This is a genomic window from Pseudomonas donghuensis, from assembly GCF_000696345.2.
In the GTDB taxonomy this organism is placed as follows: Bacteria; Pseudomonadota; Gammaproteobacteria; order Pseudomonadales; family Pseudomonadaceae; genus Aquipseudomonas; species Aquipseudomonas donghuensis.
This window is the reverse complement of sequence record NZ_CP071706.1, coordinates 2038834-2090000: the sequence shown is the minus strand read 5'-3', so window position 1 is coordinate 2090000 and position 51167 is coordinate 2038834. Positions and strand designations below refer to the sequence as shown.

Here is a 51167-nt window from a genome sequence, read left to right as displayed (position 1 = left end):
GCCGACGCCTCTTGCGGCAGCAAAGGCTACAAGGTGATTGCCCGCTCAGGTGACGGCGACGCCGAACCTGGTGACTACCCGTTTGGCCTCAATCCGACCGGCTACACCAGTCGCAGCATGATCGTCATCTGCAAGTAACCTGATCCAATAACAAGGGCAGCCCGCAGGCTGCCCTTTTTGTTGGTGCGTGAGCTCTGAACTTAGATCGGCCCGGTTCGAACCTGCAGCCACTTCAAGGCCGCACCATCCAGCAAGGGTTCGAGGCGCTCACGAACCTGTGCGTGGTAATGATTGAGCCAAGCACGCTCCTCGGCGCTCAGCCGATCCGGCAGCAGGCAGCGGGTATCAATGGGGCACAGGGTCAGGGTTTCAAACTCCAGAAAATCACCGAACGCGCTTTTACCCACCTCACGGTTGAACACCAGGTTCTCGATACGTACGCCCCACTCGCCCGGGCGATAGGTACCCGGTTCGATCGAGGAGATCATCCCTGCTTGCATCGCCGTCTGTGGCGCCGCGGCCGCCTGATAGGCGATGACCTGCGGCCCTTCATGCACATTCATGAAATAGCCGACGCCATGCCCCGTGCCATGACCGTAATCGACCTGGTCAGCCCAGATCGGCGCCCGGGCAATGGCATCGAGCAGCGGTGATGGGATGCCCCGCGGAAAACGCGCCCGCGACAATGCAATGACGCCCTTGAGCACTCGGGTGCAATCCTGCTTCTGTTCAGTACTGGGCTCACCGATGGGGACCATGCGGGTAATGTCAGTAGTGCCACCAAGATACTGTCCGCCGGAATCGATCAGTAGCAGGCCATTGCCTTCGATACGCGCATGAGACGCTTCGGTTGCCCGGTAATGCGGCATGGCGCCATTGGCATTGAAGGCGGCGATGGTCGAGAAGCTCAGCGAGACGAACCCGGGACGACGCGCGCGCGCGGCGCTGAGCTGTTCATCCACCGTCAACTCTGTGAGCGGCTCTGCACGCGCCTGGGCCGCTTCAAACCAGGCGAAGAATTCGCACAGCGCCGCGCCGTCCTGCGCCATGACCTGGCGAATGTGCTCAAGGTCGACCTCGCTTTTCTGCGACTTCGACAACGTGGTCGGATTCAACCCTTCGATCAGGCGAACCCCAGGGGTGGTATTGGCCAACAAACCACTGGTAACCCGGGCCGGGTCGACCAACAGGCTTTCACCGGCGGGAATCGCGGCCAGCGCCTGAGTCACCTGCGCATAGTCGCGCAAGGTGATGCCATCGACTTCCAGCACATGACGCAAGTGCTCGTCGACCTTACTCAAGGCAACGAACAGGGTTGCCTGGTTCTGGCTGATCAAGGCGAAGGAGACGAACACCGGGTTATAGGAAACGTCACTGCCGCGCAGGTTGAACAACCAGGCAATGTCGTCCAGGGTGGCGATGAAGTGCCAATCGGCAGCGCGTTCGCGCAGGGTCAGGCGCAGGTTGGCCAACTTCTCGGCACGGCTGATGCTGGCCTCGGGTGGCAAATGCTGATACACCGGGTTGCCGGGCAATGCCGGCCGGTCATCCCAGACCTCTGCCAGCAAGTCCTTCTCGGTCAGCAAGCGCACATTGCGAGCCTTGAGCCGCTCACCCAGCTGACGCGCCGATGCCAGCGCCATTACTGCGCCATCCACCGCTACCGCACCACCTTCCGGAGCCTGATCGGCCAACCATTCCAGTGGACCAGGTTTACCCGGCTGCAGTTTCACCAGCTCGATAGTGCTGCCCGCCAGCTCCTTCTCGGCTTGCTCCCAGTAACGGCTATCCGCCCACACACCGGCGAAATCAGCGGTAACGATCAGGGTACCGACCGAACCGTGGAAACCGGACAACCATTGCCTGGCCTGCCAGTACCCGGGCAGGTACTCGGAAAGATGCGGGTCAGCCGACGGCACCAGCAAGGCATCGACCCCCTCGCGCTGCATCACTTCACGAATACGTGCCAGACGCGTATTCACCGCTCCCTGCGTTGAAGACTGTGTGCTCATGCTGACTCCTGCTACCACGATATCCATTGTTGTTGGCGCAGATAATGGATCAGCCTTCAGCCATGGGCAACCGCCCAGAAGGGTTGTGAGTGTAACGAGGCCTTTATTGCCCGAACCGCCTCATCAATATCCTGCGCCTGGGTATAGCGCCCCAGGCTCAAGCGAATGGTCTGGCGCGCTGCTTGCGGGGCAAGCCCCAGCGCAAGCAGCACATGGGAAGCAGCATTGGCCGCCGAGTTGCAGGCGGAAGTCGAGGAGAATGCCAGGGTTCGGGCCAATTGCGCGAAGTCGGGACACTCAGCGCTGAAGGTCAGGCTCAGGGTGTGGGCGATTCGCTGCCTGACACTGCCATTGAGCTGAACCCCCGGCACCGTCAATAGCTGTTCCAGCAAGCGTTGCTGCAGTTGGCGGATGCGTGCGGTTTCCTCAACGAAAAGCGCCCCGGCCACGGCAAAGGCCTCGCCCATGCCAACGATCTGATGGGTCGCCAGGGTGCCTGAGCGCAAGCCGCCCTCATGCCCGCCGCCATGGATCTGCGCCTGTAACAAGGGCCTGGCACGCTCGCCGACGTAAAGGGCGCCAATGCCTTTGGGGCCATAGACCTTGTGTGCAGAAAAAGACATCAGGTCCACCTGCCAGCACGCCAGGTCGATCGGTAGCTTGCCCGCCCCCTGGGCAGCGTCAACATGCAGCAGTGCACCATGCTGGCGAACCACCTCGGCTAACGCGGGGATGTCGTTGACGGTCCCCAGTTCGTTGTTCACCAACATCAACGACACCAGGAAGGTGTCTTCGCGCAACGCGTTGCGCAGTGCTTGCGGGCTGATCAGGCCCTGGTCATCGGGCGTCAGCAAGGTCAGGGCGAACCCGTCCTGTTCCAGCTGACGCACCGTGTCGAGCACCGCCTTGTGTTCGATCTGACTGGTAATGATATGGCCACCCCGGCGCCCCTGGGCAAGGCCCTTGAGCGCCAGGTTGTTCGATTCGGTGGCCCCCGACGTCCAGATGATCTGCTCGGCTTGCGCGCCGACAAGCCCGGCAACCTGTGCCCGGGCACGCTCCACGGCCGCACGGGCGCTCTGCCCATAGCAGTGGGAGCTGGACGCCGGGTTGCCGAAAGTGCCGGAAACGCCCAGGCACTCGACCATTGCCTGGATGACTCGCTCGTCGACCGGTGTCGTGGCGGCGTAGTCGAAATACAGCGGAAGATTATTCATGACGGCATGGCTCTCGGGTTGTTGTCGCCGTGCAAAGCAGGCGCTTCCTAAATCCGTGTAGGTAAAGTGCGATCCCATACTGCACCAGCCCTGGTTAGAACAATAAATTATTAATAATTATACTTATATAACAAATATCGGATCCGCTAATCACCGCTGCTGAACTTCTGCCGCTAAAGGACTTCACAATCAGTAGAGCCCCGCACAGGAGAAATCGCCATGCCACTGGGAAGTAAAGCCAACTACCCCGACAAGCAGTCTGGCGGCGGTAAGCGCGCCGGTGGCTCGCGCGCCAAAACCAGCGATGCCCTGCAGCACGCCTCCTGAACCCCGCAGAGGACCTGCCCATGCTCCGCTCAACCGACCGCAAGCAAGGCGTAGTGCTGCTGGATACGCGTCAAACCACACCCGCGCACGAGCACAGCGTGCACCTGAAGCTCGCCGAACGGCTCGCGCAGCTATTTCACACCGAGGTGGTAACACCCGCACAGCCGCCCACGGCCAAGGAGAACTTCTACTACCTGCCCACCGAAACCTTGATTGGCCTTGCGCGCTATCGGGCGATGGGCATCAGTGCACCTACGGATCTGTATGGGGGCCTGGTCAGCCAGCCCTACATGGCCACCAAGGCGATCTCCCATCCGCTGCCCGCCGATGCACGCTTTCCGCTGGGCTGGACCGATGATTTTGCACGTCTGGCCAGCGACGCGCTGTTACGGGGCTATAGCGTATTCAGCCTGGACGATGCGATTCGGGCCGCCGAGCTGCTCTTGCGTGAAGGGCCCCTGCGCCTGAAACCGGTGCGCGCGACCGCGGGGCGCGGGCAAACGGTGGTCAACAACATGAAGGAGCTGGAACGCGCGCTGACCAGCATGGATGCGCAGGAGATCGCCCTCTGGGGGCTGACCCTGGAAGAAAACCTGAGCGAGGTGCAAACCTTCAGTGTCGGTCAGGCGCTGGTCGCCGGCATCCTTTGCAGTTACTACGGTACCCAGCAGTTGACCCGCGACCACCAGGGTGCAGACATCTACGGTGGTTCCGACCTGGTACTGGTGCGCGGAGACTATGACGCCCTGCTGCAACTGGCGCTGGAGGATCACCTGCGCCTGGCCATCACCCAGGCCAGGACCTACGAACAGGCTGCATTGCAGGCCTTCCCCGGTTTTATCGCTTCACGGCGCAACTATGACGTCGCGCGCGGCCTGAACAGCCAGGGCAAGCTGCGCAGCGGCGTACTCGAACAGTCCTGGCGCATCGGCGGTGCCAGCAGTGCCGAGGTTCTGGCGCTGCAGGCGTTTGCCGCCGACCCGGCATTGACACGGGTACGCGCCTCGACCCACGAAGCCTTTGACGCGCCTGAACTGCCCGCCGATGCCACCGTTTTTTATCAGGGGGACGACAGTGAAATCGGAAGCGTCTGCAAATACGCCCGGATCCGCGACTATGACCATCCATAGCGAACCGATTGAAATCCCGGTTGATGGTGAAAGTATTGCCGGGACCATCGTCAGCCCCGGCGCCAAGGTTCCCGGGATCCTTTTTGTGCACGGCTGGGGCGGCAGCCAGCAACGCGACCTGGCCAGGGCCAAGCAGATCACCGGGCTGGGTTGCGTGTGCATGACCTTTGACTTGCGTGGCCACGAGAAAACCGAAAGCCAGCGCCTGAGCGTTACCCGCGAGCAGAACCTGGCTGATCTGGTCGCCGCCTACGATCGGCTGGTCAGTCACCCGGCGGTCGATACCAGCGCCATCGCCCTGATCGGCAGCAGCTACGGGGGTTACCTGGCGACCCTGCTGACGGCATTGCGGCCGGTCAAATGGCTGGCGTTAAGGGTACCGGCGTTGTACTGGGACACTGAATGGGACGTGCCCAAGCAAGCGCTCAACCGTCAACGTCTTAGCGACTACCGTCAACGTGCTCTGGGCCCGGCTGACAACCGTGCACTGGGAGTCTGCGCCGAATTTGCCGGTGACGTGCTGCTGGTAGAGTCGGAACAAGACGATTTTGTGCCACACAGCACCTTGATGAGCTACCGCTCAGCGTTCGTCAGCGCCCATTCGCTGACCCACAGGATTGTCGATGGCGCCGATCACGCGCTCTCCAGCGACCGCAGCCAAAAGGCCTACAGCTCGATACTCAGCGCCTGGATCAGTGAGATGGTCATTGGCGCCCGCCTCGATCGCTACCCACACCATTCACCCTGGTATTCCTGACGCCATCGGCAGTTGGCAGTGCAGCCCATGTTCGGGGCCGCGGGCCAGGCTGCTGAGGGTATGGAAGGTATTGAAGTTGACACTCCTGGCCTGGTGCTGACGTATCAACTGCAAAAAAGGCTCCTGTTCGAAACTGCTGACAGCAGCTTCCCAAGCGGTTCGCGACTGCCATTGCAAGTATTGCAAGACCCTGCTGCCATCATCGCTGGCCTGGATACTGGCCGTTATCAGGCCGCTGTGTTGCTCGGCCAGGCGCTCGCTGCGCACCACCAGCGCCTGAGCCAGGGCGCGTTGGCGAGACGGCGCGACTTCGAACTCGATCATCTGGGTAAAACACAGGCTGTTGTCTGAAACCAGCATGGACATGCTCCCTCTGCCGTTGCACTTGCGGTGTGATGGCAGGCAGGGTAAAACCTCGAGTTAACTAGAGGTCAAGAGAAATTCCGCGATGCCCGATTCAGCCCCGAGCGCCCTCAGTGTCGGCCAATTGTCCGCGCGCAGTGGCGTTGCCGTGACGGCCCTGCACTTCTATGAAAGCAAGGGCTTGATTCACAGCACCCGTAGCGCCGGCAACCAACGGCGCTATCCACGCGAGACCCTGCGCCGCGTAGCGGTCATCAAGATGGCCCAGCGCCTGGGCATTCCCCTGGCAACCATTCATGCGGCACTACAAACGTTACCGGTGGGACGCGCACCCAGTGTGAAGGATTGGCAGCGGCTGTCGGAGCAATGGCGCCAGGACCTGACCCGGCGCATCGACACGCTGCTGGTGCTGCGGGACCAGCTCGACGGCTGTATTGGTTGCGGCTGCATGTCACTGCAAAGCTGCCCGTTGCGCAACTGTGACGATCAACTTGGCGAACAGGGCCCGGGCCCACAATTGCTCGAGCCTGGCCCCGAACGTAGCGACTAGTCGCCAGCCCCTGCCAAACGCAGCGCCAGCGCCTTGGCTTGCAAGGCGACATCGGTGACCGCCGTGCTCTCCCACCATAGGCCGCGCAAGGGTGGCCCCATGGCAAACAGGCGACGGCTTACCTGCCCTTCGGCATCGAGCACCGCCCCTCCCTCGTCGGCAGCGATCCCAAGGGCCAGAGGCCCTGGCTGGACCAGGCGGCGCTGCAGCAGGTTCTGCGGCAACGAGCGGGCAACCCGGCGCCAGTCGTATTCGATACCGGTGGAGTTGATCAACGCGGCAGCCGTTAGCCGTTCGACCAGCGCTTGCCCGCGAAAACGCAGCGTTACCACAGGCTGCCCGTCGACACCGATTTCGACTCCCTGCAGTGATGCCGCATGGATACGCAAACGCCCTTCTTCGACCAGGCGCGCCAGCAATGCCGCGCCCTGAGGCGGCGAACGATGATGATGGCTTTCCCACCAGGGTCGGACGTGGCGTACGAACTGGCGCTTGTGACGCTCGCTGGCCTGGCTCCAGAGCCTGGCGATATGCACACGCACGGTATCGAGCGGTGCCTGCCAGTCGATCCCCTGTTGTTGGGCGGTTCGGCATTGCCCGCGCAAGGCTCGTAACAATTGCAAGGGACTGCGCAGCGTCGGGTCAGTTGCCAGAAAATCTTCCCAGGCCGGCGGTTGCCGGCGTTCATGGGGCAAAAGGCCGTGGCGGGAGAACACCTCGATCAGCCCACGATGCCCGGCCGCCTGCAGCGACACTACGGCATCGACCATGGTCAAACCGGAACCGATGATGACCACCCGGCCATCGGCGTCAATCGACTGCATGGCCTGAATGTCCCAGGGATCGACCGCTGCGGTGTTCAATGCATTGTCGCTGAGCCGCGTGGTACGCGCCGCCGCAAACATGCCGGTGGCCAGCACAGCCCTGGTTGCGCGCAAGGTGCGCCCGTCGGCCAGACTGACGCTGACGCCCTGCTCGCCCACTGTCAGGTCAAGCGCTTCGGCCTGCACATGCTCAAGTTTCGAGCCCTGTTGTGAACCGATCGCCTCGGCTTCGGCCAGGCGCTGGCGCGCATAGACGCCAAACAGCCCGCGCGGCGCAAACAGCTCAGCCACGGGTACCTGCTGCTCGGCTGACTCCGGCCAACCGCCCGCTGCAATAAAGTGGCCGAGCCAGGCGGTCAGGTCATCGGCGTTGTCCGGATCGACACTCATGCGCGCGGCATTGCCATTGAGCGTGTGGCCCAGGTGTGTGGCGCTGTAGGCTTCACCACGGCCCAGCTCGCGGCGCGGCTCGACGATCAATACGCGGCGTTGCCCCGGTTGACGCAATAACTGGGCAGCCAGCATGGCGCCACTCAAGCCACCGCCGATGATCAGGACATCGCTCGCCAGGTTTTCTCGTTGCGCGCTCATCGGCTTCTCCGTCTTGTTTGCGCGCAATAATAAGCAGCAAAACACCCATTGCGCAGCCGGCCCCGTACCAAAGTAGGATCAGCCTCCAGGCGCGCAGAGGCGTCGCCGGTAATCACTGGGGGCAAACCCGGTGACTTTGAAGAACACTTTGCGAAAGGCGCCCGGATCCTGATAACCGACGCCCCAGGCGATCTGGTCGATGGATCGGTTGGTGAACTCGAGCATTCGGCAAGCCCGCCCCACCCGCACCTGCTGGCAGTACTCGGTTGGCTTGAGGCCGGTAGCACTGCGAAAGCGACGCAGGAAGGTGCGCGGCTCAAGGCCGGCACAATCAGCCATGGTCGCCAGCGACACGTCGCGCGCGCCGCTGCCCTGCAACCAGTGCTGGACCTTGAGCACCGCCTCGTCGCCGTGATCCAGCCGTGGGCTGAAAACACTGCCGGGGCGCTGCTCGCCGCTGACCCGCTGCACCGCAAGAAAACGCGCGGTTTGCGCAGCCAGGGTCTCACCCAGGTAACGCTCTACCAGCTTGAGGCCCAGGTCGGTCCAGGCCATCAAGCCGGCCGAGGTAATAATGTCGCCATCATCAAGCAGCGGCAGGTTGGCTTCTACCTGAACCCGGGGAAAACGCTCGGCCAGTGATTGGGCAAAATTCCAGTGAGTGGTCGCCGGGCGCCCATCGAGCAAGCCGCTGGCGGCGATGAAGAACACCCCGACGCAGACCGACACCAGCAACGCACCATCGCCATGCCATTGACGCAGACTGCCACGGTAGCGCGCGAGCAATTCCGGCGACGGGGCCTGGGTCAGGCTCGGCGGAATGACCATCGCGCGAAGTTGATGAGCAATGCCCGGATGGGTGTCGAATGAAACCTGCAACTGTTGATCAGCGCCCTCGCTCCAATGGCTTACGCGCAACACCGGCCGGTCCAGCGCTCCCAGTTCATGGCACAGGCGATTGGCCACGGCAAACAGGTCGGTCAGGCCATGGACCGCAGCCAACTGCGCACCGGGATACATCAGCACGCCAATTTCCAGAGTGTCCCGCGCTGTCGCCATTGTCAGTTTTTCCCGCCAATTTGTCGTTCGCGCCAATCCGCAAGCGCATCGCTCAAGCCTATAACTATCGCCACACCACAACCACTCTCGACACGAGGCTTTTACGATGAGCAAACAGGCACTGATCGTCATCGACATCCAGAACGATTACTTCCCCGGCGGCAAATGGACCCTGGATGGCGCCGATGCTGCGGCCGACAATGCCGCCAGCATCCTTGCAACCGCCCGTGCCCGCGGCGATCTGGTCGTGCACGTGCGCCACGAGTTCGAGTCCAGCGATGCACCGTTCTTCACCCCGGGCTCCGAAGGCGCGCAGATTCACCCCAAGGCGGCCAACCGCGCCGGTGAGCCGGTGGTACTCAAGCACAAGGTCAATGCATTTTTGGGTACCGAGCTCAAGCACCTGCTCGATGACGGGCAAATCAGCAACGTCACGGTGATCGGCAGCATGAGCCACATGTGCATCGATGCCGTCAGCCGCGCGGCTGCCGATTACGGCTATGGCGTCACGGTGGTTCACGATGCCTGCGCTACCCGCGCTCTGGAGTTCAACGGTGTCACGGTTCCGGCAGCCCATGTACATGCCGCTTACATGGCATCACTGGCCTTCGCTTACGCCCAGGTGATCTCCACCGAGGACTATCTGACCGGCGCCAACCACTAACTGCGCCGACCCGCTGCGTGCTCAGATCACCACATTGCGCACAAAGCGGGTCGCCACTTCACCGTCATTTCTATAGGCATAGCGGCGGTTGCTGGCAAAAGTGAAGAACTCGCCGGCATTGAGCAGGTGTTGTTGCCCCTCGACCTGCAAGGTCAGGCAACCTTCGAACACGAACAACTGCTCGCTCCAGCCATCGGCATCGGGCTCGCAGGGGTAGACCTCGCCAGGCTCCAGGCGCCACTCCCAGAGTTCAACTTCACGGCTGGCAGCGGAGCTTGCCAGCAACACGGCCTTGCTGCCGGGATGCACGCCGGTCCAGGCCAGTTCGTTGATCCGGCTCGGGTCGCGGTTGTCTGGCGCTTTGATCAAGTCACTGAAGGCGACTTGCAGGGCTTGGGCGATCAGATCCAGCGTGGTCAGGCTGACATTTTTCTCGCCGGCCTCGATAGCCACCAGCATGCGGCGGCTGACGCCAGACTTTTGCGCCAGGGTGCTCTGGCTCATTTCGCCAGCATGACGCAGGCGACGAATGTTCTGGCTGACGTGCTGAAGCACCGAAGCGCGTTGACTGGAATCTTTGTGCACTATATTGCTCATCAATAGGGGTTGCGCAGTATACTGCCCACTTTCGCCGCAATTGTGCGTCGACCCTTTCCCGTGTGCAAGGCCATGACTCCAACGAACGCTGCTGAACGCCCTTCCGTTTCCTTCCGGCTGAGCAAGGCCGAGCTGGTGCTGGTGTTTATCACCATGCTCTGGGGCGGCACCTTCTTGCTGGTACACAACGTGATGACGGTCAGCGGACCGATGTTTTTCGTCGGCCTGCGCTTTGCCGCCGCCGCCTTGTTCGTCGGCCTGGTCTCAGCCCGTACGTTGCCCGGCCTGACCGCCACCGAACTCAAGGCCGGGGTGTTGATCGGCGTGTCGATCATGCTCGGCTACGGCCTGCAGACCGTGGGCCTGCAAACCATCAGCAGCAGCCAGTCGGCGTTCATCACCGCCCTGTACGTGCCCTTCGTGCCCTTGCTGCAATGGCTGGTGCTGGGCCGCCGCCCCGGCCTGATGCCGAGCCTGGGCATTGGCCTGGCATTTGCCGGCCTGATGCTGCTGGCGGGCCCCGGCGGCGGTTCGCTGCAGTTCAGCCCCGGCGAAATCGCCACCTTGGTCAGTGCCGTGGCCATCGCCGCGGAAATCATTCTGATCAGCCGTTATGCCGGCCAGGTCGATGTCCGCCGGGTGACCGTGGTGCAGCTGGCCACCGCGTCGGCGCTGTCGTTCATGCTGGTGGTACCGACCCAGGAACGCCTGCCGGACTTCTCCTGGCTGTTGCTGCTCAGCGCCGTGGGCCTGGGCGCGATGAGCGCGGTGATCCAGGTGGCGATGAACTGGGCACAGCAATCGGTTTCGCCGACCCGCGCCACCCTGATCTACGCCGGTGAGCCGGTATGGGCCGGCATCGTCGGACGCATCGCCGGCGAACGCCTGCCGGGCGTGGCCTTGCTCGGTGGTTTGCTGATTGTCGTCGCCGTGGTGGTCAGCGAACTGAAGTTTCGTCGCCGTGGCGAAGAGCAGTCCCTGGCGGTTGACGCCGAAGAACCTGAAGCGGGTCTCTGATCGGCAAATGCAGGCTATCCTTTGAAAAAAACTGTTATAAAAAAAAGGATTGATACAGCGCTCTTGTAGGATTCTGCGACAGCTTGCGGGTTGGTGATCGACCGGTCGCCACGTATGATCCCTTACAAACTCCTGCAGATTAGAAATCTATGTCCTTGATAGTGCTACTGCTTCTGCCGTTTATCGGCAGCTGCCTGGCGGCTGTCTTGCCGCACAACGCACGCAACAGCGAATCGCTGCTGGCCGGACTGGTCGCCCTGGTGGGCACTGTCCAGGTCGCTTTGATGTACCCGCAGATCGCCCATGGCGGTGTGATCCGAGAAGAATTCCTGTGGCTGCCGAGCCTGGGCCTGAACCTGGTCCTGCGCATGGACGGCTTCGCCTGGCTGTTCTCTTTACTGGTGCTGGGCATCGGTACCCTGGTGTCGCTGTACGCACGCTACTACATGTCCCCGCAAGACCCGGTGCCACGCTTCTTTGCCTTCTTCCTGGCGTTCATGGGTGCCATGCTCGGCCTGGTGATCTCCGGCAACCTGATCCAGGTCGTGTTCTTCTGGGAACTGACCAGCCTGTTCTCGTTCCTGCTGATCGGCTACTGGCACCATCGCGCCGACGCCCGGCGCGGTGCCTACATGGCCCTGATGGTTACCGGTGCGGGCGGGCTATGCCTGCTGGCGGGGGTATTGCTGCTCGGCCATGTGGTCGGCAGCTACGACCTGGACAAGGTCCTCGCTGCCGGCGAGCAGATTCGCCACCATACCCTGTATCCCGTCCTGTTGCCCCTGATCCTGCTTGGCGCGTTGAGCAAAAGCGCGCAGTTTCCGTTCCACTTCTGGCTGCCCCATGCCATGGCGGCGCCCACGCCGGTCTCGGCCTACCTGCACTCGGCGACCATGGTCAAGGCCGGGGTGTTTCTGCTGGCGCGGCTGTGGCCGGCGCTCTCCGGCACCGAAGAGTGGTTCTGGATCGTCAGCGGTGCCGGTGCCGCCACCCTGGTGCTCGGCGCCTTCACGGCAATGTTCCAGAACGACCTCAAGGGCCTGCTGGCCTATTCAACCATCAGCCACCTGGGCCTGATCACCCTGCTGCTGGGCCTGAACAGCCCGTTGGCGGCGGTCGCAGCGGTCTTTCATATCCTCAACCACGCCACCTTCAAGGCGTCGCTGTTCATGGCCGCGGGGATCATCGACCACGAAAGCGGTACCCGTGACATTCGCCGCCTCAGCGGCCTGTTCCGGCTGATCCCCTTCACCGCGACCCTGGCCATGGTGGCCAGCGCCTCGATGGCCGGGGTGCCGCTGTTGAACGGCTTCCTGTCCAAGGAGATGTTCTTCGCCGAAACCGTGTTCATCAGCGCCACGGCCTGGGTCGAAGCGGCCCTGCCGGTAATCGCCACCCTCGCCGGTACCTTCAGCGTCGCCTATGCCTTGCGCTTTACCGTCGATGTCTTCTTCGGCCCGCCGGCCACCGACCTGCCGCACACACCCCACGAGCCGCCGCGCTGGATGCGCGCGCCGGTCGAGTTGCTGGTGATGACCTGCTTGCTGGTGGGGATCTTCCCGGCCCAGTCGGTCGGCCCGCTGCTGGCCGCCGCAGCGCTGCCGGTGGTTGGCGGTACCCTGCCCGAATACAGCCTGGCCATCTGGCACGGCTGGAATGCCCCGCTGATCATGAGCCTGATCGCCATGAGCGGCGGCATCGTGCTCTACCTGCTGCTGCGCAATCAGCTCAAGCTCGGGCGCTTCCCGTCACCACCGCTGATCGAGCGATTCAATGGCAAGCGCCTGTTCGAACACGGCCAGGTGCTGATCATGCGAGCCGCTCGCCGCTTCGAACGGGTGTTCACCACCCGGCGCCTGCAGAAGCAGCTGTTCATGCTGGTGCTGATCGCCCTGTTGGCCGGCCTGCTGCCGATGTTGCACAGCGGCCTGAGCTGGGGCGACCGGCCGAAGATTCCCGGCTCCGGGGTGTTCGTCATGCTCTGGCTGATCGCCATCGCCTGCGCCCTGGGCGCCGCCTGGCAGGCCAAGTATCATCGTCTGGCGGCCCTGACCATGGTCAGTGTCTGCGGTTTGATGACCTGCATTACCTTCGTCTGGTTCTCGGCACCGGACCTGGCCCTGACCCAACTGGTGGTCGAAGTGGTTACCACGGTGCTGATCTTGCTCGGCCTGCGCTGGCTGCCTCGGCGAATCGAAGGCGTCTCGCCGCTGCCGGGGACCCAGGAACGTGCACGGCTGCGCCGTCTGCGCGACCTGCTGCTGGCAATCGGCGTGGGAGGCGGCATGGCATTGCTGTCTTACGCCATGCTGACCCGCCCGACCCCCAACGACATCTCCTCGTTCTACCTGAGCCGGGCCATGCCCGAGGGCGGCGGCAGCAACGTGGTCAACGTCATGCTGGTGGACTTCCGCGGTTTCGATACCCTGGGCGAGATCACCGTACTGGTGGCCGTGGCCCTGGCGGTGTTCGCCCTGCTGCGACGCTTCCGCCCGCCCAAGGAAAGCATGCAGTTGCCGGCCCAGCAGCGCCTGCTGGCACCGGACGTGGTCACCGACCTGGTCAACCCGCGCCACGCGGCCGATACCGCGCTGGGCTTCATGATGGTGCCGGCGGCGCTGGTGCGCCTGCTGCTGCCGATCGCCCTGGTGGTATCGATGTACCTGTTCATGCGCGGCCACAACCAGCCAGGTGGCGGCTTCGTTGCCGGCCTGGTGATGTCGGTGGCGTTCATTCTTCAGTACATGGTGGCCGGGACCCAGTGGGTCGAGGCGCAGATGAGCTTGCGGCCGCTGCGCTGGATGGGCACTGGCCTGCTGTGCGCCACCCTGACCGGCGTCGGGGCGATGTTGCTGGGCTACCCGTTCCTGACCACTCACACCGCGCACCTGCACTTGCCACTGCTGGGTGACACCCACCTGGCCAGTGCGCTGTTCTTCGATATCGGCGTGTTCACCGTGGTGGTCGGTTCGACCCTGCTGATCCTCACCGCGCTGGCTCACCAGTCGGTGCGCGGTCATCGCCCGGGCAGCCAACAGAAACCCACTCAAGCAGGAGCCGCCTGATGGAAGAAGTCATTGCAATCGCCATCGGTGTGCTCGCCGCCTCCGGGGTCTGGCTGATCCTGCGGCCACGGACCTTCCAGGTGGTGATGGGCCTGTGCCTGCTGTCGTACGGGGTTAACCTGTTCATCTTCAGCATGGGCAGCCTGTTCATCGGCAAGGAGCCGATCATCAAGGACGGCGTGCCCCAGGACCTGCTCAACTACACCGACCCGCTGCCCCAGGCCCTGGTGCTCACCGCGATCGTCATCAGCTTCGCCATGACCGCGCTGTTCCTGGTGGTGCTGCTAGCCTCCCGCGGCCTGACCGGGACCGACCACGTCGATGGCCGGGAGCCTAACGAATGAGTGCGATGAACCAACTGATCGTCGCGCCCATCCTGCTGCCGCTGCTGACTGCGGCGCTGATGTTGCTGCTCGGGGAAAAACGCCGGCCGCTCAAGGCCCGTATCAACCTGATCTCCAGCCTGCTCGGTTTGGGCATCGCCATCACCCTGCTGCTGTGGGTGCAGGGCCAGGGGCAAGCCAGCTCGATTGGCGTGTACCTGCCCGGCAACTGGCCGGCGCCATTCGGCATCGTGCTGGTGGTCGACCGCCTTTCGGCCCTGATGCTGGTGCTGACCGGCATCGTCGGGGTCAGCGCCCTGGTGTTCGCCATGGCCCGCTGGGATCGCGCCGGCGCCAGCTTCCACGCCTTGTTCCAGATTCAACTGATGGGCCTGTACGGGGCGTTCCTCACTGCCGACCTGTTCAACCTGTTCGTGTTTTTCGAGGTCCTGCTGGCGGCGTCCTACGGTCTGATCCTGCACGGTTCGGGTCGTGCCCGGGTCAAGGCCGGGCTGCATTACATCGCCATCAACCTCCTGGCTTCATCGCTGTTCCTGATTGGCGCGGCGATGCTCTACGGTGTCACCGGTACCCTGAACATGGCCGACCTGGCACTGAAGATCCCGCTGGTGCCGGAGGCTGATCGCGGCCTGCTGCACGCCGGCGCGGCGATCCTGGCCACGGCGTTCCTGGCCAAGGCCGGGATCTGGCCGCTGAACTTCTGGCTGGTGCCGGCTTATTCGTCAGCCAGTGCGCCAGTGGCTGCGTTGTTCGCGATCATGACCAAGGTCGGTTTCTACACCGTACTGCGTCTATGGACGCTGCTGTTCTCCGGCCAGGCTGGTGCTTCGGCGTTCTTTGGCGGCGACTGGCTGATCTATGGCGGCCTGGCCACCCTGGGTTGCGCGGCGGTGTCGATACTCGCGGCACAGCGCCTGGAGCGCATGGCCAGCCTGAGCATCCTGGTCTCGGCCGGCACCCTGCTGGCGGCTATCGGCTTCGGCCAGGCGACCCTGACGGCAGCAGCGTTGTTCTACCTGGTCAGCTCGACCCTGGCGCTGTGTGCGCTATTGCTGCTGGCCGAACTGATCGAGCGTTCGCGCTCGGCCAACGAAATCCCCCTGGACGATGAAGGTGACGGCCTGCCCTCCTGCGTAGAATCGCTGCACCCGCCCAAAGGCATCAACCTCGATGACGAACAGAAGGCAGTGATCGGCCAGGTGATCCCCTGGACCATGGCGTTCCTGGGCCTGAGCTTCATCGCCTGCGCCCTGCTGATCATCGGCATGCCGCCGCTGTCGGGCTTTATCGGCAAACTCAGCCTGATCAGTGCGCTATTCAATCCCCAAGGCTTGGGTGTCTCGCCAGAGCAACCACTGAGCGTCGCCGGCTGGATGCTGGTGGCATTGCTGGTGCTCTCTGGCATGGCCTCGCTGATCGCCCTGACCCGCGTCGGCATCCAGCGTTTCTGGACCCCCCAGGAGCGCCCGTCGCCGTTGCTGCGCCGTTATGAGTGCATCCCCATCGTGGTGCTCCTGGGCCTGTGCGTGCTGCTCAGCCTGCGCGCCGAACCATTGCTGCGCTACACCCAGGACACTGCGGCCGGCCTGCAGGACCCTGAGCAATACGTCAGCGCCGTACTCGGTACCCGACCAGTGCCCGGGCCCACCACCCTGGCGGCCAGTAGCGAGGTGCAGCCATGAAGCGTGTGTTCCCTGCCCCGTTGCTGTCCCTGTCGCTGTGGCTGCTGTGGCTGGTCCTGAACCTGTCGATCAGCCCCGGCAATCTGCTGCTGGGTGCCTTGCTGGGCGTCGTCGCGCCGCTGCTGATGGCGCCACTGCGGCCACTGCCGGTACGCATACGTCATCCAGGCACCATCGCGCGCTTGATCCTGCAGGTTGGCGTCGATGTGCTGGTGTCCAACCTGCAGGTCGCCCGCGGCGTCTGGTCAGCCAAGCGCCGGCCACCACGCTCGCGGTTCGTGCATATTCCCCTGGACCTGCGCGACGCCCACGGCCTGGCGGCGTTATCGATGATCACCACGGTGATCCCCGGGACCATCTGGTCGGAGCTGGCCCTGGACCGCAGCATCCTCTTGCTGCACGTGTTCGACCTGGACGACGAGACCCGCTTCATTGAGCACTTCAAACACACCTATGAACGCCCGCTGATGGAGATTTTCGAATGACTGGCCTGCTTGCCAATGCCATTCTCGCCAGCCTGTTCATCTTCGCCCTGGCCATGGCCCTGACCCTGGTGCGGCTGTTTCGCGGCCCCTCGGCCCAGGACCGGGTACTGGCGCTGGATTACCTGTACATCCTGGCCATGCTGATGATGCTGGTGCTGGGCATCCGCTACGCCAGCGACACCTACTTCGAGGGTGCGCTGCTGATCGCGCTGTTCGGCTTTGTCGGCTCCTTCGCCCTGGCCAAGTTCCTCCTGCGTGGCGAGGTGATCGAATGATCAATGCCAATGAACTGCCGTTTTGGGTAGAGATGCTGGTCGCCGCGTTGTTGTTGCTGAGCAGCCTGTTCGCCCTGAGCGGTGCCGTCGGCCTGATTCGCCTGAAAGACTTCTTTCAGCGCATGCACCCACCGGCGCTGGCATCGACCCTGGGCGCCTGGTGCGTGGCCCTGGCCTCGATCCTGTACTTCTCGATGCTCAAGGAGTCGCCGGTGCTGCATGCCTGGCTGATCCCGATCCTGCTGTCGATCACCGTGCCGGTCACCACGCTGCTGCTGGCCCGCGCCGCATTGTTTCGCAAACGCATGTCCGGCGATGACGTACCTGAAGAAGTCAGCAGTGGCCGCGATCGGGGCAACTAGGGTCTACCCCAGGATCAACCGCTGAGTTGCTGCAGCTCGCGGCGGACCATAGCGGCATACTCGGGCGGGCTCAGTTTGTAGAGCTCAGTGGCCACCCAATCGAACCAGGCAGCCTGCATCTGTGGGCGCTGCAATAGCCATTGTTCGGCCAGAGCCCTTGCTTGCGCCTGGTGCCGGACATGGAAGTCGGCACGACTGGGGCGTTCGACAGGCTCGCTCACTCGCTGGCCTTGAAGGTGGTCAATTCACCTTTCTGCCATTTGGCAACCTTGCGGGTCACAGCTTTGAGGGTCTTGCTCAGGCCCTCCTGCAACTGCTCATGGGCGGCGAATACCAAGGCTACGCCCTGCCCTTCTTTGAAGACGATGCCTTCGCCTTCCGGTACCGAGACAAAGGCATAATCACCCAGGCCGTACACCGTCAGCTTGATCTCGCGAAATCGAATCTCCAGCTTGCCACCTTCACGGCTGGGCAATACGGCGGCGCGAAAATGATCACCGACCTTGAGCTCCAAGCGCTGTTTGTCATCCACCACCAAGGCGGTTTCAGTATCGATCTCGGCCATGTACAGGCCCTCCGCATTCTGTTCGGTGACATAAACAAAACGCGATTGAAACTGTTTGACCAGTTTCGCCCTGAGGTCGCCCAGAACAAACAGGGCGTGTGTATCCAGATTGCTGACTGCCAAAGAAGAATTCCTCAAAACCGATTACACGCCACTCCCCCACCGGGCCACGAGACGCCCGCAAGGCAGCGGTACTTCAATTCGAAGTCTGAAAGACTAGTAGATTAGTGCGTGAAAAGTCTGTGCAGAGAGGCAAAGCAAGGTGCAGGAATACTTACCCATTGCTGCAAGCCTTGGCCCGTTTGCAGATTTTCAGCGGATTTCCTTAATCGGAAACGCTTTTTCTGACAGCACTATCGCAACAAAAGTGCGATAGATGAGAGCAAGCCCTTCGACAGGGCAGACCCCAGGAAATCATCCACCGCACACAGGGAAGCGAATATGCACGAAAACACTGAATTCCGTCGAGAGGCTAGAGGTGTTTCCTACACGGAATATGCAGCTGGGTACAACCTGAACAGGCCGCCGCGCTTTGTCGTGGTCCCCGCCGGCATCGGCTTCTTTCATATCACCGAGCAGGCAACCGGTCGGGTCAAAGGCTTTCGCCGTGAGCATACTGAAGCCTGCGCGCTGGCCCGCCACCTTGAAAACTGAACCCTGCCGGCCTCACCCGGCCTGACGCGCGACGTCAGGCCGGCCCGCAGTGCTCATCTGCTCCAGCCAGGCAGCACGGCACTCCTGGGCCTCACTGCGGCAGGCAAATGCGGTGCCGCGCCGCTCACCGTTGACCAGCACGACCCAACACACGCGCTTGCCCTGTGCCTGTAGCGCCGTCGGCACGCCGCTGCCAATCATTACCGCCACATCGACTTGGCTATTCATCATTCCCTCCGGAATTTATTAGCAACCTAACGATGTGCGCATGATAAGACCTGCCCGTCTGTGAAAAAAGCTAGCCTGTGCACAGCTGTTTTACATCGCAGGTAACAAAGCCCTGTCAGTTCTGCTGAGGCCGGTAGCCCAGGCGCAAACCACCCCAATGCCTGCCTTGTACCTGGATCGGTACCGACAGGTCGTGCATCAGCTCGCCCGTATCGCGGGTATAGGTTTGCAACAACACCGCCTGTTGATGGCTACCGCAACGAATACCGGTGCGGTCGTCGAACTTGCGCTTGCTGCGGTTGTGCGCGGTGTCCAGGGTCTGATCCCCGGTCAACGGCTGATTGAAGGCGTTGTTATGAGTAGGCACATAGCCCTGCTGGGTGCAGGCTATGGCGAACACCAGGCCTTCATGCTGCTTGAGCAACGGCTCCTGGATCGTCGGCAGGACCTGGTCGGTGTACTGATCGAAGCGGGTCCGGTAGCGTGCCGGTGAGGTCCCCGGCAGTTGCTGGTAATGACGATCAAACAGGTCTTCGAGGCTGATCCGGCCCTGAGCGATATCGTTTTCGAACTGTGCGCCAATCTGCTGTGCGCCTTGGCGGGCCAGGTCGTAAACGCGCTGGTGATAGTCATCCAGGCCGACCTCGGCCAGCCGCTCGCTGATGCTTTCAGCCTGCCCTTCCAGTTGCACGGCAGCCTGGGCCAGGCACTGGGTTTGCTGGTCGCTGACCTGCAGGTCGCTGCGCATCCGCGCGACCGCCTCGAACAGGCTGTCCAGTTGTAGCCGATTGGTCTCGGTGCCCTCGGCAATCTCGCCGATCTGCTGCTCGACCCCGGCGGCCAGCCCGGCGATGCTGTCCAGTTGCTCCCCGGTGTGCTCGACCTGGTCCACGCCGCTGTGCAGGTCATCCGACAGCTCGCGGATCTGCTCGACCACCTGAGCCGTACGTTGCTGAATGTCGGCAACCATCTGCCCGACTTCTTCGGTGGCGCTGGCAGTACGGCCAGCCAGCCCACGCACCTCGTCGGCGACCACGGCAAAGCCGCGCCCATGGTCACCGGCCCTGGCCGCTTCGATCGCAGCGTTCAAGGCCAGCAGGTTGGTCTGGCTGGCGATGGTCTGGATCACCAGGGTGACCCGGGCAATGTCCTCGCTGCGCTGGTGCAGGGCTTCGATCAACTCGCGACTGGCGGTGGCCCGTGAACTCAGGTGATGCATGCGCTGGATCGACTCGGCCAGCACCGTACGCCCGGCAGCGCTGCTTTCGTGGGCGCTGCGGGCAGCGACCAGGGCCTGCTGGCTCAACTGTGAAGTAGCCTTCTCGGTACCGATCATCACTTCGGCACTACTGACAATCTGCGCTGCCGCGCTCAGTTGCGATTGCAGCTTGTCCGCCAGTTGTTGCACCGAGAACGCCACGCCAGCTGCCGACAAAGCGTTGTGGCTGGTGGTGCGGGACAGGTCGCGGGTCAGCTCGGCCAACGGCTCGTTGGTTATCTGCGGCACGGCCGAGGCTTTGCGCAGGCGCGGCAACCACAGCGCCAGCAAGGCCAGGGGCAGGCAGATATAAAACGAAAGCTCGGCAAACGCCATGGCTGCCAGCAACCCTGCCAGCACCAGGCTCTGCAAAACCGAGTCTGACCAGCGCACATCATTGTCCGGGGCAGCTTGCCCTTCAACCACGGCGCCGGGCAGAGATCCTTCTCGCATCATGTTTTGGCTCCATCGCAACACATCTTGTTGTGCGGCCATTAAACGCCACTATTAGGCCATTAGCCATGCTTCCTTGGATGTAAGACTGCCGCTGTTGATACAGGGCAAGAAAAACAAAACCCCCGAAGATCGCTCTGCGGGGGTTTTGTCGGACACCTGCGCGGGTCAGGCCTGACGCTGGTGCTTATCGATTTGCTCGTGCCGCTCTTGAGCTTCGATGCAGTACTTGGTGGTCGGGCTGATCAGCAGGCGTTTCAAGCCAATGGGCTCACCACTGTCGTCGCACCAGCCGAAACTTTCGTCGGCAATCCGGCCCAGGGCCATTTCCAGCTGTGGCAGCAGACGCTGATCGCGCTCGATCGCGTTGACCAGCCAATGGCGCTCTTCTTCGACCGAGGCGGCGTCGGCAGGATCGGCAGGCGTGTCCAGGCTTTCGATGGTTACACGGCTTTGCTCGATGCGCTCATGGGTCTCGACCTTCATCGACTGCAGCAGATCGGTGAAGAAAGCCAATTGCTCAGCGTTCATGTAGTCATCGGCCGGCATGGCCAGCAACTTTTCCTTTGTCATTGATTTCTCTATAAAAAATACGTGCATTAAGGCGAATCGGGTGCTCCTGGCGAACAGCTCGCCAGCAGCGGAATTCTTCAAGCACCATCCGGCACTCAATTTACAGGGGGCGGCAGTCTAAGGCCGAGATTCACACTGGGCAACAGAAATGACGGTGGATTTGACCGAAAAGGCGCTAATGGCCCTCCCCCGGCGCTGGTTTATAACAAAAAAACTGCGCCGTAGGCGCTTTCCCGGGGACAAACGGTAACTCTCCGACAAAAACCTTGTAACAAAGATCCCTTTCAACTCAGCAACTGGCTCAATACCGCACGCAACTTGCCCGGCTTCACCGGCTTGTTCAACAACGGCGCACCCAGGCGTTGCATGGCACGACGGCTCTGGTCACTGCGATCGGCGGTGATCATCACGGCAAAGATACTCTGGGCGAAATGCCGGCGTAAATCTCGCACCACTTCGCAGCCGGTCACGCCGTGATCCAGATGAAAATCAGCCAGGATCAGCTCCGGCGCCCGGCCTTCGAGCACCTCCAGAGCACCGGTAAAATCGCTGGCGGTGAGCACTTCACAGCCCCACTGGCGCAGCAGTGCGGCCATGCTGTGCTGAATAGTCAATTCATTGTCCACCACCAACAGGCGGCGCCCGGGCAACGGATCGCCCACGCTGGGCTGTGCCAGCGCCGACAGGGGTGCCTCGCTCGGCGCCTCGTTCGAGAGCGGCACGTCGATACTGAACACCGAGCCGCGCCCCGGCCAGGAGCGGACCCTGACCGGATAATCGAGTATCCGCGCGATCCGTTCGACAATTGCCAGGCCCAACCCCACCCCTTTGCGGTCGGCAGCGCGGCCGACGTCCAATTGGTTGAACTCAAGGAAGATCGATTCAAGACGGTCGGCGGCAATGCCCCGGCCAGTGTCCCAGACTTCCAGACGCAGGGATTCGCCGCGCCGCCGCGCACCGAGCAGGATGCGTCCATGCTCGGTATAGCGGCAGGCATTGCTGAGGAAGTTACGCAGGATTCGCGTGAGCAGGCGCAGGTCGGTGCGTATTGCCAGGCGCGCGCTGCGCATGCGCAGGCTGAGCCCGGCGGCCTCGGCGACCGGCTGGAACTCCGAGGCCAAGGGCGCCAGCACTTCATCCAGGCGGTACAGGTCCAGGTCCGGCTTGATCGTCGCCTGATCCAGACGGGAGATGTCCAGCAGGTCGGTCAGCAGATCTTCGGCGCCCTCCAAGGCCTGATGCGCTCGCTCCACCAGTTGCTGCTCGCTCGTGGGCAGAGGCCGTTCGCGCAAGGTCGAGATCAATAGCCGTGCAGCATTAAGTGGTTGCAACAGATCGTGACTGGCCGCTGCCAGGTATTTGTCCTTGCTGCGGTTGGCCGCCTGGGCGGCATCACGGGCTTCGATCAGTTCATTGGTGCGCTCGGCGACCCGCTGTTCGAGCTGGTCGTTGAGTTGCTGCAGGCGCTCCTGGGCCAGCTTGCGCTCGGTGATGTCGGCGACAAAGCCCTCGACCACCCCCTCTTCGTCCGGACGCAACAACAGGTTCATCAGTACATCGATGCGGCTACCATCACGCCTGCGCAACTGGGTTTCATAGCCAATCAGCGCCTGCTCGCGCTGCAGCACCTGAGCGATGGCCAGTAGCTCATCCTGGCCACCAGCGAACAGATGGCTGGCCAGATCGTTGCGCGACAACACCAGTGCCTGGGCGTCCGGGTACCCCAGCATGCGCGCCAACGCCGGATTGGCCGCCCGCATGCCATCCTCGAGACTGGCCTGAAAGATGCCATGTACCGCATGCTCGAACAGCCACTTGTAGCGATTGCGTTCGGCTTCCAGCTCTTCAAGGCGCACCGCCAGTTCCGGGTAGTGGCTCTTGCGCACGGTGTGATTGCTCAGCCCCAGCAGCCCGGCCAGGGCATCGCCCGCCGGTTCAGAGGGCCTCGCCATACACCACCTCGACATCGCGCTGGCTGGAGCTGCGTGGGTTGGTCAGGATGCACGGGTCGTCCATGGCGTGCTGGGACAAAAAGGGAATGTCGGTCATGCCGACGCCATGCAGGCCAAGGGTTTCGTGAAAGCCCACGGCGTGCTTGAGCGCAATCAGGTGCTCGACCAGGCGCTGGCTGACCTGCTTGTGACTCAGGCCTCGGCAATCGATACCGAGGGTTTGCGCGATGACCTTGAAGCGCTCGGGGGCGGCGCTGTAATTGAACGCCACCACATGCTCGACCAGTACCGCGTTGCACAGTCCATGGGGCAGGTCGAGAAAGCCACCCAGGCTGTGGGACATGGCATGCACGGCACCGAGAATGGCGTTGGAGAACGCCAGCCCCGCCTGCATGCTGCCGAGCATGATCTTCTCGCGCAGGGCGATGTCGGCCGGGTTGGCGATCATCTGCACCAGGTTGCCGTTGATCAGGCGCATGGCCTCCAGCGCGTGGGGGTCGGTCAGCGGCCCGTGTCCGGTAGAGACGAACGCCTCAATGGCATGCACCAGCGCGTCGATGCCGGTACAGGCCGAGAGGAACGGGTCCATGCTCAGGGTGGTTTCCGGGTCAATCAGCGACACATCCGGCACCACCGCCTTGCTGACGATGGAAAACTTCATGCGTTCCTGTTGGTTGGAGATGATCACGAACTGGGAAACGTCGGCGGAGGTACCGGCAGTGGTCGGGATCAGGATCAACGGCGGGCTCGGCACGCGGATGGTGTCGACCCCTTCGAACTCGAGAATGTGCCGACCATGGGCAACCACGATGCCGATACCCTTGGCGCAATCCATGGGGCTGCCGCCACCGACCGCGACGATCACATCGCACTGTTCGCTACGGTAGCGCTCGGCGCCGGCCATGACCTCTTCAACCCGAGGGTTGGGCGAAACCTCGGTGTACAGGCAGTAATCAATGGCCTGCTGTTGCAGGCTGGCTTCGATATCAGCCACCCAGCCGGCGGCGATCACCCCTGGGTCGCTGACCAGCAGCACCTTGCGCGCGCCAAAGGTCTTGGCGTAATTGGCGACATGATGACGGCAACCGGCGCCGAAGATGATTTCCGGAGAGACGAACTTGCGCAACTGGCTCAGCTTCGGGCTCATGGGACGCCTCTATTCTTGTTGTACTAGCGCCAGCCTAAAGCATCCCGCCTCGATTGCAATCAGACCATCGCAGGCAGAAACAGAAGCGCCGACCGCTGCAAGCAGCGACCGGCGCAAGAGGGATCAGCGATTGGCGAAGTACATGGTCACTTCAAAACCGATACGCAGATCAGTGAACGCAGGCTTTTTCCACATAGGTCCATCCTCTTCTGGCACCACAGGATTGCGGTGCGCCTATTAATACACCGTTGCCGGTGCGGGTCGAATGCTACTTTGGAACCGTTTCTTTCAGGTTATCCGGGCCTTCAGAAGAACCCCAGCGGATTGACGTCGTAACTCACCAGCAGGTTCTTGGTCTGCTGGTAGTGATCGAGCATCATTTTGTGGGTCTCGCGGCCGACCCCGGATTTCTTGTAGCCACCGAACGCGGCGTGGGCCGGGTACAGGTGGTAGCAGTTGGTCCACACCCGCCCGGCCTGAATGCCGCGGCCCATGCGGTAGGCGCGGTTGATGTCACGGGTCCAGACCCCGGCGCCAAGCCCGAACTCGGTATCGTTGGCAATCGCCAGGGCTTCGGCTTCGTCCTTGAAGGTGGTCACGCCGACCACCGGGCCGAAGATTTCTTCCTGGAACACGCGCATCTGGTTGTGGCCCTTGAGCAGGGTCGGCTGGATGTAATAGCCGCTGGCAAGGTCGCCCCCCAGGCGTTCACAGTCACCACCGGCCAGCACCTGGGCGCCCTCTTCGCGGGCGATCTGCAGGTAGGAGAGGATCTTGTCGTATTGCTGCTCGGATGCCTGGGCGCCGACCATGGTCTCGGTGTCCAGCGGGTTGCCGCGCTTGATCTGGCTGATCTTTTTCAGAACCTGGGCCATGAACGGCTCGTAGATCGACTCCTGGATCAACGCCCGCGACGGGCAGGTACACACTTCGCCCTGATTGAAGAACGCCAGCACCAGGCCTTCGGCGGCTTTTTCGATGAACGCGGGCTCGGCCTGCATGATGTCTTCGAAGAAGATGTTCGGCGACTTGCCGCCCAGTTCCACCGTCGAGGGGATGATGTTCTCGGCAGCGCATTTCATGATGTGCGAGCCCACCGGGGTAGAGCCGGTGAAAGCAATCTTGGCGATACGCTTGCTGGTGGCCAGGGCTTCACCGGCTTCGCGGCCAAAGCCGTGGACGATGTTGAGCACGCCAGCGGGCAACAGATCACCGATCAGTTCAGCGAACACGGTAATCGACAGCGGCGTCTGCTCGGCCGGCTTGAGCACCACGCAGTTGCCTGCGGCCAGGGCCGGGGCGAGTTTCCAGGCGGCCATCAGCAACGGGAAGTTCCAGGGGATGATCTGCCCGACCACGCCGAGCGGCTCATGGAAGTGATAAGCGACAGTGTGCTCGTTGATCTCGGCGGCGCTGCCTTCCTGGGCGCGGATGCAGCCGGCGAAGTAACGAAAGTGATCGGCAGCCAGTGGCACGTCGGCATTCAGGGTTTCGCGGATGGCCTTGCCGTTGTCCCAGGTTTCGCTCAGGGCCAGCACTTCAAGGTGCTGTTCGATGCGATCGGCGATCTTCAACAGGATCCGCGAGCGCTCCTGCACCGATGTGCGTCCCCAGGCTGGCGCCGCGCCGTGGGCGGCATCCAGGGCCAGGTCGATGTCAGCGGCCGCGGAGCGCGGGAACTCGGCAATGGCCTGGCCATTGACCGGCGAGCTGTTGCTGAAGTACTGGCCCGTCAACGGGGCCACGAATTCGCCGCCGATGTAGTTGCCGTAGACAGCCTTGAAACTGATCAGGGCATCAGGTGAGCCAGGGGGCGCGTAGATCATGGGGGGCCTCATGTGCGGTGCGGGCCTGTCGGCATGACAGGCAGTTGAGCCGATGGTAAGCAGCCGCATGGCAGGCGCGAATCGGTCCTTGGCAGGTGCCGTCTCGTCAATTGGTAGTAACGCCTGGGTGGTAACCGGCTACCGCCTGCTCATGCGGGCGCAATCGTCTTATGTGGCCTCCCTTCTTTTTTGGAAGCCTCGCCAGATGACCGTCCCTTCCCTCCATCAGTCCATAGCCGAACAGGCGACCTTGAGCTGCGCGGTCGCCAAGCGCTTCGTCAAGCGTCCCGCCCTGCTCGAAATCGCCGGCCAGATCCTGCTTGAGCACTGGGCCCAACGGCAACTGCCACTGCAGCACAATCCGCTGACGCTCTATCTGATCAGCCACACCGAACCTCATGTTCTTATCCGCCAGTTGCCTCAAGTGCTGATCGAGCGATATTGCCTGGGCAGCACCTTGAACCTGAATGACGGGGAAGACTATCTCAGCCGCTACCCTCAACAAGGTGCCGATGCACACCTTGAGGTGGACCTGCATACCGTTGAACTGCTGGTCAATGACTGTGGTCCTTTGATCGTCGAGGCGTTCCTGCAGGCACTGGTCGAATTCTGGAGCCAGAGTGACGCACATGGCGAAACGCCCTGGGGCTGGTACGCCGCTTACCTGCAAAAGCTGATGAAGGATGCGATCGTTGTCGGCCTCAACGCTGGCCGGCTGACCCCGGCGCAAGCGGCTATCGCCAGCATCGTGCCGGCCTTTCCAACACCGCAGCAACGCAGCCGCTTTGACAACCTGCAGGGCTTGAGCGTCCAGCAGATAACGGTCGACCTGACCTCGGCCCAGCTCATTGATGCCGATCTGTCCAGTGCCTTGCTGGTCGAAGACTTTCCCGACCCACCCAAGGCCCAGGTGGCGATGCTGTTTACCCTGGTAGGCGCCCTGGCGCCCTTCGATTCCACCCAGGGTTTTCTCGACATGCTCACCCGGCACTGGCCAAGGTCGTTGTTATCCATACCTCCCCAGGCTCGATTCCGCGAGCCGACAACCTCGGCATTCGAAGCCCAGGCCGTCGGTTTTCTCAAGCAACAATTGCGTTTGATCGAGGTCATCGCCCAGGCATCGAGAACGCCTGAGCAAGCGGCAGCGCTCAACGCCATCATCGACCGCTCGACCTCGATGCTGGACCTGTGCACGGCTCAAGAGCTGGAACGTCAGAACAAGATCGCTTCACTATTGCCGGCATGGCTACTCGACAACGAGCTGGCCATCCGCTACAGCACCTTGCTGATCAATCAGGCCCAATCACACAAAGCGGCCGCCGGCAAAACCTGGCGTGACGGCATCGACACCGCCGAGGCCTTCGCCTGCAAGGCCCTGGACGCGAGGATCGAGCACGATCACCCTGCTGCCGGGTTCAAGGCCAGCGACGTGATAGTCACTAATCATCAGGTCATCGCCAGCGCCAGCGCCGGGCACGACAGTGTGATCACCGACGGCGTAATCAAGGTCGTCAATTTTTCCCTCGCACAACTGGCCATCGACAATCTGGGCCTGCTGGCCGCAGGCACTGTGAGCCTGCATTTGCTCAGCGGTGCCGACCTGCCCGACTGGATGAATGAAGCCTATGTGCGCACTCTGGTAGGTGAACTGGACATTGGTGGGCAATATCCGCAGACCTTGCAACGGCAATTGCTCGACGACCCCGATCAGTCGAAGACGCGGCGGACGCTGTTCAGTGCGCAGCTCAAGACCCAGTTGCCGCTATTGGCACTGGAGCTGTATCTGCGCGATAAACGCATCAGCCTGGCGGCCTGCCAGGCGGTAGACGCCCTGTTTGGCCAGTCAGCGCCAGGGGGCTTCGTACTCAGGCCCCTGACCCTGCTGCGTGCAAGTGGCGCTACTGCCGATACGCCACTCAATGCATGGCTGATCGAACCTGGCGATGTCAGGCAAGGCCCTTGTTTGCTGTATCGTCCGTTGCATACCGAAGCGCTGCTGGAGTTTCGCGACCGGACTGCCCTGTTCGACGCGCTTGCCAGCAGCGGCCCGTTGCAGGATGACCTGCTCGATCGCCTGCCTGAACAAACCCGTCCGATCTATGCCAATGGCGGCCTGCATGAGCCACACATTCACCGCTTCGTCCCTGGTGCCGAGTTCGAACAGTTGCAGACGCCTGCACCGGCCAGCCTGGGTACGGCTCCGGCACAAGGGTCGCTACGCGAGCTGATCTACCAGGCCAGTGCCGAAGAACTGGTCGAACGGGCCAAGCGCCACTCAACCAGCACCGCGCAATCGCGCTGGAACGCCTGGAAGCAACTGGGTTGGCTGATGTTCAACACTTTGCTGCCGTTGTTCGAAGGCACCGTGGCCAAGGTCACCTGGATGATCCAGGTGCTCGACAGTGCCAAGCGCCTGCTCGAGAGTGATGAAAAGGACAGCCCGGCAGCGCATCGCCAGGCGTTCGCCGACCTGCTGATCAATATCGCCATGGTCCTGTTCGTGCACGCCACCCGCAGGCTGGGCATCCGCCCAGAAGCGCCCACGCCGCCCACCCACGCCTCTGTGCCAGCAAGAACACCCACCGCTCAGACGCTACCCGCACCGCAGGCCGAGCTGAACTTCAGCTGGGCGCGTCCTGACCACCGGCTTACAGCCCAGCAGAAAACCCACCTTGAAAGCCTGGCCAGCCCGCTATCACCCAGTACGCTCGGCTCCCCCATCGCGGACGGGACGCTGCAGGGCCTGTACCTGCACAACGAACAACTCTATTTCGCCCAGGGCGCTCGCGCCTATCCAGTGCAATTCGATGCCGCCATCGACCAACCGCGCATTATCGCCGGGCCCTGGCTGAGAAGAGATGAGGCCCTGCGCTGGACACTCGATCTGCGCTTGCGCCTGCGCGGCGGGCAGCCCCTGCGCAATCGCCTCAAGTCCGCTGACCTGGAGCAGTCGATCGACAACCTGGATCAGACATTACGCACGCAGCAAGCCGAGGCACTGGCCAGCCAGCAACGTCTGCAGGCATTTGCCCGGCAGCTCACTGACGACACCGACCCGCGCATCCTGCAAGGCTATCTGGGCAAGATGGAAACGTTGCCCCAGGACTTCGAGCGACACCGAGAGACGCTGCGTGAACGCAATGAAAAACGCCCCCTCAATCAGTACAAGACACTGCAGGCAAAAGCCCTGTTTGAACGAGCACGTTGCCAGCTGTCCATGCTTTCGACCCTGGGCAAACTGTACAAACCGTTGCGCCAGCGCTTTGTCCAGTCGGTCAGGGAAACCGACGGAGTCTTGCCTGAGCCAGGCTCAAGCAAACATTCAATGCAGGTCGATCTGCTCGACCAGATCGAGCTCCTGCTCGGCAAACTGATCAGCCATACCGAGACCCTGAGCGCTACCCGCGAGCAACTGCACAAGCTGTCCAGCATCCGTCAACCCACTATCCAGATGATGGAACTGAGCCTCAACGAACCTGCCGTCGGTCCTGCGTCGCGGCTGTACTGGTACACCCTGCGCAGCGAGGTGCTGAGCAACCGCTTGAGGCTGGTGGAGGCAGGCGAGGATGCCAGCGAAAGCGATTACTGGCTCGAGCACAGCTGGCGCAATATCGAGCAGGGCATGCTGCAGCGCATGAACCTGCAGGCCTTGAGCCGTGAGCAGGCAGAGGTTCATGCCCGCGTACTGGACAATATCCAGCGCCACTTCAGCACGGCGCTGCGCCAACTGGGCAATCTGAAAAACCTGGTGCCCGGTCAGCAGGCCGCCGACAGCCTGGTGTCCAGGCTCGAAACCGACTTGACCTTGATGCTCAAGGAGACCCGCGCCGACCTCGACGAATACCCGCAGCCGCTGCTTGAGCGCAGCAGCCTGCGTCAGTTGCACCGACAAGTGCCAGGGCTGATCGAAACCCGTGACGAGGGCGTGCTGCTAGGGCAACAGCGACGCGACAGTGAAGGTATCGTCGACATCCACAACCCACAGGACGACAGTATCCGTGCGTCCTACCGTGAAGATCCGCTTACTGGGACCTGGGAGCCCATATCCCCCGAGCAAGCGCTACCTCCACAGGTCACAGACGCCGATCTGAGTGCCCTGCTGCGTGAAGGCATGCGCCTTGCCGCACTCGCTAGGCAAGATATCCAGCGCCTTAAGAACCAGGGCAGAAGCACCTACCTGCCAATCGAAATCGAGGAAATAGCCGATCGCCGCCGGCTGGCGCTGACTGCGCAGCGCCAGGCCATCGAGCGAACCCTGACCCGCGACAACCAGACCGATCAGGCGGCTGGCAACACGGATGCAGCCCTGCAGATCAAACAGCTGGATGAAGTCGCTGGCGAACTGTTGCACACCGGCGAGCAACTGAGGATAGAGGCGGCCCTGACGCAAGCACCGAGCATGCGCGAGCTGGAGTACCTGCTGGGCAAGGGCCAGGTGAAACTCAAGCGGCTGGTCAAGCGCAAGCCGCTGGCCAGTACCCGGGGCTGGGCACAGGAGTACCTGGATGAGTACGTGGTGCTGCACGCCAACAAACCCTTGTGGTATGCGCACTTTCACTACGCGGCCGAGAACACCCCGGTCGACGACTTCAAGGCCGCGCACCTGAAGCTTGCCAGTCAGCGCTATGACCGCGGGCAGTTCGTCGAAGGCAACAAGGTGGTGCACCGCGGGCCGATAAGCCTGGCGGCGGCTCGACAATGGTTTTTCAAGGAGTGACGGTAGAAAACCGGGCGCTGGCAGCAGCGCCCGATCCATTTCAACGATCCTTGAACTGCGCCTCACGCTTGGCGATAAACGCGGCCATGCCTTCCTTCTGGTCTTCGGTGGCGAAGGCCGCATGGAACACCCGGCGCTCGAAACGCACGCCCTCGGCCAGGTTGACCTCAAAGGCACGGTTGACGCTTTCCTTGACCATCATGGTCATCGGGATCGACTTGCTAGCGATGGTCGCGGCCACTTTCAGCGCTTCCTCCAGCAACTCGGCCTGCGGTACTACCCGTGCGACCAGGCCAGCGCGCTCGGCTTCCTCGGCGCCCATCAGGCGGCCGCTCAGACACAGCTCCATGGCCTTGGCCTTGCCCACCGCACGGGTCAGGCGCTGGGTGCCGCCCATGCCTGGCAGCACACCGAGATTGATTTCCGGCTGGCCGAACTTGGCGTTATCGGCGGCAAGGATGAAGTCGCACATCATCGCCAGTTCACAACCGCCGCCCAGGGCAAAACCCGACACAGCGGCGATGATCGGCTTGCGCCGGTTGGCGATGCGATCAGCGTCGCTGAACAGGTCATCGACGTAGATCTGCGGGTAGCGCAGGTCGGCCATTTCCTTGATGTCGGCGCCAGCTGCGAACGCCTTGGCGGAGCCGGTCAGCACCACGCAACCGATGTTCGGGTCGGCCTCGAGCTGGTCCAGGGCCTGGTTGATCTCGCCGACGATCTGCGCGTTCAGGGCATTGAGCGCCTGAGGGCGGTTGAGGGTGATCAGGCCGACCTTGCCGTGGATGTCCAACAGAATGGTTTCAAATGACATGCAAGCTGCTCCCTTCAAAGATTGCGCGCAATGACCATGCGCTGAATGTCGCTGGTGCCTTCATAGATCTGGCAGACCCGCACATCGCGGTAGATGCGCTCCAGCGGAAAGTCGCTCAGATAGCCATAACCGCCGAGGGTCTGCAAGGCATCCGAACAGACCTTTTCGGCCATTTCCGAGGCGAACAGCTTGGCCATCGACGCTTCGACCAGGGCCGGACGCCCGGCATCGCGCAGCGCCGCGGCATGCAGGACCATCTGCCGGGCCACGGCAACGCGGGTGGCCATGTCGGCCAGGCGGAAGGCCACGGCCTGGTGCTCGATCAACGGTTTGCCGAAGCTCTCGCGCTCGCGGGCATAGTCACGGGCCACCTCGAAGGCGGCACGGGCCATGCCCACCGATTGCGAAGCGATGCCGATACGGCCACCTTCAAGGTTGGCCAGGGCGATCTTGTAGCCTTCGCCCTCCTCGCCCAAGCGGTTGGCCACCGGCACGCGCACGTTGTCAAAGACGATCTGGCAGGTGTCGGAGGCGTGCTGGCCGAGTTTGTCCTCGACTCGCGCCACTTGGTAACCCGCTGAGTCGGTGGGCACGATAAAGGCACTGATGCCGCGTTTACCGGCCTCGGGGTCAGTCACGGCAAACACGATCACCACCCCGGCGTTCTGCCCGGAGGTGATGAACTGCTTGCAGCCGTTGAGCACGTAGTGATCGCCATCTCGGCGGGCGCGGGTCTTCAGGCTGCTGGCATCGGAGCCGGCCTGCGGCTCGGTCAGGGCGAAGGCACCGAGCATCGCGCCACTGGCAAGCGGCGTGAGGAACTGCTGCTTCTGTTGCTCATTGCCGAACTTGAGGATCGGTACGCAGCCCACCGAGTTATGCACGCTCATGATGGTCGAGCAAGCGCCGTCGCCGGCGGCGATTTCTTCCAGGGCCATGGCATAGGCGACATAACCGGTGTCGCTGCCGCCCCACTGCTCCGGCACCAGCATGCCAAACAGGCCCAGCTCGGCCATCTCCTGGATGGCCTCCTTGGGAAAGCGGTGTTCGCGGTCCCACTGCTCGGCGAATGGCCGCAGGCGCTCCTGGGCAAACTGGCGCACCGCATCGCTGATTTGCTGTTGTTCGTCATTGATTAGCATGGTGCACCTCAGTACAGACACTCGACGGCCATGGCCGTGGCTTCACCGCCGCCGATGCAGATGGCGGCAATCCCGCGATGCAGGCCTTTCTGGCGCAGGGCCGCGAGCAAGGTGACAAGGATGCGTGCGCCCGAAGCACCGATCGGGTGGCCCAGGGCGCACGCGCCGCCATGGACGTTGACCTTGTCGTGCGGCAGGTCCAGGTGCTTCATCGCCGCCAGGGTGACCACGGCGAAGGCTTCGTTGATTTCGAACAGGTCGACCTCGGCCAGGCTCCAGCCGGTGCGTTTGACCAGCTTGTCGATAGCACCGATCGGTGCGCTGGGGAACAACGCCGGGGTGTCGGCAAATGCCGCGTGACCATGGATCACCGCCAGCGGCTTCAAGCCTTGCTTCTGTGCCTGGGAACGACGCATCAGCACCAGCGCCGCAGCACCGTCGGAGATCGAGCTGGAGTTTGCCGCGGTCACCGAGCCGCCGTCGCGAAAGGCCGGCTTGAGCTGCGGGATCTTGTCCAGGCGCGCCTTGGGCGGCTGCTCGTCGTCGCTGATCAGGCGCTGGGTCTTGCCCTCGGTCACTTCGACCGGAACGATCTCGCTGGCAAAGCTGCCGTCCTTGATAGCCTGCTGGGCGCGGGTCAGCGAGGCGATGGCGAAATCGTCCTGCTGCTCACGGGTAAATCCATTGCTCTGGGCGCAGTCCTCGGCAAAGGTGCCCATCAACCGGCCCTTGTCGTAGGCATCTTCCAGGCCGTCGAAGAACATGTGGTCGATGATCTTGCCGTGGCCCATGCGGTAACCGCTGCGGGCCTTGTCCAGCAGGTAAGGGGCATTGGACATGCTCTCCATGCCGCCGGCCACAACCACATCGGCGCTGCCGGCCAGCAGCAGGTCGTGGGCCATGATCGCCGCCTGCATGCCCGAGCCGCACATCTTGTTCAGGGTGGTGCAGGTGGTGGCCTTGTTCAGCCCAGCGCCCAGCGCCGCCTGGCGCGCCGGGGCCTGGCCCAGGCCTGCCGGCAGCACGCAGCCGAACAGCACCTGCTCGACGCTGTCGGGGGCTACCCCGGCACGCTCGACAGCGGCACGAATGGCCGCAGCACCCAGCTGCGGTGCGGTCAGGCTTTTCAGGTCGCCCTGCAGGCCGCCCATGGGCGTGCGCACGGCGCTGACGATTACAATCGGATCATTGGCAAGGGTCATGATTGAATACTCCGAAAATTATTTGGCAGCCATGCGCAAGGCGCCGTCGAGACGGATCACCTCACCGTTGAGCATGCTGTTTTCAATGATGTGGCGGGCCAGCGCGGCGTATTCCTGCGGGCGGCCCAAGCGTGGCGGGAACGGTACTCCGGCGGCCAGCGAGTCGCGTACTTCCTGGGTCATGCCGGCCATCATCGGGGTTTCGAAAATGCCCGGGGCGATGGTCATCACACGGATGCCGAAGCGTGCCAGTTCACGGGCGGCGGGCAAGGTCAGGCTGGCGATCGCACCCTTGGAGGCGGCGTAGGCGGCCTGGCCGATCTGGCCGTCATAAGCGGCGATCGACGCGGTATTGATGATCACCCCGCGCTCACCGTCGGCGCCCGCCTCGCCTTCGGCCATGGCCGCAGCGGCCAGGCGCAAGAGGTTGAAGCTGCCGATCAGGTTGACGTTGATCACCCGGCTGAAGCTGTCCAGGCCATGGGGGCCGTTCTTGCCCAGAACCTTTTCGGCGCCAACGATACCGGCGCAATTGATCAGGCCATGGAGACTGCCGAAGGCGGCAACGGCGGCATCGACCGCGGCCTTGGCGGCGGCCTCCTGACTGATATCGGCAACTGCAAAGCGTGCCTTGGTGCCCAGCGCCTGGGCCTTGGCAGCGACCGCCTCGGCATTGAGGTCGACCAGCATCACCTGGGCTCCGGCCTCGATGAGCATCTGTGCGGTGGCGGCGCCCAGGCCGGAGGCTGCGCCGCTGACGATGAAGTTCTTGTTGGCAATCTGCATGATGGTCGTTCCTCAGGCGCTGACGGTCGAAGCCTGCGCGGCTTGTTGTTTGGCAATTTCCTGGTTACGCAGGATGAAACGCTGCAGCTTGCCGCTCGGGGTCTTGGGCAGTTCGCTGACGAATTCGATTTCCCGTGGATAGGCGTGGGCGTACAGGCGCTGGCGGACATGCTGTTTCAGCGCCTCGGCCAGTTCCTCGCAGGGCTGTGTGCCGCTGGCCAGCACCACGAAGGCCTTGATCAGCTCGGTACGTTCCGGGTCGGGCTTGCCGACCACCGCGGCCTCGATCACCGCCGGGTGTTCGATCAGCGCGCTCTCGACATCGAACGGGCCGACCCGGTAGCCGGAGGTGGTGATCACGTCGTCACTGCGACCGACAAAGCTGATGCTGCCATCGCTATTGAGCTCGACGGTGTCGCCGCTCAAGTAGTACTTGCCGACGAAGGCCTTGGTCGGCAAACCGTGGTAGCCGTTAAACCAGCACAGCGGCGACTGCTCGCGATCCACGGCGAGAATCCCCGGTTGCCCTGCCGGCAGTTCACGGTGCTGCTCATCGAGCACGACGATGCGGTGGCCGGGAATGGCGAAGCCGGCCGAGCCCAGGTGCACCGGGTGCTCCAGGCCATGGTGGTTGCACAGCACCATGCCCAGCTCGGTCTGCCCGTAATGGTCGTGGATGGTCACCCGCAACTCATCGGCAAACCAGCGGATCACTTCCGGGTTGAGCGGCTCGCCGGCGCTGCTGACCACCCGCAAGCGGCCCTTGATCGGCGTGCTGAACGCGCGGCCGGCAGCGATCAGCAGGCGATAGGCGGTGGGCGAGCCTGCCAGGTTGCTGATGGCGTACTTGTTGATGACCCGGCAGGTGCTTTCGACACTGAACGGCCCATCGAAAAAGGTCGTGGCGTGCCCCAGCGCCAGGGGCCCGGTCACCGCGTAGTAAAGCCCGTAGGCCCAGCCCGGATCGGCGAGGTTCCAGAAATTGTCCTCAGGGCGCAGGTCGATGGCGTCACGCATGTAGCCCTGGAAGGCAACGATCGCCCGCAGCGGCACTTCCAGCGGCTTGGCCGGGCCGGTAGTGCCGGAGGTGAACATCAGCAGGAACGGCGCATCTGCACCGAGCAGCACCGGCGGGCAATGATCATCGGCTGCTGCCAGCGCCGTGTGAAAGTCGATATCGCTGGCGTCGTCGGCGGCACCAACACAGATGATCGTCGGGCAGTCATGGACCTCGTCGAGCTTGCTGCGATTGAGTGGCTCGGTGACCACCACCTTGGCCCCGGACTGTTCCAGCCGGTGCTCGATAGCCTTGGGGCCAAAAGCAGTGAACAGCGGTTGGTAGACTGCGCCCAGGCGCCAGGTGGCCAACACGGTGATCAGCAACTCGACCGTACGCGGCATCAAGCCGGCAACCCGGTCGCCGGCGCCTACACCCTGGGCCCTGAGCACATTGGCCAGGCGCGCAGCAGATTGCTGCAGTTGCTCGAAGCTGTACTGGGCGCTGCTACCCTCGCGGCCTTCGCAGTTCAGTGCAATACGATTGCCGCCAACATGCCGGTCGCAGCATTCGACGCAGGCATTGAGCGCTTCAAGGCTGCCTTGCAGGGCGGCCGCAGCGGTTTGCGGGTAGTTGAATCCTTGCGCCGCGGCACGGTAATCACGCATCGCCAGACTCCTCGTTTTTTATTGTTGGAATAAAACGATTGATCTGAAGATAGTCGCGCCAGAGCCGTTACGGGACAATGGCCAAAGCTGTCAATCTGGATGACTGGTTTGGCCTCAAGGATTGCGTGGACCGTTTGCCGACGTTGCCGCAGCCGCGATCATCGCGCCGGTGGATGGGTTTCACCCTGCCCGATCAGCGTCCGATAGTGGCCGGGGTTGCAGCCATACCATTTGCGAAACGCCTTGTAGAATGAGCTGCTGTCAGCGAACCCCAGACGCTCGGCAATCTCGGCGAAGCTCACCTGCGCCTCTGCCAGCCAGGCAATCGACAGCTCTTTGCGCACACTGTCCTTGAGGCCCTGATAGGTCGTGCCTTCTTCGGCCAGACGGCGACGCAGGGTCGAGGCCGATATGCACAGCTGCTGGGCCTGGGTTTCGGTTTCCGGCCACTCGCCGGCGGGTAGCTGGCGCAGCGTTTCCTTGATCCGTCGCGCGAGGCTGGCCGGGTCACGGTACTTGACCAGAATGTTGGCCGGCGCCTCGGCCAGAAAGCGCTGCAACTCTTCCGGCGTACGTTTGAGCGGCAGGTCCAGGCAATCGGCCGCGAAGATCATCCGCGTACGCGGGCGGCCGAACTGCAGGTTCTCCGAAAACATTACCCGGTAGTCATCGCAAAATGGCGGTTCAGCGCAACGCAGCTCGATGGCCAGGATCGGAATGCGCCGCCCGGCCAGCCAGCAGGCAACCCCATGGACAATCATCCAGAAAGTGAAATAAGTGAAGGCCCGGCGCGGCTCATCCAGCGGCTCGCCGACGACGATTTCCGCCAGGCTCTGCTGGCGTACCAGGACCGGCTGCAGGTGCTCGAGCATCAGCCCGAGAAACGCCAGGGCGCTCTCCAGCGCGGCGCCCAGGGTTGGCTGGGCCATGGAAGAACGGCACAGGAAGGCCAGGCTGCCGGTGCGCAGGCCGCGCGGGTCCATGCAAAAGAATTCATCGTGGCAACGGCGAGCGAGCAAGCGCCAGAGCTGCGCGTAGGCACTGGCCGGCACCCGTGCGTCAGCTTCGTGCAGTTGCCCGGGATCGATCCCCACGCGGCCGAGCAAGGCCTGGCTGGTTGCACCCGGGGCATAACTCTGCAGCAGCGCTTCACGCACCAGTTGCATGGAGATGGTGTCTTTCTCCGTCATCAGCAGTATTTCGCCTTGCCTGTGTTATTTGATCGCCATCTTAGGAGCCTGCCGGGAAAAAACCAGCCCTGGCTCAGCGTACCGGAGCCAGGTTGAGAAAAGCCTGGATCAGGCGCAGTTCGCGGCGCCGCTGCAAGCAGCCGATCATGTGCTGGTTGACCAGCCCCGATCCGGCGATGGGCCGTGCCACCACCCGCGGGTCATGGCTGATTTCCGCCGAAGACACGATGCCGATGCCAAGCTGCGCAGCCACGGCTTCAGTCACTGCTTCACGGCTATCGAGCTCCAGCAGGACCCGCGGCTGAACACCGGCCTCACTGCAGGCCTGATCGAACGTGCGGCGGGTGATCGAGCTGGGTTCGCGCAGCACCATGATCTGTGCGTCCAGTTCCCTCAACTGCAGCTCACCTGTACTGCCCGCCCAAACGTGCCCGGCCGGTAGCAAAGCGCAGATCCGTGAATCACCGAGGCTTTGCAGGTACAGGCCCTTGCGCGGTTCGACTTCGGTCAGGACCGCCACATCGGCATGCTCGCAGAGCAGCGCTGCCAGGGTTTCCTGGGCGTTGCCCAGGCGCAGGTTGACGGTGATGCCCGGGTAAGCCTCACGCAACTGCGCCAGCATCGGCATGACCCGGTGCGGGCCATCGGCCGCCACTTCCAGGCGCCCGGTGAGCAACTGCCGGTTGGCCTCAAGCATCACCTGCGCTTCTTCGGCCAAACCGAACATGGCGCGGGTAATCGCCGCCAGGCGAATGCCTTCCTCGGTCAGCTCGACCCGCCGGGCGGTGCGACGCAGCAAGGTGATCTGGTAATGCTCCTCCAGGGCTTTGATATGCCCGGTCACCGCTGGCTGGCTGATGAACAGGCGGTTGGCGGCGCGGGTAAAACTGCCCTCACGGGCCACGGCGTCGAAAGCGCGGAGCTGGAACAGGTTCATATTTATCGGCCTGACTTATGGCTGGCATAACAACAAACAATTTGATTGATAGCTCACGGAATTGCAACTTAGGCCCCATAGATTCAGCCCACCGCTTGTGAGGATTACCGGAATGAGTAACGCCCCTATCCTGCTGACCCCCGGCCCCCTGACCACCTCAGCCCGCACCCGCCAAGCGATGATGGTCGACTGGGGCTCATGGGACCGCGACTTCAACCAGCTGACCGCCAGCCTCTGCGAGCAACTGCTGGCCATCGTCAACGGCGCCGACAGCCACCACTGCGTGCCCCTGCAAGGCAGCGGCACCTTTGCCGTGGAGGCCGCCATAGGCACCCTGGTGCCTCGCGATGGCAAGGTCCTGGTGCTGATCAACGGCGCCTACGGCCAACGCCTGGCGAAGATCTGCAAGGTCCTGGGGCGTGCCTGCAGCACTTTCGAAACCGCCGAAGACCAGCCGACCACCGCCGCCGACGTCGATCGCCTGCTGGCCGCCGACAGCAGCATTACCCACGTGGCGCTGATTCACTGCGAAACCAGCACTGGCATTCTCAACCCACTGGCGCAGATCGCCGAGGTCATCGCCCGCCACGGCAAGCGTCTGATCATCGACGCCATGAGCTCGTTCGGCGCCTTGCCGATCGATGCCCGCCACGTGCCGTTCGACGCCTTGATCGCCGCGTCGGGCAAATGCCTGGAAGGTGTGCCCGGGATGGGCTTCGTGTTTGCCAACAAACAGTCGCTGGCCGCCGCCGAAGGCAACTCGCCGTCGCTGGCCATGGACCTGCAGGACCAGCATGCCTACATGGCCAAGACCGGCCAATGGCGCTTCACCCCGCCCACCCACGTGGTAGCGGCGCTGCACGAGGCCTTGCTGCAATACACCGAAGAAGGCGGCCTGCCCGCCCGCCATCAACGCTATGCCAGCAACTGCAAGACGCTGCTCGACGGCATGGCCGCGATCGGCTTGCGCAGCTTCCTGCCGGCTGAGATCCAGGCGCCGATCATTGTCACCTTCCATGCCCCGCAGGATCCGCGCTACCAGTTCAAGGACTTCTACGAGCGGGTCAAGGCCAAGGGCTTCATCCTTTACCCAGGCAAGCTGACCCAGGTCGAGACCTTCCGCGTCGGTTGCATCGGCTGCGTCGGTCCGCAGGGCATGCAGGCTGCGGTCAATGCCATCGCCCACGTCCTGCAGGAAATGGAAGTGCTGGACATCTGACACCACGAATTCCTTTTACCTGACCAGCGCCACCACCCGCTCAAGGAACCCTGAACATGAACTACAGCAATCCGACCCACCTGCAAGCCGCGATTCTCGACTGGGCCGGTACCGTGGTCGACTTTGGCTCCTTCGCCCCGACGCAGATCTTCGTCGAGGCCTTCGCCGAGTTCGACGTCGAAGTGTCCATTGAGGAAGCCCGTGGCCCGATGGGCATGGGCAAGTGGGACCACATCCGCACCTTGTGCGACCAGCCGCAAATCGCCGAGCGCTATCGCAAGGTGTTTGGCCGCACCCCGAGCGATGCCGACGTCACCGCCATTTATGAACGCTTCATGCCGCTGCAGATCGAGAAGATCGCCGTGCACTCGGCACTGATTCCCGGTGCCCTCGACACCCTGGCCGGGCTGCGCCAGGACGGCCTGAAGATCGGCTCGTGCTCGGGCTACCCGAAAGTGGTGATGGACAAGGTGGTGGCGTTGGCGGCGCAGAACGGTTATGTGGCCGATTACGTGGTGGCCACCGACGAAACCCCGAACGGCCGCCCGTGGCCGGCCCAGGCCTTGGCCAACGTGATTGCCCTGGGGATCGATGACGTCGCCGCCTGTGTCAAGGTCGACGACACCGTGCCAGGCATCCTCGAAGGTCGTCGTGCCGGCATGTGGACGGTAGCGCTGGTGTGCTCGGGCAACGCTCTGGGCCTGACTTACGAAGGCTACCGCGCTCTGGCCTCGGACACGCTCGAACGCGAACGCAAGCGCATTCATGCCCTGTTCGAAAGCTCGCGCCCGCACTACCTGATCGACACCATCAACGAGTTGCCGCAAGTGATTGCTGATATCAACAAGCGCCTGGCACGAGGCGAGATGCCGCAGGCGGTGTAAAACCACCCTCGCGGTGCAAGCCCGCTCCTACAGGCAGGAGCGGGCTTGCATCGCGATTAGCTGCCTCACTTCTGATGCCGCTCGACCCACACGGCAAATTTGTCGATAAAGGCCTGCAAGAACGGCCGGGTCTTCTCCGACAGTTTGCCGTGCTCATCGAACAGCGTTGCCGCCCCTGCGATATACGCCTCCGGCTGCTGCATGCACGGCACATCGAGGAACACCAGCGACTGGCGCAGATGATGGTTGGCGCCGAAGCCGCCCACCGCACCGGGCGACACACTGATCACCGCCCCCGGCTTGCCGTTCCAGGCGCTCTGGCCATAGGGCCGCGAGCCCACATCGATGGCGTTCTTCAACACCCCCGGCACCGATCGGTTGTATTCCGGGGTGACGAACAGTACCGCATCACTGCTGCGAATCTGCTCGCGAAAGGTCTTGTAGGCCTGGGGCGGATTGGCATCGATATCCTCGTTGTACAAGGCCAGCTCGCCGATTTCGACACTGTGCAGTTTGAGGTTGGACGGCGCGAGCTCCGCCAGCGCACGGGCGACCTTGCGGTTGAGGGACTCCTTGCGCAAGCTGCCGACGACGACGGCGACTGAATACACCTGGCTCATGGCAATTTCCTGACGTGAAGAAGAAAGGGAGTTGTAGGTATAGATGATCCCGCCCGGGTCTGAAGTTTTTTTCCGTTCGGGCAAAACTTACCAGGCAAAACAGTGGTCTATGCCTGACAGATCCCTATTTCTTCAGAGGTTGCACGGTAAATGACAGCAGTACTGGTCGGACAGTTTCATGCACGGGACGCAGAGGGCCGCATCTATCCCGTTCATGAGTTCCAGGAAGCCACCCTGCAGGCCGACGGTAGTGGCGCAGCCCTGCCGGTTACCACCTATAAGCTGGCAATCGGCGACCGGGTCAATCATCTGGGTGAGGATCGCTTCGAGCTGGTGCAAAGCGGCGTGGAAATCATCCGCATTCCCTGACCGTGCTCACACCTTGATGCAATCGACGGTATAGATCCGCCCCTGCGCAGTCGTTTCGTGCTGCAACCCATGCACATCGGCGACAAAGCCGGGAAAGCCGCTGTCGAAGGCGGCGGCAAACGCCAGGTAATCGATGATCGAGCGGGTCGCCTCGGTAAACCGCTCCCCCGGCATGATCAACGGAATTCCCGGCGGATAGGGCACCAGCATGACTGCGGCGATGCGCCCGAGCAACTGCCCGATCGGCACCGCCTCGACCTCCCCGCGCACCATCCGGTCATAGGCATCGGCGGGTTTGATCACCACTTCCGGCAAGCGGGTAAACAGGCGCTTGAGCTGCTTGGCGATGGCATTGCTGCGGTAGCAGGCGTGCAGTTGGTCGCACAGGTCCCGCAGGCCCAGGCCCTGATAGCGCAGCGGATCGAGCTGAGCGATGCACGGCAGGCTTTCGACCAGGCTGGTATTGGCGTCGTAGTTGCGCTTGAACTCGAGCAACTCGGTCAGCAGCGTGCTCCATTTGCCCTTGGTGATGCCCATCGAGAACAGCACCAGAAAGGTATACAACCCGGTCTTCTCCACCACCAGGCCGCGCTCCCAGAGAAACTTGCTGACCACTGCCGCTGGAATGCCGTGCTCGCTCAAGGCTCCGCCGGCGCTGAGCCCCGGCATCACCAGGGTGACCTTGATCGGGTCGAGCAGCACGTAATCATCACTGACATCGCCAAAGCCATGCCAGTCGGCCTGCGGCTGCAACAGCCAGTCCTCGGTCGCTACCCGGCGTACGCTCTCCTCCAGCGGCGGCTGCCAGATGCTGAACCACCAGTCGTCCTTGTCCATATGCTCGCGCAGTTTGGCCATGGCCCGGCGAAAGCTCAGCGCCTCGTCAAACATTTCCTGTAGCAGGGAGCGCCCGGCCGGGCCTTCCATCATCGCCGAAGACACATCCAGCGAGGCAAGGATGCTGTACTGCGGCGAGGTGGAGATATGCATCATGAAGGCTTCGTTGAAGCGGTCGCGGTCCAGCTGCCGGGCGCCACCGTCCTGCACATGAATCATCGACGCCTGGCTGAAGGCTGCCAACAGCTTATGGGTGGAATGGGTGCTGAACACCAGCGGGCTGCCGGCACTGCGCGAAGTACCCATGGCGTAACGCCCGCGGAAGAATTCGTGGAACGCCGCGTAGGCGTACCAGGCCTCGTCAAAATGCAGCACCTCGACACTGTTGCCCAGTTCCTGCTTGATCAGTTCGGCGTTGTAGCACAGCCCGTCGTAGGTGGAGTTGGTCACCACCGCCAGCTTGACCTTGGCCGGCCGGCCCCGGGCCAGGGGGTTGGCCTGAATCTTGGCGTGGATCGACGCCGGGCTGAATTCACTCAGCGGGATTGGCCCGATGATGCCCAGCTCGTTGCGCTCCGGGCACAGGTACAAGGGGATGGCCCCGGTCATGATGATCGCGTGCACCACCGATTTGTGACAGTTGCGGTCGACCAGCACCAGGTCATCACGGCCGACCATCGAATGCCAGACGATCTTGTTGGCCGTCGAGGTACCGTTGATCACGAAGAAGGTATGGTCAGCGCCAAAGTTTTTTGCCGCGCGGGCCTCGGCGGCGGCCAGGGGGCCGGTGTGGTCGAGCAGCGAACCGAGCTCGGGCACCGACACCGACAAATCCGAACGCAGGGTATTTTCCCCGAAGAACTGATGGAAGGCCTGGCCGACCGGACTTTTGCGGTAGGCCACGCCACCGCCATGACCGGGCGTATGCCATGAATAATTCGATTGCGCGGTGTGTTGCACCAGGGCCTTGAAGAACGGTGGCAGCAGTCCATCCAGGTAGCTGTGCGCCGCCCGTGCCACTTGCCGGGCGAGAAACGGCACGGTGTCTTCGAACAGGTAAAGAATGCCGCGCAGCTGGTTCAGCTCGCTCATCACATCGGCGGGGGCGTTTTCCAGCGTCACCTGCTCGCCAAGGGCGAAGATCGGCAAGTGCGGGGCACGCACCCGGGCCAGGCGAATCAGATCGACCATGTTCTGCAGCAAATGGGTGTTTTCGCCTGCGCCTTCGGCGGCAACCAGCATGCAGGCAAGGCCATGGTGGGTCGAGGCGACCAGACGAGCTTCGGCGTAGTCGATCGCCGGCAGGATGGTGAGACCGTCCTGGGCCAGCTCCTGGGCAATACCGCGGACACGCTCGCCGGCGACCGTATCGGCCTTGATGTCGCGATGCACGATCAGGACGGGAAACTTGAGGTCCTTGTACATGGGCGGGCGCTTCCTCCGAGTGACAGCTGCGTCAACTCAGGGTAGAAGGTCGCCAGCGCCTCTGCGCGGCAAATTGCCTCAGTTTGCGTCGGCCAGCTGCTGCCACAGTGCCGGGCCACCGGCGGACTTGGCAATCGCCTCCAGGCGAGCCATGTGCAGCTCGAGCTCTTGCTCGCTGGCGCGGATGATCCGCCCTGGCTGTCGGCTGGCGGGCAGGCGGCGGATCTCGCTGGCGCGGTTGTCTTGCCCCTCCTCCTCGCCGTCGGCACCGTGCCCGGCCAGCGACAGGCTGGTCTGGCCACCGGTCATGTTCAGGTAGACGTCGGCCAGCAGCTCCGAGTCGAGCAGCGCGCCGTGCAGCTCACGGCCGGAGTTGTCGACGCCGTAGCGCTTGCACAGGGCATCAAGGCTGTTGCGCTGGCCCGGATGCCGGGATCGGGCCAGCATCAGGGTGTCGAGAATGGTGCAGTGCTGGGTGATATCGGCGCGGTCGCGCTGACCGAGCAAGGCGAACTCGTTGTTGATGAAGCCAACGTCGAACGCTGCGTTGTGGATGATCAGCTGGGCGCCCTGGATGAACTCGAAGAATTCATCGGCGACCTCGGCGAAACGCGGCTTGTCGAGCAGGAAGGAATCGGTGATGCCGTGGACGCCGATGGCGCCTTCATCGCTCTCGCGGTCCGGTTGCAGGTAGACGTGGAAGTGTCGCCCGGTCAAGCGTCGGCCCATCAGCTCGACACCGCCGATCTCGATGATTCGGTGGCCGTCGGTGACCGGCATGCCGGTGGTTTCGGTGTCGAGGACGACCGACCTGTTGTTCTGAATCTCCACGCCGGGGGTCTCCTGCCGCGTACAGTCTGGTGAAAAGCCGGCCATTCTACCTCAGCTCAAGGGTGAGTGGCGGCCGCTGTGCTCAACGCAGACTACGGACCTCGTCAACGCCGCGGTTGGCCAACTGGTCGGCGCGTTCGTTGCCATGATGGCCGACGTGCCCGCGCACCCACTTCCAGGTGACCTTGTGCCGGCCCACCTGCTCATCGAGCAATTGCCAGAGGTCGGCGTTCTTCACCGGCTCTTTGGAGGCGGTCTTCCAGCCACGCTTCTTCCAGTTGACCATCCACTCGGTGATGCCTTTCATCACGTACTGGGAGTCGGTCACCAGCAGCACTTCGCATTCACGCTTGAGCGCTTCCAGGCCCTTGATCGCGGCCATCAATTCCATGCGGTTATTGGTGGTGTCGCGCTCGCCGCCCCACAGTTCCTTCTCGACGCCCTTGCAGACCATCAGCACACCCCAGCCACCCGGGCCAGGGTTACCCTTGCAGGCGCCATCGGTAAATATCTCGACGCTATCGCTCATTTACAGCCTTTTCATCAATGATTTGACCCCGTGCCCTTGGGGCCCGGAACTCAGGGTTCGGAATGGCGCCGGTTGACCTTGGCCATCGGCAGCGGCAGCAGCTTGCCCATCGGTTCGCGGCGCTCCAGACGCAGGGGTCGCAACCCCACCACCATCTTGCGCGCCACCAGCAGGTAGACGCCGCCACCGCCACTCTGCCAGCCACCGGCAACCCGCTCCCAGCCGGCCAGGCGCTGTTGCCAGGCGGGGGATGCGAGCGGCGGACGATAGCACCCGAAGCGGCGTTTCTCCAGCGCGAAGCCCAGCAGGTTGAGCCAGTCGCCGACCCTTGAGGGGGAAATGCAGCGCGCCTTGCGCAGGGCATCATGGGCAAACACCCGACGCATGCCCCAACTGCTCCAGGGGTTGATACCGACGATCAGCAGATGGCCGCCCGGACGCACACTGCTGGCGGCCTCGCGCAACAGGCCATGGGGCGACAGGCTGAAGTCCAGGCCGTGCTGCAGCACCACAACGTCGGCGGCGTGCTCGCTCAGTGGCCAGGCCTGTTCTTCGCAGACGATCTCGACCCCCGGCAGCGGCGCGCCCAAGCGCACGTTGCGCTGCACCTGCGGGGCTTTGGGCGGCGCTTCGGCGCAGGGGCCGTAGTGCACCAGGTAACCACCGAAGTAACGCCCCAGCTCCTCTTCGAGCAGGCGTTGTTCCTCCTTGAGCATGAGTTGCCCGAGGGGGCCGGCGAACCAGTCGCGGGCCTGGCTGATCAGCTCCAGCCACTGCGGATCGGCCTGGGCGAAGGCTTGATCGGTCATTGCAGTCTCCCTTGAAGGTTCTCGACAGCGCACATAGCTACTAAGATGCACCCATGTCCACCGTTTGGCGAATCGCACCATGATACAGATCGATGCCCTGCCCGCTTTCAACGATAACTACATCTGGTTGTTACAAGATTCTGCCAGCCAGCGGTGCGCGGTGGTCGATCCGGGCGATGCGGCACCGGTACTGGCCTGGCTTGAACGCCATCCCGGCTGGCACCTGAGCGATATCCTCATCACCCACCACCATCACGACCATGTCGGTGGCGTCGAGCAGCTCAAGGCGCGGACCGGCGCGACCGTCTACGGCCCCGCCCAGGAACGCATTCCCGGTCGTGACCAGGCCCTGGACGACAACGCCAGCGTGCGCGTTCTGGGCCTAGATTTCCAGGTCATCGCCGTCCCCGGACACACCCTGGGACACATTGCCTATTATTGCCAGCAAACAGCCACGCCCGTGCTGTTCTGTGGCGATACCTTGTTCGCCGCTGGATGCGGGCGCCTGTTCGAAGGCACACCGGAGCAAATGCACCATTCCCTGCAGCGCCTGGCCGCCCTGCCCGCCGAAACCCTGGTGTACTGCACCCACGAATATACCTTGAGCAACCTGCGCTTCGCCCAGGCCGTCGAGCCTGAAAACCCGCACATTGCCCAACGCTTCGCCGACGTTACCGAGCTAAGATCACAAGATCGCATCACGTTGCCTTCAACCCTGGCCCTGGAAAAGCTCACCAACCCCTTTCTGCGGACCTCCGTAACATCCGTTAAAGAAAAACTAGACGAACGGAATGGCCCGATAAACCCCACGCCAAGTGCTGTTTTTGCTGGGTTGCGCGCTTGGAAAGATCGGTTCTAAACAGCCGCTGTTGGTGACGGAAAGTTCTGAAAGGTTGACCGTTGAGGGGCCGCTTTCTAGAATCCCCCGACATTTTTGCCCGGAACTTTGTCCCAGCCAATGTCGTCCACTAGCCGCAGAACCTTCAATTCCGTCGCCCTGACGCGCCTGGCCCAAGCCAGTGCGCTGGCCCTGGCCGCCACCCTTGTGGGCTGCCAGAGCACCCGTCAAGTCGACGAATCCGACAGCGTTCGCGCGCACAACTACCAGGCTCGGGCCAAGCAGAAACCGCTGATCGTACCGGTCAAACCGGTGGAGCAAGCGCCTCAGGACGTCTGGGAACGCATGCGCCAGGGCTTCGTGCTGCAGGACGGCGTTGCAGTCAACCCACGCATCGAACAGCAACGCCTGTGGTTTGCCAGCAACCCCTCGTTCCTGGAAAACGCCGGCGACCGCGGCAGCCTGTACATCCATTACATCGTCGAACGCCTCGAAGAGCGCAACATGCCGCTGGAGCTGGCCCTGCTGCCAGCGATCGAAAGCGCCTACAACCCGATGGCCTATTCACGGGCCCATGCGGTAGGCCTGTGGCAGTTCATCCCCTCCACCGGGCGTTACTTCAACCTGCGCCAGACCCGTTTCTACGATGGCCGCCGCGACATCACCGCCTCGACCAACGCCGCGCTGGACTACCTGACCCGTCTGCACGACATGTTCAACGGCGACTGGCTGCTGGCCCTGGCGGCCTACAACGCCGGCGAAGGCACCGTCAGCCGCGCCATCGAGCGCAACGAGAAGCTCGGCCTGCCGACTGACTACTGGAACCTGCCGCTGCCGCAGGAAACCCGCGACTACGTGCCCAAGCTGCTGGCCCTGTCGCAGGTGGTGATGACACCGCAGGCCTATGGCGTCAACCTTAACCCGATTGCCAACGAACCGTACTTCGAAGCGGTCGCGATCAAGGACCGCCTCGATCTGTCACGTGTCGCCGCCCTGGCCGAAATCGACGAAGACGAGCTGTTCCAGCTCAACCCGGCCTTCAAGAAGCGCATGACTGTCGACGGCCCGCAGCAGTTGCTGGTGCCGACCGCCAAGGCACAGCTGCTGACCGCCTCGCTGTCGAACATGAAGCCTGAAGAGCTGCTGACCCTGCAGCCGAAAAAAGCCGTGTTCGAAGCTGCCATGGCCGAAGCCGCACCGCGCACCAGCACGACCCGCAACAGCCGCTACCGGGTCAAGCGTGGCGACAACCTGGCCAGCATCGCCAAGGCCAACAAGGTCAGCGTCAAAGACCTGCAGCGCTGGAACAAGCTCTCCGGCCAACGCCTGAAGACCGGCCAGACCCTGGCGATGCAGAGCACCCAGCCGGCTGGCGCAAAGAACCAGAAAAAATCCACCCAGTACAAGGTGCGCAAAGGCGACTCGCTGTACCTGGTGGCCAAGCGCTTCAACGTCGAGATGCAGCACCTCAAGCGCTGGAATCCACGCAGCGGCCACGCCCTCAAGCCGGGCCAGACCCTGACCGTCTACCTCAATCATTGAGGCCCGCGCTCCGGTCACTGACCGGAGCGCCCTGCAGCGCCCCATGCGGCACTCTTTTTCCAGTCGATACAAGCTGTTACTGTAGCCGGAATAAAGCCCAAGCCGCCTGGATCGGATCTCGACTTGATACGTCCCCTCCTGTTGCTGTCACTCAGCCTGGCCTTGAGCTTTCCCGCGGGCGCAACAATCAGCGAAAGCCACGGTTACGCCCAGTTCGGCACGCTCAAGTATCCAGCCAAATTCACCCACTTCGACTGGGTCAATCCGCAAGCGCCCAAGGGCGGTACCTTGCGGGCCATGGCATTTGGCACCTTCGACACCCTCAACCCCTATACCTTCAAGGGCTCAAGCCCGGTCACCACGCCGAACTTCTTGCAGTACGGGGTGAGCGAGCTGAACGAAACCCTGATGGTCGGCACCGGCCAGTACGACCCTTCCGGTGATGAGCCCACGTCCAGCTATGGCCTGATCGCAGGCTCGGTCGAGTACAGCGAAGACCGCAGCTGGGTGGTGTTCAACCTGCGTCCCGAGGCGCGCTTTCACGACGGCAAGCCGATAACCGCCAGCGACGTGGCGTTCTCCTACCGCACCCTGCTCAAGGAAGGTCACCCGATCTACCGGACCAACCTGCAGGAAGTAAAGCGCGTCGACATTCTCAACCCGCGACGTATCCGCTTCGTCTTCAAGCGCGCAGGCAACCCGCTGCTGATCCTGCGCCTGGGCGAGATGCCGGTGCTGCCGGCGCACTACTGGAAGGGCCGCGACTTCAAGGCCACCACCTTCGAGCCGCCGCTAGGCAGCGGCCCGTACCGCATCACCCAGGTCCAGCCTGGGCGGCGCCTGGTGTTCGAGCGGGTGAAGGATTACTGGGGCAAGGACCTGGCGGTCAACCGCGGCAAGTACAACGTCGACCGCGTCGAATTCGAGTTCTACCGTGACAGCGCAGTGGCCTTCGAAGCCTTCAAGGCCGGCGAGTTCGACATCTACATCGAGCACCAGGCGAAGAACTGGGCCAACGGCTACAACTTCCCGGCGGTGCGCCGCGGCGACGTGATCAAGGCGCAGATCCCGCACAAGATCCCGACCCAGACCCAAGGCCTGTTCATGAACAGCCGCCGCGCGACCTTCAGCGATGTGCGGGTGCGCCAGGCGCTGGGGTTGATGCTCGACTTCGAATGGACCAACCGCACCCTGTTCAGCAGTGCCTACCAACGTGCCAGCAGCTATTACCCCAACAGCGAGCTCGCCGCCAGCGGCCTGCCGGTGGGCAAGGAATGGCTACTGCTGGCGCCCTACCGCAAGCAATTGCCGGCGGCGCTGTTCACCGAGCCGTACAAGGTCAGCCACACCGACGGCCGCGGTATCAACCGCCAGACCCTGCGCCAGGCCCTTGACCTGCTCGGCCAGGCCGGCTGGAAGCTCAACGGCCAGCGCCTGCTCAACAGCGCCGGGCAACCCTTGAAGCTGGAGCTGCTGCTGGTCAATCCGAACCTTGAACGGATCCTGCAACCTTATGTCGAAAATCTTGCCAGCATTGGCGTCGAAGCACGCTTGCGCACAGTAGACCGGGCCCAGTACAAACAACGCCTGGACCAGTTCGATTTCGACATGATCCTGATGACCCTGAACCAGACCCTGAGCCCGGGCCTTGAACAATGGCTGTACTTCCATTCAAGCCAGGCCTCGACCAAGGGCAGCAAGAACTATGCTGGCGTGAAAGACCCGGTGGTCGATCACCTGCTCGACACCCTGCTGGCCGCCCAGAGCCGTGAGGACCAGGTGACTGCGGCACGCGCCCTGGACCGGGTATTGCTGTGGCAGTACTACATGATTCCCAACTGGTATCTCGACAACCACCGCCTGGCCTACCGCAATCGCTTTGCCTTTGTGGCCACGCCGCCCTACACCCTGGGGCTCAACAGCTGGTGGATCAAGCCTTCGGAGAAAGCCCAATGATGCCAATGTCCCGCCTGCGCCTGAAGGCCTGCGCACTGCTGCTGGCCTGCCTCGGCAGCCAGGCACTGGCTGCACCGCAACACGCCCTGACCCTCTACGATGAAGCGCCGAAGTATCCGGCAAATTTCAAGCACTTCGACTACGTCAACCCCGACGCGCCCAAGGGCGGCACCTTCCGCCAGGCCGGTTTCGGCGGCTTTGACAGCCTCAACCCGTTCATCAACAAGGGCGTAGCGGCCGACGACATCGGCCTGATCTACGACACCCTGATGACCCAGAGCCTGGATGAGCCTTTCACCGAGTACGGCCTGGTCGCCGGCAAGATCGAGAAAGCCCCGGACAACAGCTGGGTGCGCTTCTACCTGCGCCCCGAGGCACGTTTTCATGACGGCCAGCCGATCCAGGCCGACGACGTGGTGTTCACCTTCAACACCTTGATCAAGCATGGCGCACCGCTGTACCGCGGCTACTACGCCGATGTCGCCGAAGTGATCGCCGAAGACCCGCAGCGGGTGCTGTTCAAGTTCAAGCACAGCAATAATCGCGAACTGCCACTGATCCTCGGCCAGTTGCCGGTATTGCCCAAGCACTGGTGGGAAAACCGCGAATTCACCAAGGGCAACCTGGAAATCCCCCTGGGCAGCGGCCCGTACAAGGTCGCCGAGGTCAAGCCGGGGCGCTCGGTCCGCTATGAGCGGGTCAAGGACTACTGGGGCAAGGACCTGGCGGTCAACCGCGGCTTCTACAACTTCGACGAGATGACCATCGACTACTACCGCGACAGTGCGGTCACCCTCGAAGCACTCAAGGCCGGCCAGTTCGACTACCGCCTGGAAACCGCAGCCAAGAGCTGGGCCACTGCCTATGACGTGCCAGCA

48 protein-coding genes (2 of these 48 only partly in view) are annotated in these 51167 nt (G+C 62.8%); 21 read left to right on the top strand and 27 right to left on the bottom strand.

Features of this window, described 5'->3' with window-relative positions:
- Positions 1–138, top strand: partial view of a hypothetical protein gene (locus BV82_RS09570; RefSeq protein WP_036994458.1) — the 3' end only. Its footprint begins 144 nt before the window's first position; the window shows 138 of its 282 coding nt (coding positions 145–282); its start codon lies off the left edge, out of view; it ends in the stop codon at positions 136–138.
- Between the two features lie 62 nt (positions 139–200).
- On the opposite strand, the gene BV82_RS09565 is transcribed toward BV82_RS09570, so the two are convergent.
- Positions 201–2012, bottom strand: a complete 1812-nt coding sequence (locus BV82_RS09565) for an aminopeptidase P family protein (protein WP_036994457.1) — start codon at positions 2010–2012, stop codon at positions 201–203.
- A 56-nt stretch (positions 2013–2068) separates the two neighbouring features.
- Positions 2069–3229 (bottom strand): aminotransferase class V-fold PLP-dependent enzyme, encoded by a 1161-nt coding sequence (locus BV82_RS09560; protein ID WP_036994456.1) that lies wholly within the window; start codon positions 3227–3229, stop codon positions 2069–2071.
- A gap of 341 nt (positions 3230–3570) precedes the next feature.
- Between BV82_RS09560 and BV82_RS09555 the strand changes: the two genes are divergently transcribed.
- Positions 3571–4686: a DUF3182 family protein gene (locus tag BV82_RS09555; protein WP_036994455.1), complete on the top strand. Its 1116-nt coding sequence runs from the start codon at positions 3571–3573 to the stop codon at positions 4684–4686.
- The gene (locus tag BV82_RS09550; protein WP_010224286.1) at positions 4673–5443 is read left to right on the top strand and encodes an alpha/beta hydrolase family protein; all 771 of its coding nucleotides are present in this window, start codon (positions 4673–4675) and stop codon (positions 5441–5443) included. Before BV82_RS09555 ends, BV82_RS09550 begins: the two co-directional genes overlap by 14 nt.
- Here BV82_RS09550 and BV82_RS09545 read toward each other — a convergent pair.
- Entirely contained in the window at positions 5426–5803 is a 378-nt protein-coding gene (locus BV82_RS09545; protein ID WP_010224287.1) for an antibiotic biosynthesis monooxygenase, read from the bottom strand. The two genes, BV82_RS09550 and BV82_RS09545, sit on opposite strands and share 18 nt — an antisense overlap.
- Before the next feature lie 88 nt (positions 5804–5891).
- On the opposite strand from BV82_RS09545, the gene soxR reads away from it, so the two are divergent.
- Complete coding sequence (gene soxR / locus BV82_RS09540) at positions 5892–6356, top strand: redox-sensitive transcriptional activator SoxR (RefSeq protein WP_036994454.1); 465 nt, start codon at positions 5892–5894, stop codon at positions 6354–6356.
- On the opposite strand, the gene BV82_RS09535 is transcribed toward soxR, so the two are convergent.
- Entirely contained in the window at positions 6353–7771 is a 1419-nt protein-coding gene (locus BV82_RS09535) for an FAD/NAD(P)-binding protein (RefSeq protein WP_010224289.1), read from the bottom strand. The two genes, soxR and BV82_RS09535, sit on opposite strands and share 4 nt — an antisense overlap.
- A gap of 78 nt (positions 7772–7849) precedes the next feature.
- Positions 7850–8830, bottom strand: coding sequence for a GlxA family transcriptional regulator (locus BV82_RS09530; protein ID WP_010224290.1), 981 nt, complete (start codon positions 8828–8830; stop codon positions 7850–7852).
- A 106-nt stretch (positions 8831–8936) separates the two neighbouring features.
- Between BV82_RS09530 and BV82_RS09525 the strand changes: the two genes are divergently transcribed.
- A complete protein-coding gene (locus tag BV82_RS09525; RefSeq protein ID WP_036994453.1) occupies positions 8937–9494 on the top strand; it encodes a cysteine hydrolase family protein in 558 nt (185 codons plus the stop codon).
- A gap of 21 nt (positions 9495–9515) precedes the next feature.
- Here the strand turns inward: BV82_RS09525 and BV82_RS09520 are convergent, their stop codons facing one another.
- A complete protein-coding gene (locus tag BV82_RS09520) occupies positions 9516–10079 on the bottom strand; it encodes a helix-turn-helix domain-containing protein (RefSeq protein WP_010224293.1) in 564 nt (187 codons plus the stop codon).
- A gap of 84 nt (positions 10080–10163) precedes the next feature.
- Here BV82_RS09520 and BV82_RS09515 point away from each other — a divergent pair, with 84 nt between their 5' ends.
- The 7 genes from BV82_RS09515 (at position 10164) to BV82_RS09485 (ending at position 17321) form a co-directional block, all read left to right on the top strand.
- Positions 10164–11108, top strand: a complete 945-nt coding sequence (locus tag BV82_RS09515; protein ID WP_036994452.1) for a DMT family transporter — start codon at positions 10164–10166, stop codon at positions 11106–11108.
- A 149-nt stretch (positions 11109–11257) separates the two neighbouring features.
- Positions 11258–14173, top strand: a complete 2916-nt coding sequence (locus BV82_RS09510) for a monovalent cation/H+ antiporter subunit A (RefSeq protein ID WP_036994450.1) — start codon at positions 11258–11260, stop codon at positions 14171–14173.
- Positions 14173–14517 (top strand): Na+/H+ antiporter subunit C, encoded by a 345-nt coding sequence (locus BV82_RS09505; RefSeq protein WP_010224297.1) that lies wholly within the window; start codon positions 14173–14175, stop codon positions 14515–14517. Before BV82_RS09510 ends, BV82_RS09505 begins: the two co-directional genes overlap by 1 nt.
- On the top strand, positions 14514–16199 hold the full coding sequence (locus BV82_RS09500; protein ID WP_036994449.1) for a monovalent cation/H+ antiporter subunit D: 1686 nt from the start codon (positions 14514–14516) through the stop codon (positions 16197–16199). The genes BV82_RS09505 and BV82_RS09500 overlap by 4 nt, the downstream gene beginning before the upstream one ends.
- A complete protein-coding gene (locus BV82_RS09495) occupies positions 16196–16684 on the top strand; it encodes a Na+/H+ antiporter subunit E (protein WP_036994448.1) in 489 nt (162 codons plus the stop codon). The genes BV82_RS09500 and BV82_RS09495 overlap by 4 nt, the downstream gene beginning before the upstream one ends.
- Positions 16681–16959 (top strand): K+/H+ antiporter subunit F, encoded by a 279-nt coding sequence (locus tag BV82_RS09490; protein WP_010224304.1) that lies wholly within the window; start codon positions 16681–16683, stop codon positions 16957–16959. Before BV82_RS09495 ends, BV82_RS09490 begins: the two co-directional genes overlap by 4 nt.
- Positions 16956–17321: a Na+/H+ antiporter subunit G gene (locus BV82_RS09485; RefSeq protein WP_036994447.1), complete on the top strand. Its 366-nt coding sequence runs from the start codon at positions 16956–16958 to the stop codon at positions 17319–17321. The genes BV82_RS09490 and BV82_RS09485 overlap by 4 nt, the downstream gene beginning before the upstream one ends.
- Positions 17322–17335: 14 nt before the next feature.
- On the opposite strand, the gene BV82_RS09480 is transcribed toward BV82_RS09485, so the two are convergent.
- Complete coding sequence (locus BV82_RS09480) at positions 17336–17542, bottom strand: hypothetical protein (RefSeq protein ID WP_010224308.1); 207 nt, start codon at positions 17540–17542, stop codon at positions 17336–17338.
- Positions 17539–18009 carry a hypothetical protein gene (locus BV82_RS09475; protein ID WP_010224310.1) on the bottom strand — a complete coding sequence of 157 codons (471 nt, stop codon included), beginning with the start codon at positions 18007–18009 and terminating at the stop codon, positions 17539–17541. The genes BV82_RS09480 and BV82_RS09475 overlap by 4 nt, the downstream gene beginning before the upstream one ends.
- Before the next feature lie 318 nt (positions 18010–18327).
- On the opposite strand from BV82_RS09475, the gene BV82_RS09470 reads away from it, so the two are divergent.
- A complete protein-coding gene (locus tag BV82_RS09470; RefSeq protein ID WP_036994446.1) occupies positions 18328–18540 on the top strand; it encodes a hypothetical protein in 213 nt (70 codons plus the stop codon).
- A gap of 12 nt (positions 18541–18552) precedes the next feature.
- Here the strand turns inward: BV82_RS09470 and BV82_RS09465 are convergent, their stop codons facing one another.
- The 7 genes from BV82_RS09465 to exaC all read right to left on the bottom strand — a co-directional run bounded on the left by BV82_RS09465 (position 18553) and on the right by exaC (position 25977).
- A complete protein-coding gene (locus tag BV82_RS09465) occupies positions 18553–18768 on the bottom strand; it encodes a hypothetical protein (protein ID WP_036994445.1) in 216 nt (71 codons plus the stop codon).
- Positions 18769–18883: 115 nt separating this feature from the next.
- On the bottom strand, positions 18884–20104 hold the full coding sequence (locus BV82_RS09460) for a methyl-accepting chemotaxis protein (protein WP_374045272.1): 1221 nt from the start codon (positions 20102–20104) through the stop codon (positions 18884–18886).
- A 543-nt stretch (positions 20105–20647) separates the two neighbouring features.
- Positions 20648–21052: a TraR/DksA family transcriptional regulator gene (locus tag BV82_RS09455; protein WP_010224318.1), complete on the bottom strand. Its 405-nt coding sequence runs from the start codon at positions 21050–21052 to the stop codon at positions 20648–20650.
- Between the two features lie 284 nt (positions 21053–21336).
- Positions 21337–23004, bottom strand: a complete 1668-nt coding sequence (locus BV82_RS09450) for a PAS domain-containing hybrid sensor histidine kinase/response regulator (protein WP_036994443.1) — start codon at positions 23002–23004, stop codon at positions 21337–21339.
- Positions 22988–24151 carry an alcohol dehydrogenase-like regulatory protein ErcA gene (ercA, locus tag BV82_RS09445; RefSeq protein WP_010224321.1) on the bottom strand — a complete coding sequence of 388 codons (1164 nt, stop codon included), beginning with the start codon at positions 24149–24151 and terminating at the stop codon, positions 22988–22990. The genes BV82_RS09450 and ercA overlap by 17 nt, the downstream gene beginning before the upstream one ends.
- Before the next feature lie 123 nt (positions 24152–24274).
- Positions 24275–24346 (bottom strand): pyrroloquinoline quinone precursor peptide PqqA, encoded by a 72-nt coding sequence (gene pqqA / locus BV82_RS09440; protein ID WP_009394664.1) that lies wholly within the window; start codon positions 24344–24346, stop codon positions 24275–24277.
- A 110-nt stretch (positions 24347–24456) separates the two neighbouring features.
- Positions 24457–25977 (bottom strand): acetaldehyde dehydrogenase ExaC, encoded by a 1521-nt coding sequence (exaC, locus tag BV82_RS09435; RefSeq protein WP_036994442.1) that lies wholly within the window; start codon positions 25975–25977, stop codon positions 24457–24459.
- 205 nt (positions 25978–26182) lie between these two features.
- Between exaC and BV82_RS09430 the strand changes: the two genes are divergently transcribed.
- Entirely contained in the window at positions 26183–30694 is a 4512-nt protein-coding gene (locus BV82_RS09430; RefSeq protein WP_036994441.1) for a hypothetical protein, read from the top strand.
- A gap of 40 nt (positions 30695–30734) precedes the next feature.
- Here BV82_RS09430 and BV82_RS09425 read toward each other — a convergent pair whose 3' ends face one another.
- The 7 genes from BV82_RS09425 to BV82_RS09395 all read right to left on the bottom strand — a co-directional run bounded on the left by BV82_RS09425 (position 30735) and on the right by BV82_RS09395 (position 38430).
- Positions 30735–31508, bottom strand: a complete 774-nt coding sequence (locus tag BV82_RS09425) for an enoyl-CoA hydratase (RefSeq protein WP_010224326.1) — start codon at positions 31506–31508, stop codon at positions 30735–30737.
- A 14-nt stretch (positions 31509–31522) separates the two neighbouring features.
- Complete coding sequence (locus BV82_RS09420) at positions 31523–32650, bottom strand: acyl-CoA dehydrogenase (protein WP_010224327.1); 1128 nt, start codon at positions 32648–32650, stop codon at positions 31523–31525.
- Between the two features lie 8 nt (positions 32651–32658).
- Positions 32659–33852, bottom strand: a complete 1194-nt coding sequence (locus tag BV82_RS09415) for an acetyl-CoA C-acyltransferase (protein ID WP_010224328.1) — start codon at positions 33850–33852, stop codon at positions 32659–32661.
- An 18-nt stretch (positions 33853–33870) separates the two neighbouring features.
- Positions 33871–34638 (bottom strand): SDR family NAD(P)-dependent oxidoreductase, encoded by a 768-nt coding sequence (locus BV82_RS09410; protein WP_010224330.1) that lies wholly within the window; start codon positions 34636–34638, stop codon positions 33871–33873.
- Between the two features lie 12 nt (positions 34639–34650).
- On the bottom strand, positions 34651–36303 hold the full coding sequence (locus BV82_RS09405; protein ID WP_010224332.1) for an AMP-binding protein: 1653 nt from the start codon (positions 36301–36303) through the stop codon (positions 34651–34653).
- Positions 36304–36461: 158 nt separating this feature from the next.
- Positions 36462–37493 (bottom strand): AraC family transcriptional regulator, encoded by a 1032-nt coding sequence (locus BV82_RS09400; RefSeq protein WP_036994440.1) that lies wholly within the window; start codon positions 37491–37493, stop codon positions 36462–36464.
- 73 nt (positions 37494–37566) lie between these two features.
- Complete coding sequence (locus BV82_RS09395) at positions 37567–38430, bottom strand: LysR substrate-binding domain-containing protein (protein WP_036994439.1); 864 nt, start codon at positions 38428–38430, stop codon at positions 37567–37569.
- 112 nt (positions 38431–38542) lie between these two features.
- Between BV82_RS09395 and BV82_RS09390 the strand changes: the two genes are divergently transcribed.
- Both BV82_RS09390 and phnX read left to right on the top strand, forming a co-directional pair.
- On the top strand, positions 38543–39649 hold the full coding sequence (locus tag BV82_RS09390) for a 2-aminoethylphosphonate--pyruvate transaminase (protein WP_036994438.1): 1107 nt from the start codon (positions 38543–38545) through the stop codon (positions 39647–39649).
- Between the two features lie 56 nt (positions 39650–39705).
- The gene (gene phnX, locus BV82_RS09385) at positions 39706–40533 is read left to right on the top strand and encodes a phosphonoacetaldehyde hydrolase (RefSeq protein ID WP_036994436.1); all 828 of its coding nucleotides are present in this window, start codon (positions 39706–39708) and stop codon (positions 40531–40533) included.
- 65 nt (positions 40534–40598) lie between these two features.
- Here phnX and BV82_RS09380 read toward each other — a convergent pair whose 3' ends face one another.
- Positions 40599–41153: an NADPH-dependent FMN reductase gene (locus BV82_RS09380; RefSeq protein ID WP_010224342.1), complete on the bottom strand. Its 555-nt coding sequence runs from the start codon at positions 41151–41153 to the stop codon at positions 40599–40601.
- A gap of 150 nt (positions 41154–41303) precedes the next feature.
- Here BV82_RS09380 and BV82_RS09375 point away from each other — a divergent pair, with 150 nt between their 5' ends.
- Positions 41304–41522: a hypothetical protein gene (locus tag BV82_RS09375; RefSeq protein WP_010224343.1), complete on the top strand. Its 219-nt coding sequence runs from the start codon at positions 41304–41306 to the stop codon at positions 41520–41522.
- A gap of 6 nt (positions 41523–41528) precedes the next feature.
- On the opposite strand, the gene BV82_RS09370 is transcribed toward BV82_RS09375, so the two are convergent.
- From BV82_RS09370 to BV82_RS09355, 4 genes are all read right to left on the bottom strand, one after another.
- Positions 41529–43784 (bottom strand): Orn/Lys/Arg family decarboxylase, encoded by a 2256-nt coding sequence (locus tag BV82_RS09370; protein ID WP_036994435.1) that lies wholly within the window; start codon positions 43782–43784, stop codon positions 41529–41531.
- A gap of 78 nt (positions 43785–43862) precedes the next feature.
- Positions 43863–44660: a DNA polymerase III subunit epsilon gene (gene dnaQ / locus BV82_RS09365; protein WP_081492822.1), complete on the bottom strand. Its 798-nt coding sequence runs from the start codon at positions 44658–44660 to the stop codon at positions 43863–43865.
- 37 nt (positions 44661–44697) lie between these two features.
- Positions 44698–45144 carry a ribonuclease HI gene (rnhA, locus tag BV82_RS09360; protein WP_010224348.1) on the bottom strand — a complete coding sequence of 149 codons (447 nt, stop codon included), beginning with the start codon at positions 45142–45144 and terminating at the stop codon, positions 44698–44700.
- Positions 45145–45194: 50 nt separating this feature from the next.
- Entirely contained in the window at positions 45195–45953 is a 759-nt protein-coding gene (locus BV82_RS09355; protein WP_036994434.1) for a class I SAM-dependent methyltransferase, read from the bottom strand.
- Positions 45954–46032: 79 nt separating this feature from the next.
- Here BV82_RS09355 and gloB point away from each other — a divergent pair, with 79 nt between their 5' ends.
- The 4 genes from gloB to BV82_RS09335 all read left to right on the top strand — a co-directional run.
- Positions 46033–46812, top strand: coding sequence for a hydroxyacylglutathione hydrolase (gene gloB, locus BV82_RS09350; RefSeq protein ID WP_010224352.1), 780 nt, complete (start codon positions 46033–46035; stop codon positions 46810–46812).
- A gap of 99 nt (positions 46813–46911) precedes the next feature.
- A complete protein-coding gene (locus BV82_RS09345; RefSeq protein WP_036994433.1) occupies positions 46912–48333 on the top strand; it encodes a transglycosylase SLT domain-containing protein in 1422 nt (473 codons plus the stop codon).
- A gap of 126 nt (positions 48334–48459) precedes the next feature.
- Entirely contained in the window at positions 48460–50289 is a 1830-nt protein-coding gene (locus BV82_RS09340; protein ID WP_050990027.1) for an extracellular solute-binding protein, read from the top strand.
- Positions 50286–51167 carry the 5' end (the start) of an extracellular solute-binding protein gene (locus tag BV82_RS09335; RefSeq protein ID WP_026001399.1) on the top strand. 972 nt of this gene lie beyond the right edge of the window, so the window shows 882 of its 1854 coding nt (coding positions 1–882); it begins with the start codon at positions 50286–50288; its stop codon lies off the right edge, out of view. The genes BV82_RS09340 and BV82_RS09335 overlap by 4 nt, the downstream gene beginning before the upstream one ends.

What these genes read in the sequence shown, in the direction of transcription:
- soxR (WP_036994454.1), top strand. Translation starts at nt 5,892, where the DNA reads ATGCCCGATTCAGCCCCGAGCGCCCTCAGTGTCGGCCAATTGTCCGCG.
- BV82_RS09455 (WP_010224318.1), bottom strand. Translation starts at nt 21,052, where the DNA reads ATGACAAAGGAAAAGTTGCTGGCCATGCCGGCCGATGACTACATGAAC.
- BV82_RS09515 (WP_036994452.1), top strand. Translation starts at nt 10,164, where the DNA reads ATGACTCCAACGAACGCTGCTGAACGCCCTTCCGTTTCCTTCCGGCTG.
- BV82_RS09525 (WP_036994453.1), top strand. Translation starts at nt 8,937, where the DNA reads ATGAGCAAACAGGCACTGATCGTCATCGACATCCAGAACGATTACTTC.
- BV82_RS09425 (WP_010224326.1), bottom strand. Translation starts at nt 31,508, where the DNA reads ATGTCATTTGAAACCATTCTGTTGGACATCCACGGCAAGGTCGGCCTG.
- BV82_RS09420 (WP_010224327.1), bottom strand. Translation starts at nt 32,650, where the DNA reads ATGCTAATCAATGACGAACAACAGCAAATCAGCGATGCGGTGCGCCAG.
- BV82_RS09565 (WP_036994457.1), bottom strand. Translation starts at nt 2,012, where the DNA reads ATGAGCACACAGTCTTCAACGCAGGGAGCGGTGAATACGCGTCTGGCA.
- BV82_RS09495 (WP_036994448.1), top strand. Translation starts at nt 16,196, where the DNA reads ATGAAGCGTGTGTTCCCTGCCCCGTTGCTGTCCCTGTCGCTGTGGCTG.
- BV82_RS09500 (WP_036994449.1), top strand. Translation starts at nt 14,514, where the DNA reads ATGAGTGCGATGAACCAACTGATCGTCGCGCCCATCCTGCTGCCGCTG.
- BV82_RS09450 (WP_036994443.1), bottom strand. Translation starts at nt 23,004, where the DNA reads ATGGCGAGGCCCTCTGAACCGGCGGGCGATGCCCTGGCCGGGCTGCTG.
- BV82_RS09345 (WP_036994433.1), top strand. Translation starts at nt 46,912, where the DNA reads ATGTCGTCCACTAGCCGCAGAACCTTCAATTCCGTCGCCCTGACGCGC.
- BV82_RS09470 (WP_036994446.1), top strand. Translation starts at nt 18,328, where the DNA reads ATGCACGAAAACACTGAATTCCGTCGAGAGGCTAGAGGTGTTTCCTAC.
- BV82_RS09380 (WP_010224342.1), bottom strand. Translation starts at nt 41,153, where the DNA reads ATGAGCCAGGTGTATTCAGTCGCCGTCGTCGTCGGCAGCTTGCGCAAG.
- BV82_RS09560 (WP_036994456.1), bottom strand. Translation starts at nt 3,229, where the DNA reads ATGAATAATCTTCCGCTGTATTTCGACTACGCCGCCACGACACCGGTC.
- gloB (WP_010224352.1), top strand. Translation starts at nt 46,033, where the DNA reads ATGATACAGATCGATGCCCTGCCCGCTTTCAACGATAACTACATCTGG.
- BV82_RS09400 (WP_036994440.1), bottom strand. Translation starts at nt 37,493, where the DNA reads ATGACGGAGAAAGACACCATCTCCATGCAACTGGTGCGTGAAGCGCTG.
- BV82_RS09505 (WP_010224297.1), top strand. Translation starts at nt 14,173, where the DNA reads ATGGAAGAAGTCATTGCAATCGCCATCGGTGTGCTCGCCGCCTCCGGG.
- BV82_RS09370 (WP_036994435.1), bottom strand. Translation starts at nt 43,784, where the DNA reads ATGTACAAGGACCTCAAGTTTCCCGTCCTGATCGTGCATCGCGACATC.
- BV82_RS09405 (WP_010224332.1), bottom strand. Translation starts at nt 36,303, where the DNA reads ATGCGTGATTACCGTGCCGCGGCGCAAGGATTCAACTACCCGCAAACC.
- BV82_RS09415 (WP_010224328.1), bottom strand. Translation starts at nt 33,852, where the DNA reads ATGACCCTTGCCAATGATCCGATTGTAATCGTCAGCGCCGTGCGCACG.
- BV82_RS09485 (WP_036994447.1), top strand. Translation starts at nt 16,956, where the DNA reads ATGATCAATGCCAATGAACTGCCGTTTTGGGTAGAGATGCTGGTCGCC.
- BV82_RS09355 (WP_036994434.1), bottom strand. Translation starts at nt 45,953, where the DNA reads ATGACCGATCAAGCCTTCGCCCAGGCCGATCCGCAGTGGCTGGAGCTG.
- BV82_RS09410 (WP_010224330.1), bottom strand. Translation starts at nt 34,638, where the DNA reads ATGCAGATTGCCAACAAGAACTTCATCGTCAGCGGCGCAGCCTCCGGC.
- BV82_RS09530 (WP_010224290.1), bottom strand. Translation starts at nt 8,830, where the DNA reads ATGGCGACAGCGCGGGACACTCTGGAAATTGGCGTGCTGATGTATCCC.
- ercA (WP_010224321.1), bottom strand. Translation starts at nt 24,151, where the DNA reads ATGAGCCCGAAGCTGAGCCAGTTGCGCAAGTTCGTCTCTCCGGAAATC.
- phnX (WP_036994436.1), top strand. Translation starts at nt 39,706, where the DNA reads ATGAACTACAGCAATCCGACCCACCTGCAAGCCGCGATTCTCGACTGG.
- BV82_RS09550 (WP_010224286.1), top strand. Translation starts at nt 4,673, where the DNA reads ATGACCATCCATAGCGAACCGATTGAAATCCCGGTTGATGGTGAAAGT.
- BV82_RS09390 (WP_036994438.1), top strand. Translation starts at nt 38,543, where the DNA reads ATGAGTAACGCCCCTATCCTGCTGACCCCCGGCCCCCTGACCACCTCA.
- rnhA (WP_010224348.1), bottom strand. Translation starts at nt 45,144, where the DNA reads ATGAGCGATAGCGTCGAGATATTTACCGATGGCGCCTGCAAGGGTAAC.
- BV82_RS09490 (WP_010224304.1), top strand. Translation starts at nt 16,681, where the DNA reads ATGACTGGCCTGCTTGCCAATGCCATTCTCGCCAGCCTGTTCATCTTC.
- exaC (WP_036994442.1), bottom strand. Translation starts at nt 25,977, where the DNA reads ATGATCTACGCGCCCCCTGGCTCACCTGATGCCCTGATCAGTTTCAAG.
- BV82_RS09465 (WP_036994445.1), bottom strand. Translation starts at nt 18,768, where the DNA reads ATGAATAGCCAAGTCGATGTGGCGGTAATGATTGGCAGCGGCGTGCCG.
- BV82_RS09545 (WP_010224287.1), bottom strand. Translation starts at nt 5,803, where the DNA reads ATGCTGGTTTCAGACAACAGCCTGTGTTTTACCCAGATGATCGAGTTC.
- BV82_RS09395 (WP_036994439.1), bottom strand. Translation starts at nt 38,430, where the DNA reads ATGAACCTGTTCCAGCTCCGCGCTTTCGACGCCGTGGCCCGTGAGGGC.
- BV82_RS09535 (WP_010224289.1), bottom strand. Translation starts at nt 7,771, where the DNA reads ATGAGCGCGCAACGAGAAAACCTGGCGAGCGATGTCCTGATCATCGGC.
- BV82_RS09460 (WP_374045272.1), bottom strand. Translation starts at nt 20,104, where the DNA reads ATGATCGGTACCGAGAAGGCTACTTCACAGTTGAGCCAGCAGGCCCTG.
- dnaQ (WP_081492822.1), bottom strand. Translation starts at nt 44,660, where the DNA reads ATGGCCGGCTTTTCACCAGACTGTACGCGGCAGGAGACCCCCGGCGTG.
- BV82_RS09375 (WP_010224343.1), top strand. Translation starts at nt 41,304, where the DNA reads ATGACAGCAGTACTGGTCGGACAGTTTCATGCACGGGACGCAGAGGGC.
- BV82_RS09510 (WP_036994450.1), top strand. Translation starts at nt 11,258, where the DNA reads ATGTCCTTGATAGTGCTACTGCTTCTGCCGTTTATCGGCAGCTGCCTG.
- BV82_RS09430 (WP_036994441.1), top strand. Translation starts at nt 26,183, where the DNA reads ATGACCGTCCCTTCCCTCCATCAGTCCATAGCCGAACAGGCGACCTTG.